At 47.7% G+C, this 43499-nt stretch carries 43 protein-coding genes, 1 tRNA gene and 1 pseudogene; 19 read left to right on the top strand and 26 right to left on the bottom strand.

The features are described 5' to 3' along the window. Together WC259_RS01175 and WC259_RS01180 are read right to left on the bottom strand one after the other, a co-directional pair. Positions 1-836, bottom strand: an 836-nt coding sequence (locus tag WC259_RS01175; protein WP_372642852.1) for an acyl-CoA dehydratase activase, incomplete at its 3' end; no start/stop codon positions are given. Positions 837-861: 25 nt separating this feature from the next. After that, entirely contained in the window at positions 862-2055 is a 1194-nt protein-coding gene (locus tag WC259_RS01180) for a M20 family metallopeptidase (protein WP_011309062.1), read from the bottom strand. 213 nt (positions 2056-2268) lie between these two features. On the opposite strand from WC259_RS01180, the gene uvrA reads away from it, so the two are divergent. From uvrA to WC259_RS01195, 3 genes and pseudogenes are all read left to right on the top strand, one after another. Next, positions 2269-5103, top strand: coding sequence for an excinuclease ABC subunit UvrA (gene uvrA, locus WC259_RS01185; protein ID WP_011309063.1), 2835 nt, complete (start codon positions 2269-2271; stop codon positions 5101-5103). Between the two features lie 73 nt (positions 5104-5176). Beyond that, positions 5177-5728, top strand: a pseudogene (locus tag WC259_RS01190) (HD domain-containing protein). Positions 5729-5836: 108 nt separating this feature from the next. Next, positions 5837-6040: a helix-turn-helix transcriptional regulator gene (locus WC259_RS01195; RefSeq protein WP_011309065.1), complete on the top strand. Its 204-nt coding sequence runs from the start codon at positions 5837-5839 to the stop codon at positions 6038-6040. On the opposite strand, the gene WC259_RS01200 is transcribed toward WC259_RS01195, so the two are convergent. The 5 genes from WC259_RS01200 to ppsA form a co-directional block, all read right to left on the bottom strand. Next, a complete protein-coding gene (locus WC259_RS01200) occupies positions 6037-8616 on the bottom strand; it encodes an AAA family ATPase (protein ID WP_077997994.1) in 2580 nt (859 codons plus the stop codon). The genes WC259_RS01195 and WC259_RS01200 overlap by 4 nt on opposite strands. A 170-nt stretch (positions 8617-8786) precedes the next feature. After that, positions 8787-10349, bottom strand: a complete 1563-nt coding sequence (rpoD, locus tag WC259_RS01205; protein ID WP_011309067.1) for an RNA polymerase sigma factor RpoD — start codon at positions 10347-10349, stop codon at positions 8787-8789. Next, positions 10350-12116, bottom strand: a complete 1767-nt coding sequence (gene dnaG / locus WC259_RS01210; protein ID WP_015407625.1) for a DNA primase — start codon at positions 12114-12116, stop codon at positions 10350-10352. A gap of 1 nt (position 12117) precedes the next feature. Then, positions 12118-13155 carry a deoxyguanosinetriphosphate triphosphohydrolase gene (locus tag WC259_RS01215; RefSeq protein ID WP_012984234.1) on the bottom strand — a complete coding sequence of 346 codons (1038 nt, stop codon included), beginning with the start codon at positions 13153-13155 and terminating at the stop codon, positions 12118-12120. After that, positions 13152-15428, bottom strand: a complete 2277-nt coding sequence (gene ppsA / locus WC259_RS01220) for a phosphoenolpyruvate synthase (RefSeq protein WP_011309070.1) — start codon at positions 15426-15428, stop codon at positions 13152-13154. Before ppsA ends, WC259_RS01215 begins: the two co-directional genes overlap by 4 nt. Positions 15429-15725: 297 nt before the next feature. On the opposite strand from ppsA, the gene WC259_RS01225 reads away from it, so the two are divergent. The 10 genes from WC259_RS01225 to WC259_RS01270 all read left to right on the top strand — a co-directional run bounded on the left by WC259_RS01225 (position 15726) and on the right by WC259_RS01270 (position 23174). Then, positions 15726-16295, top strand: coding sequence for a bifunctional nuclease family protein (locus WC259_RS01225; protein ID WP_011928915.1), 570 nt, complete (start codon positions 15726-15728; stop codon positions 16293-16295). Positions 16296-16370: 75 nt separating this feature from the next. After that, positions 16371-16586: an AtpZ/AtpI family protein gene (locus WC259_RS01230; protein ID WP_015406977.1), complete on the top strand. Its 216-nt coding sequence runs from the start codon at positions 16371-16373 to the stop codon at positions 16584-16586. Between the two features lie 2 nt (positions 16587-16588). Next, entirely contained in the window at positions 16589-17533 is a 945-nt protein-coding gene (locus WC259_RS01235; protein ID WP_011928917.1) for a F0F1 ATP synthase subunit A, read from the top strand. A 40-nt stretch (positions 17534-17573) separates the two neighbouring features. Continuing rightward, positions 17574-17804 (top strand): ATP synthase F0 subunit C, encoded by a 231-nt coding sequence (gene atpE / locus WC259_RS01240; protein ID WP_010936335.1) that lies wholly within the window; start codon positions 17574-17576, stop codon positions 17802-17804. A 24-nt stretch (positions 17805-17828) separates the two neighbouring features. After that, positions 17829-18338, top strand: coding sequence for a F0F1 ATP synthase subunit B (gene atpF / locus WC259_RS01245; RefSeq protein WP_011309074.1), 510 nt, complete (start codon positions 17829-17831; stop codon positions 18336-18338). A gap of 20 nt (positions 18339-18358) precedes the next feature. After that, a complete protein-coding gene (gene atpH / locus WC259_RS01250; RefSeq protein ID WP_011309075.1) occupies positions 18359-18901 on the top strand; it encodes an ATP synthase F1 subunit delta in 543 nt (180 codons plus the stop codon). 22 nt (positions 18902-18923) lie between these two features. Next, on the top strand, positions 18924-20435 hold the full coding sequence (gene atpA, locus WC259_RS01255; protein ID WP_011309076.1) for a F0F1 ATP synthase subunit alpha: 1512 nt from the start codon (positions 18924-18926) through the stop codon (positions 20433-20435). Positions 20436-20459: 24 nt separating this feature from the next. Then, positions 20460-21317 carry an ATP synthase F1 subunit gamma gene (atpG, locus tag WC259_RS01260; RefSeq protein ID WP_078409618.1) on the top strand — a complete coding sequence of 286 codons (858 nt, stop codon included), beginning with the start codon at positions 20460-20462 and terminating at the stop codon, positions 21315-21317. Positions 21318-21332: 15 nt separating this feature from the next. Further along, complete coding sequence (atpD, locus tag WC259_RS01265; RefSeq protein WP_011309078.1) at positions 21333-22727, top strand: F0F1 ATP synthase subunit beta; 1395 nt, start codon at positions 21333-21335, stop codon at positions 22725-22727. Positions 22728-22751: 24 nt separating this feature from the next. Continuing rightward, positions 22752-23174 carry a F0F1 ATP synthase subunit epsilon gene (locus WC259_RS01270; RefSeq protein ID WP_011309079.1) on the top strand — a complete coding sequence of 141 codons (423 nt, stop codon included), beginning with the start codon at positions 22752-22754 and terminating at the stop codon, positions 23172-23174. Positions 23175-23248: 74 nt separating this feature from the next. On the opposite strand, the gene rimM is transcribed toward WC259_RS01270, so the two are convergent. The 3 genes from rimM to rpsP all read right to left on the bottom strand — a co-directional run bounded on the left by rimM (position 23249) and on the right by rpsP (position 24328). Then, complete coding sequence (rimM, locus tag WC259_RS01275) at positions 23249-23749, bottom strand: ribosome maturation factor RimM (protein WP_011309080.1); 501 nt, start codon at positions 23747-23749, stop codon at positions 23249-23251. Between the two features lie 87 nt (positions 23750-23836). Then, positions 23837-24064, bottom strand: coding sequence for a KH domain-containing protein (locus WC259_RS01280; protein ID WP_010936343.1), 228 nt, complete (start codon positions 24062-24064; stop codon positions 23837-23839). 15 nt (positions 24065-24079) lie between these two features. Further along, entirely contained in the window at positions 24080-24328 is a 249-nt protein-coding gene (rpsP, locus tag WC259_RS01285; protein WP_015406978.1) for a 30S ribosomal protein S16, read from the bottom strand. Positions 24329-24472: 144 nt separating this feature from the next. Between rpsP and nfi the strand changes: the two genes are divergently transcribed. The 5 genes from nfi (at position 24473) to WC259_RS01310 (ending at position 29832) form a co-directional block, all read left to right on the top strand. Then, positions 24473-25144, top strand: a complete 672-nt coding sequence (nfi, locus tag WC259_RS01290) for a deoxyribonuclease V (RefSeq protein WP_011309082.1) — start codon at positions 24473-24475, stop codon at positions 25142-25144. Positions 25145-25254: 110 nt separating this feature from the next. Further along, positions 25255-26341 (top strand): peptide chain release factor 2 gene (gene prfB / locus WC259_RS01295; RefSeq protein WP_181213663.1). Its coding sequence is split into 2 segments (ribosomal slippage): positions 25255-25311 and positions 25313-26341, totalling 1086 coding nucleotides; the frame shifts between segments, so codons are not numbered across the junction. Further along, a complete protein-coding gene (locus tag WC259_RS01300; RefSeq protein WP_011309084.1) occupies positions 26341-27567 on the top strand; it encodes a peptidase MA family metallohydrolase in 1227 nt (408 codons plus the stop codon). Before prfB ends, WC259_RS01300 begins: the two co-directional genes overlap by 1 nt. After that, positions 27551-28237: a DNA repair protein RadC gene (gene radC, locus WC259_RS01305; RefSeq protein ID WP_015407628.1), complete on the top strand. Its 687-nt coding sequence runs from the start codon at positions 27551-27553 to the stop codon at positions 28235-28237. Before WC259_RS01300 ends, radC begins: the two co-directional genes overlap by 17 nt. Next, positions 28237-29832, top strand: coding sequence for a peptide ABC transporter substrate-binding protein (locus WC259_RS01310; RefSeq protein WP_012984241.1), 1596 nt, complete (start codon positions 28237-28239; stop codon positions 29830-29832). The genes radC and WC259_RS01310 overlap by 1 nt, the downstream gene beginning before the upstream one ends. A 124-nt stretch (positions 29833-29956) precedes the next feature. Here the strand turns inward: WC259_RS01310 and WC259_RS01315 are convergent. The 5 genes from WC259_RS01315 to lysS all read right to left on the bottom strand — a co-directional run bounded on the left by WC259_RS01315 (position 29957) and on the right by lysS (position 34776). After that, positions 29957-30046 (bottom strand) — tRNA-Ser (locus WC259_RS01315). Positions 30047-30307: 261 nt separating this feature from the next. Further along, positions 30308-30592 carry a hypothetical protein gene (locus tag WC259_RS01320; protein ID WP_011309087.1) on the bottom strand — a complete coding sequence of 95 codons (285 nt, stop codon included), beginning with the start codon at positions 30590-30592 and terminating at the stop codon, positions 30308-30310. Positions 30593-30848: 256 nt separating this feature from the next. After that, positions 30849-31991, bottom strand: a complete 1143-nt coding sequence (locus WC259_RS01325; RefSeq protein ID WP_012984243.1) for an aminotransferase class I/II-fold pyridoxal phosphate-dependent enzyme — start codon at positions 31989-31991, stop codon at positions 30849-30851. A gap of 15 nt (positions 31992-32006) precedes the next feature. Further along, entirely contained in the window at positions 32007-33248 is a 1242-nt protein-coding gene (gene serS, locus WC259_RS01330; RefSeq protein ID WP_011309089.1) for a serine--tRNA ligase, read from the bottom strand. 31 nt (positions 33249-33279) lie between these two features. Continuing rightward, on the bottom strand, positions 33280-34776 hold the full coding sequence (lysS, locus tag WC259_RS01335) for a lysine--tRNA ligase (protein WP_011928925.1): 1497 nt from the start codon (positions 34774-34776) through the stop codon (positions 33280-33282). 229 nt (positions 34777-35005) lie between these two features. On the opposite strand from lysS, the gene WC259_RS01340 reads away from it, so the two are divergent. Further along, positions 35006-35185 (top strand): hypothetical protein, encoded by a 180-nt coding sequence (locus WC259_RS01340; protein ID WP_015406982.1) that lies wholly within the window; start codon positions 35006-35008, stop codon positions 35183-35185. Between the two features lie 13 nt (positions 35186-35198). On the opposite strand, the gene recO is transcribed toward WC259_RS01340, so the two are convergent. The 11 genes from recO to WC259_RS01395 all read right to left on the bottom strand — a co-directional run bounded on the left by recO (position 35199) and on the right by WC259_RS01395 (position 43407). Next, positions 35199-35960, bottom strand: coding sequence for a DNA repair protein RecO (recO, locus tag WC259_RS01345; protein ID WP_015406983.1), 762 nt, complete (start codon positions 35958-35960; stop codon positions 35199-35201). A gap of 98 nt (positions 35961-36058) precedes the next feature. Next, the gene (locus WC259_RS01350; RefSeq protein ID WP_011309094.1) at positions 36059-36781 is read right to left on the bottom strand and encodes a DNA alkylation repair protein; all 723 of its coding nucleotides are present in this window, start codon (positions 36779-36781) and stop codon (positions 36059-36061) included. A gap of 1 nt (position 36782) precedes the next feature. After that, positions 36783-37847 (bottom strand): magnesium/cobalt transporter CorA, encoded by a 1065-nt coding sequence (gene corA / locus WC259_RS01355; protein WP_015406984.1) that lies wholly within the window; start codon positions 37845-37847, stop codon positions 36783-36785. Between the two features lie 38 nt (positions 37848-37885). Continuing rightward, on the bottom strand, positions 37886-38500 hold the full coding sequence (gene recR / locus WC259_RS01360) for a recombination mediator RecR (protein ID WP_011309096.1): 615 nt from the start codon (positions 38498-38500) through the stop codon (positions 37886-37888). A 21-nt stretch (positions 38501-38521) separates the two neighbouring features. Continuing rightward, on the bottom strand, positions 38522-38821 hold the full coding sequence (locus WC259_RS01365; RefSeq protein ID WP_011309097.1) for a YbaB/EbfC family nucleoid-associated protein: 300 nt from the start codon (positions 38819-38821) through the stop codon (positions 38522-38524). 9 nt (positions 38822-38830) lie between these two features. Further along, positions 38831-40543 carry a DNA polymerase III subunit gamma/tau gene (dnaX, locus tag WC259_RS01370; RefSeq protein WP_015406985.1) on the bottom strand — a complete coding sequence of 571 codons (1713 nt, stop codon included), beginning with the start codon at positions 40541-40543 and terminating at the stop codon, positions 38831-38833. A 100-nt stretch (positions 40544-40643) separates the two neighbouring features. Beyond that, positions 40644-40895, bottom strand: coding sequence for a hypothetical protein (locus WC259_RS01375; protein WP_015406986.1), 252 nt, complete (start codon positions 40893-40895; stop codon positions 40644-40646). A 30-nt stretch (positions 40896-40925) separates the two neighbouring features. Next, positions 40926-41348 (bottom strand): hypothetical protein, encoded by a 423-nt coding sequence (locus tag WC259_RS01380; protein ID WP_012984250.1) that lies wholly within the window; start codon positions 41346-41348, stop codon positions 40926-40928. 15 nt (positions 41349-41363) lie between these two features. After that, the gene (locus WC259_RS01385; protein ID WP_015406987.1) at positions 41364-41648 is read right to left on the bottom strand and encodes a hypothetical protein; all 285 of its coding nucleotides are present in this window, start codon (positions 41646-41648) and stop codon (positions 41364-41366) included. Beyond that, positions 41648-42022: a DUF2089 domain-containing protein gene (locus WC259_RS01390; protein WP_011928934.1), complete on the bottom strand. Its 375-nt coding sequence runs from the start codon at positions 42020-42022 to the stop codon at positions 41648-41650. Before WC259_RS01390 ends, WC259_RS01385 begins: the two co-directional genes overlap by 1 nt. A 206-nt stretch (positions 42023-42228) precedes the next feature. Continuing rightward, positions 42229-43407, bottom strand: coding sequence for a tubulin/FtsZ family protein (locus WC259_RS01395; RefSeq protein WP_015406988.1), 1179 nt, complete (start codon positions 43405-43407; stop codon positions 42229-42231). Between the last annotated feature and the right edge of the window lie 92 nt (positions 43408-43499).

The following is a 43499-nucleotide window of genomic DNA, read 5'->3' on the forward strand; positions in this document are numbered from 1 at the left end:
AGAAAAGGGGTATCAAACCCCCGAAAGTTGGTGGGCTTGGCAGTTGTATTTATATTCGTGTCCTGCCGAAGCAGTAAAGCCACACCCCATGCCCCGGTTATTTCCGGCCGGGGAGGGACTATCAGTGAAAAGCCCAGTTCTTCTTCAAAGGCTTTCTTCATGGCAGGGTTTCGGGCAACTCCTCCCTGAAAAACTACCGGCTGGCGGATTTCTTTGTGAAGCCCCAGGTCATTTAAATAATTTCTGGCAAGAGCTTTACATAAACCATAAACAATATCCGGACGGCTACTGCCGGTCTGCTGGAAGTGAATCATATCTGATTCAACAAATACAGTACAGCGGCCTTTCAGTTCAATGGGGTTTTGGCTAAGCTGAGCCAGTTGACCCATTTCCTCCAGTGAGAGATCCAGACGGCGGGACTGGTGTTCCAGAAAACTGCCGGTGCCGGCGGCGCAGATGGTATTCATGGCAAAATCCACTACAAAACCGTTTTCCAACAGTATAAGTTTACTGTCCTGCCCGCCAATTTCTATCACCGTTTTCACTTCTGGTATCAGGTGGGCGGCAGCTTTGGCCTGTGAGCTGATTTCGTTTTTTAGCATATCCGCACCCACTGTTTCGGCTACCAGTTCACGGGCACTGCCTGTCACCGCCACCCCCAGCACCCCAGTGCTTTCCGGTAAACGGGACTGCAATTGCCTTAGTGCCAGTCTAAGGGTATTTAACGGATCTCCGGCGGTAGGCAGATATACCCAGTCTGTCAGTTCAGCAGATGGTGACAGGCATATTACTTTTGTAGATACAGAACCGCTATCAATACCCAGAAAAATGTTCATCTAAATAACCTATGGCCGAAAGGGTTCAAGCAGACGGCCGGGTAGATTTTTGAAACTCTATTTTTACTTTATCCAGATTGGTTGAGTTACTAAATAAATCGGCTGCGGTCATAGCCATAGCCTTGGCGGCATCCAGCGCACCCTTTAGACCGTTCACCGAACAGGCAGCGGATGCAAATTCTTCCGTGTGTCCGGAGACTTCTTTGCGGGTAATGGCATAATATCCGTGCAGGCTTGGCAAAATCTGGCTGACATTGCCCATATCGGTACTGCCAAAATTCATATCCGGGTCTTCAAGCAGAGTTTTCCGACCAAGCAGATCCATGTTTTTTACATATAAATTTGCCAGTGCCAAGTTGTTATTCATGGGTGCATATATGGATTTATCAAAGCGGTACTCCAAACGGGCACCGGTAGCTTGGGCGGCAGACTTGAAGCAGTCCAGTACCCTGTCCATCAGCTCTTTCAGGTAGGGCATAGTTTGAGAACGTATCAGAAAAGTGCCGGCGGAATGTCCGGGTACGATATTGGCAGCTTCACCTCCATCGGTAATAATGCCGTGAATGCGGGCGCTGGGCTCTATATGCTGGCGGAGTGAATTCAGACTGGTATAAGCCAGTACTATGGCATCAAGTGCGTTTATGCCTTTGTCAGGGTGGGCGGCGGCATGAGCCTCTTTACCGAAATACTCCACATTCAGGGTAACACAGGCAAGTGCTTGGGTAGTGGCAATATCTTCATTACCGGGGTGGGCTATGAGAGCCGCGTCCAGTTCTTTAAATACCCCTTTTTCCACCATCTGTATTTTGCCTCCGCTAAGTTCTTCAGCCGGAGTGCCTATCAGACAAACAGTCCCCCCGTAAAGCTTGGCAGCCAGACAGGAGGCTACGGCTGCACCTGCCGCCGAGGTGGCAATAAGGTTATGGCCGCAGGCATGTCCCAGTTGGGGCAGGGCGTCATATTCAGCCAGAAAACCTATAACCGGTGTGCCATGACCAAAAGTGGCTTTAAAGGCAGTATTAAGGCCGCCTATGTTTTTTTCAATGCTGAAATTTTGGCTGGACAGATATTCACAAAGCCATTCTACTGCTTTATGTTCCTGATAGCCCAGCTCCGGGTTGGCATGCAGCTTCAGAGACAGCTCTTCCAAACTGCCTTTTTCAGTGTTAATCATTTTAATGATGGCACTTTTGGTATCGGCAAGATTGTTATCTGACATTGGCCTGATTATATCCCAAACCAGCCCGAAATACCATTTGCTGGCCCACCGGAGAGGATTAAAATGTGTTTTTTAACCGTTTCGGCAAGGATGGATTAGGCTATTTGGAGCTTTAATGGGGGTTTGGTCTTGGCTTGTTTAGCATTATGGTGTAAAATATTAGAACACATGTTTTGATTTGGTTAGCTAATAAATGAACAGGAGACCTTGCCGGTGGCTCAGGAATATATAAAAATTAAAGGTGCCCGCGAACACAACCTCAAAAACATAGATGTCCAAATTCCCCGTGACAAACTGGTGGTTGTGACCGGGCTTTCAGGGTCAGGTAAGAGCTCTTTGGCTTTTGATACCGTTTATGCCGAAGGGCAGCGCCGCTATATGGAGTCTCTTTCCTCTTATGCCCGCCAGTTTCTGGGCAGAATGGAAAAACCGGACGTAGACCATATAGAGGGGCTTTCACCGGCTATCGCCATTGACCAGAAAGGGGTCAGCCACAACCCCCGTTCCACAGTAGGCACAGTGACTGAAATATATGATTACCTGCGTTTGCTGTTTGCCCGTACCGGCCACCCTCATTGCCCGGAGTGCGGCAAGGAGATTTCTGCCCAGAGTGTGGAACAGATAACCGATGCAGTCCAGCTGTTACCTGAGGGTGCCAAGATACTCATTCTGGGACCGCTGGTAAGGGGACGCAAGGGTGAGTATACCCAGATGTTTAAAGACCTCCGCAAATCAGGCTACGCCAGAGTTAGGGTGGACGGGCAGATTAAAGATTTGTCCGAAGATATAGAACTGGATAAAAACAAAAAACATGATATAGAAGCGGTGGTAGACCGTCTGGTGGTTGGTCAGGCGGGCTCACAGGGACGTGTTGCGGATTCGGTTGAAACTGCTCTGAAGCTGGGCGGGGGGCTGGTGGTAATATCGGTGGTGGACGGGCAGGATATGCTTTTTTCCGAAAAATTTTCCTGTGCGGATTGCGGTGTAAGCCTGGGTGAAATAGAACCCCGAACTTTTAGTTTCAATACTCCCCATGGCGCCTGCCAGACGTGTATGGGGCTGGGTGCCAAGATGGAGCTTGACCCTGAGCTGATTATACCGGACAAAAATCTGTCTCTGGCGGACGGGGCTATCAGTCCTTATCAGAACCAGAACTGGTACTTCGGACAGGTGGAAGATTTGGCCCGCAGGGCGGGTTTTTCGCTCAACAAGCCTGTTTCCACTTTTACTCCTGAACAAATGCAGTTATTGCTCTACGGTGAGGGTGGTGATATTCATAAATACCGCAACCGCTACGGGCGTGTAAGGGAATACACCAGTGGTTTTGAAGGGGTTATACCCCGTCTGGACAGACTTTACCGTGATAGTGAGTCTCAGGGAGTACGGGAGAGTATTGAAAAATATATGCTGGCTAGCCCCTGTCAGGCTTGCGGCGGCAAAAGGCTTCGCAAGGAAGCCCTGTCAGTAAAGATAGGCGAACGCAACATTGCCGATGTGGCGGGTATGTCCGTAGATGAACAGTTTAAATGGGCAAATGAACTGGCTGGCAAAAATACCCTGTTTAGCAAACGGGAACAGCTTATAGCCGCCCAGATACTCAAAGAGATACGTTCACGTTTGGGGTTCTTAAATAATGTGGGTCTGGAGTATTTAACTATAGACCGTATTGCCGGAACCTTATCCGGCGGTGAGGCCCAGCGGATACGTTTGGCCTCACAGATTGGCTCCGGCCTGATGGGGGTGCTATACGTTTGTGACGAACCTACCATAGGCTTGCACCCGGCAGATGATACCCGTCTGGTGGAAACCCTGCAGAAACTGCGTGATTTGGGCAATACCATACTGGTAGTGGAGCACGATGAATCTGTGATGAGGGCGGCGGACTATATTATAGATATGGGGCCGGGGGCGGGTGAACACGGCGGGCGGGTAGTGGCTACCGGCAATATCAGCGAAATAATGCAAAACCCGGCTTCACTTACCGGCCAGTATCTATCCGGCGCCAAGGTAATACCTGTGCCCGAAAAACGGCGGGATGGTAACGGGCAGGAACTGCTCATACAGGGTGCCCGCCAGAATAATCTTAAAAATATAGACGTACATATCCCTCTGGGCAAGCTGGTTTGCGTCAGCGGCGTTTCCGGCAGTGGCAAGTCCACTCTGGTTACCGATATTCTTTTCAAACATCTGGCTCAGGTATTTTACGGGGCTAAAGACAGGGCCGGCGGGTCAGATTCTATAACCGGCACGGAGCACATTGACAAGATAATAGAAATAAATCAGTCGCCCATCGGGCGGACACCCCGTTCAAATCCGGCTACCTATACAGGGGCATTTACCAATATACGGGAATTGTTTGCGTCAGTGCCCGAATCCAAGGTAAAGGGTTACGGGCCGGGGCGGTTTTCATTTAACATAAAAGGTGGACGCTGCGAAACCTGTGGCGGAGAGGGTTATATCCAGATAGAAATGCAATTTCTGCCGGATGTGACTGTTCCCTGTGAAGTTTGCCACGGGGCACGTTATAACCGCGAAGTGCTGGAGATAAAATTTAAAGATAAAAACATTGCAGACGTACTGGATATGACAGTGGACAGGGCGCTGGAGTTTTTTGAAAATTTCCCCAAAATCAGCTCCAAACTGCAAACCATGCAGGATGTGGGTTTGGGGTATATCCGCATAGGTCAGCCGGCACCTACATTGTCGGGGGGTGAGGCCCAGCGTATCAAACTGGCAACCGAACTTTCCAAACGGGCTACCGGGCGGACTTTATACATACTGGACGAACCTACTACCGGGCTTTCTTTTGAAGATGTGGCGGCACTTCTGCGGGTGCTTCAGCGGCTGGTAGACAGCGGCAATACTGTGGTAGTTATTGAGCACCAGCTGGATGTCATCAAGAATGCAGACTGGATAATAGACCTAGGGCCGGGTGCAGGCATAAAAGGCGGGCAGATTGTAGCTGAGGGTATACCTGAAGATGTTGCCTTGAATAAAGCCTCCGTGACCGGCAAATACCTGCGGCGGGTTTTACCGAAACTGAAATAGACTTAATCAGTTATCGCCTGTTTGCCAGGCGTTTACTGCAAATTTGCCAAGACTAATCAAAGGGGACAGAAATATGGACAGGCAATTGGCTTTGGCTGAAGTGGAAAAACGGGTAGACAATAAGAATCTGGTCAAACATATGCTGGCTACTGAAGCAGTTATGAAAGGTTTGGCCGGGTATTTTGGTGAGAACCAGGATGAATGGGCTATGGCTGGGCTTATTCATGATATAGATTTGGGTGAAGTAAAAGACGATATGTCACTTCACAGCAAACGGAGTGCCGAAATTGCTGCCAGTTTGGGTGCAGGTAAAGCTGTTTGTCAGGCTATTCTGGTGCATAACTCTGCACATGGTATTATCCCCGATAGCCGTATGGAAAAAGCCTTGTTCTGTGCTGACCCTATTACCGGGCTTATTACCGCCGCTGCTCTGGTCAGGCCGGACAAAAAGCTGGCCTGTGTGGAAGCCAAAAGTGTGGCTAAACGTTTCAAGGAAAAGTCCTTTGCTGCCGGTGCAAACCGTGAGCAGATTGCCAGTTGTTAAAGTTTGGGTCTGGAACTGGATGAGTTCATCCGCCTGTCCCTAAGCGCCATGCAGTCTGTTTCTTCTGATTTAGGGCTGTAACCGCTTTCTAATAATTACGAACCCTTTGCAATTTGCCCTGTTTAGGTAATATAATTCTAACATAGGCGTTTGATAATACTCAGCGGAAAGAGCAAAGGAAAAGACTACATGATACTGCGCACCCGGATTAAGGAACTGCGGGCAAGATATAATCTTACCCAATCTGAGCTGGCCGAAACAGTAGGGGTCAGCCGCCAGACCATGCTTTACCTTGAAAAGGGCAAGTATAATCCCTCGCTTATTCTGGCCCACAAAGTAGCCAAAGCCCTGCATGCAGATATAGAAGACGTATTTATCCTGCGGGACGTTTAGTTTAGGCGGATAGCTGAGCCGGATGGGGTTTTGTCTATCTCAATGCGGGTGGGGAATGAATCTTTCAGGTCATCTATATGGGTTATGACCAGTATCTTGTCAAACTCGTTCTGAATAGAGTTTATGGCCTCTTTCAGGCGCTCAATGCCGGTAGTGTCCTGTGTGCCAAATCCCTCATCAATGATAAGTGTCCGCAAAGGTGCGCCCAGACGGTTTGCCAGCAAGTGTGACAGGGCAATCCTGATCGCAAAATCTATCCTGAAAGCCTCACCGCCGCTAAAGGTTTCATAGTTGCGGGTGCCAAGTTCATCCGAGATATTTATATCCAGAGTTTCGGTTTGGTCTCCCTTTTTGGTGGAACGCTGGGTTTCTATGCTAAGGTGCATGCGGCCGTCAGTCATACGCGACAGCAACAGGTCAGCTCCGTTTTCCAGTTCAGGCAGGGTGTCTTCAATAAGCATAGTCTGGATTCCGTCTTTTTTGCCGAAAGCTCTGACCAGTTTACCGAAATAATTTATTTCTTGAGTGGTCTGGTCTTTCTCTTGTGCTTGCTTTTTCAGCTTTTTCTCCAGCTCATTTATCTGTTCTGCTTTCTGGCTGAGTGAACCCAGTTGTTGCCTCAGGGTATCCTGCCTTTGACTGAGTGACTTATATTCAGTTTCGGCTTCTCCCAGTTCTTTTTCAAGCACCGGTAATTCCGCCAGCTCTTTAAGCAGGGTCTGCTGTTCATTTAGTTTATTATCACGCCGGGCTGTCAGCTCTGCCAGTGCAGAGGATGCCTTTTTTAGACTGTCATTTTCCAGCGGCAGGCGGTTAAGTGCTTCGTCAAGTTTACGTTTCTTTTCTTCAAAAGGGGTCAAATCAGCCAGATTCTGCTGGTTTCGGGTATATTCGGCATTATCAAAATTTAGTCCCTGTATTTCTTTTTCGACTACTGCCAGACTGGCCTGCTCCGCAGCGGCATAGCTCCGTTCGTTCAGTTGTTTCTCAATACCTGCAATCAGGTTTCTGCCTTCCGCCGCCTTTATTTCAGCCTCTTTAGCCTCCGCAATCCCTTTGTCCAGTAGACTTATCTGTCTTTCATACTGTTTGTGGCTATGACTCAGGCGGTTAGTTTCGGTTTCAATGTACTTAAGCAAGGCTTGTATATCTGATTGCATCTGGCTCAGTTTTTCCTGCAGATCTGCTTGCAGGTTTTTTTGGGTATCCTGTTCCGTCTTGTATTTGCCAAACACCAGCTTGAGCTTGTCTTGTCCCAGTTCAGTTTCGCATAGAGGGCAGTTACAGCGGTTTTCACCCGCTTCAGCCAGCAGGTTCAGTTTTTCTTCAAGTGCGTTTACCTCTTTGACGGCAACGGCGTGTTCAGTTTCCAGTCTGGCCAGGCTGCTTTGCAGATTAAGCAGCTTGTTCTGTTGGATTTTCAGTTCCGCCTCTTCAGTTTCCAACCGGGTTTTCAGTTGGTCTGATTGGGTTTTTTCTTTTTCCAGTATCACCAGAGTTTGCGCAGTGTCTTGCCTGAATTTCAGGCGTTCCTGATATTTCCCCAAGGTATTTTTAAGATTGTTTTCTTCTTTGTAAACGGCATCTTCAAGGGGCTTTTTGGTATTTTCCAGTTGCCTTAGTTTAGCCAGTATCCGGTTATGTTTATCATACAGGCTCTGGCAGGCGGAGTATTCCTGAAAACCTTTAAAGATTGCTTCCTTTTGGGCAGAGAGTGTTTCAAAAGTGCTGATACGCTGTTTTATTTCTTGCAGGGTTTGAATCCAGCGGGACTGGTCTTTGGAAATATCCTTCAGGTCGTTATCCAACTGGCGGCAGGCATTTTGTTTGGTGTCAAAGCTATGTTTCTTGTGCCGCATAATTTCCAGCTCGGCAAGCTGAATTTTTAATTTGCCTTCACCTTCGGCCAGGTCTTTACGGGTATGATTTAGGGCTTCTTCCAGTTCCGGTCTGGACTTCAGACTTTCTTTGCCATCTTCAATACTCTGTTCAATCTGCAGGTTTTTGGCTTCTGCTTCACGTACAGCCTGTCTGGCCAAATCTTCCAGCTGGTCATATATTTCTAACCCCAGTATGTTGGCCAGCACTTCTTTACGTTTGCCGGGGGGTTGCTGGGTAAACTGGTTGGCATGTCCCTGCCTCAGAAAGGCGCTGTTTATAAAGGTGTCATAGTCCATATGGAGTATGGAGATTATCTTTTTCTCAGTCTGGGTCAGGGTGTCTCCGGTTATATTCCGGGGTTTTTCATCCTGGAGTGAAAAAAGGCTTAACAGGCTTTGTCCATTTGCCCCTGCCTTTTTGGGGCGTTGGCGCTGGCGGATAACCTGATAAAGTTCACCTGAAATTTCAAAATCAAGGCTGACTTCTGCTTCCTGCTCGTTTAGGGAAATCACATCATCGTCACTCTTAGCCCGGCTTTTTCCCCAGAGCGCCCAGGTAATGGCATCTATCAGGGCGGATTTGCCTGCCCCGTTTTGACCGCAGATACAGGCAGTATGTATCCCGTTAAAAGAAAAAGGCGGTATTTCGCCCCGGTAACACATAAAGTTTTTTATTTTGAGTTTGACAGGAATCATAAAGCTCTCCAGTTTTACTGCCTATATTCTAGCATAAAAACCAAAATTTAAAGCCATTTGTATGACAGAATGGTATTGAAATATTTGCGGCATAGTATTATTGGGCCAATGGATATAAAAAAGCCCCTGTCAGTTGCGACAGGGGCTGGATTAGAATACCGGTCAGGTGGTTATTCCAGATAATCCTTAAGTTTGCGGCTGCGGCTGGGGTGGCGGAGTTTCCGCAGAGCCTTGGCCTCTATCTGGCGGATACGTTCACGGGTTACGTTAAACTCTTTACCCACTTCTTCCAGAGTGCGGCTTCGGCCATCTTCCAGTCCGAAGCGGAGCTGAAGTACCCGGCGTTCACGCGGGGTCAGGCTGCCCAGAACAGTATCTATTTGCTCCTTTAGCAACTGGCGTGAAGCGGCATCCGGCGGTGCCAGTGCGTTCTGGTCTTCAATAAAGTCTCCCAGATGGCTATCTTCTTCTTCGCCGATGGGGGATTCCAGTGAAACCGGCAACTGGGAAACCTTGGCAATTTCACGTACCTTTTCTGGCGGCAGGTCCATCTCAAGGGCTATTTCGTCCGGGGTAGGTTCACGCCCAAGCTTTTGGGACAGCTGGCGGCTTATTGAAAGCAGCTTGTTAATGGTTTCTACCATATGAACAGGTATGCGTATAGTTCTGGCTTGGTCTGCAATAGCCCGGGTAATGGCCTGGCGTATCCACCATGTTGCATAAGTGGAAAACTTGAAACCGCGGTGGAAGTCAAACTTTTCCACTGCACGGATAAGACCGATATTACCTTCCTGTATAAGGTCAAGCAGAGGCATGCCCCTGCCAATGTGTTTCTTGGCCACACTGACCACCAGGCGGAGGTTGGCCTGAATAAGATGGCGTTCAGCCCGTTTAGCGTCTATTTCAAGGTTATCCAGATAATACTTCAGGCTTGCTTCATGCCGTTCCAGATGGTTTATAAAGGTAGTATCGTAAGTGTGGTCTGATATTTCGGGTATAGTCATTTTTTCGGGTATGGCATCCAGCACAACCTTGGGCAGGAGGGAGCTGTTTATAGCCAGATTGATAAAAGACTGTTCTATCTCCGCCATACTCTTGCCGGTATTATCCGAGATATTTTTGGTGAGTTGCTGGTCAATCTCGTGGTCAATAGCTGTCCTTAGTTTGGGGTTGTGGATAATGGTTTTCAAACTGGCGGAAGTATCCATCCCCAATTCCTGTCCCAGTTGGAACAGGACTTCGGTAGCTTGGGCAAGCTCCCTGAGCATGCACAGAAAAGATTCGGCGGCAGACGGGTAACGCCCGCGTTTTTCCAGACACTCCTGGCGGATTTCGCGAATGCGTTTGCCTTCTTCCATTTTCTTGGCCAGAGTTTTTTCATCTTCGGCCGAAAGAAGGGGTACCCGGCCTATTTCATGCAGATACATACGTACCGGATCATCTACTATACCCTGGGTGTCTATCTGTTCAAGGGGTATGTCAAGATCAATATTCAGCGGGCTGATTTCTTCATCGGTATCCGGTATCAGGTCTGCTTCGGCTGCCAGTTCTTCTTCGGTGAGCTCGGCGGGTATGTCTGTATCAGCTATATCCTTGAGGTCAGGCTCTGCCAGTTTGTCGCCTTCAGCTTCGGCATCCTGTTCATCATGGATATTTGCCAGCCCTTGTTCCGCATCCTTGTCGTCATCAATATCGTCAGGGCTAAACTCTTTCTTATCTTTCTCAGCGGGCATTTATTGTCTCCTCTGTTTCTGGTTTCGTCTGTCTTTAAGGCTGAATACACTCCGCAGTTCTTCGTTGACCTTTACACACTGGTCATTCAGCGCCTGGTATTCAGTTGTTTCCGGCTGGTTGATTTCGCTTAAGGCCTGGTTAAGTTTTACCGCCAAGTTCCGGAGGTATCTTTCTCTCAGCCTCAGGCATAGGTCGTAAAACTTATCCTCTATATTATCATTTGCCGGATTTTTATTCATCAAGTTGTCATAATATTCCCGCAGGTTTTCATCAAGGCAAGGCCGCAGGTTGTCCTTTTCAGCGGACTGATTATAAATCGCCAGCAGTTCCCGGTACTGGGGTATCTCAAGATACTCAGGGTGCAGGTTATAGGCGAAACGGGTAACCTCCGCTGATGTGAAAAGCAGGCTTAAGGCATACTCCTCAAGGGCGGGGTTTTTGGGGGCTTGGCCTGATGGGGCTTCTTTTTCCGTAACTTTGGCATTACGGGTTTCATTCTTCAGTTTTTTCAGCCGTTCAAGTATACGGTTCTGGCTGGTGCTTACTATTTCGGCCAATTTGCCAAGATAATGGGACTGGCGTACTCCATCTTCCATTTTAGATATAATGGGTAAAAGGTGGTCAGTCAGTTTAGACTTGCCTGCGGCTGAATTCAGGTCAAGCCCTCTTTGGCTGTGTTCAAATATATAGTCCAGCAGTGGGCGGGCATTATCCAGTATCTCCTGCCAACTCTGGGGTGAATGGCGGATAAGCTCGTCAGGGTCTTTGCCTCCTTCAGGTACTGCTACCCGTATTTCAGACTCCATCTGGTTTTCATAATCTATAGCCCTTAAGGTAGCCTCTTCGCCGGCCGAATCCGAGTCCAGCCCCAATACTAAGTTTTTGGTCTGGCGTTTTATTAAAGCTATTTGGCGTTCGGTGAGGGCAGTTCCCATGCAGGCTACCGTATTGGTAAAACCGCCTTGGTGGGACATGATGGCATCCATATAGCCTTCCACTATGATTGCCCGGTTATTTTCCCGAATGCTGGCTGAAGCCAGATGCAGGCCGTACAGCAGGCTGCTTTTGTCAAAGAGATCTGTCTGGGGGGAATTACGGTATTTGGGCTGGGAGTTATCCATAACCCGTGCCCCGAAACCGGCTATCTGTCCTTTGTAGTTGGCAATGGGGTAAATAATATTATTCCGGAAGCGGTCATGAATCCGTCCCTCATCAGAGCGGACTATTACCCCGGCCTTCAGCAGGTCTTCATCTGAATAGCTGCGTTCCTTCAGGTAGTCATAAAGCCCCTGCCAGTCCGCCAGGGCGTATCCCAGCTGGAAATCTGCCAGGGATTGTTCATTTAGGCCGCGGGAGTTTAGGTAGATACGGGCATTTTCCGCCTGAGGGCTGTTTAAAAGCAGGTTATGGTAATACTGGGCGGCGGACAGATTTATTTCATACAGGCGGTCTCTTTGGTCTTTGATTGCCGGGTTTATCTGGCTGGGCAGGCTTACGCCGGCTTTTTCAGCCAGCAGTTCCAGTGCGGCCTTGAAATCCAGTCCTTCTTTTTTCATTACAAAAGCGAAGATGTCACCGCCGGTATTGCATGCGCCGAAGCAGTGCCAGTTTTGGGCTTCGGGGTAAACGAAAAAAGAGCCGTGTTTTTCGCTGTGAAACGGGCAAATTCCGCGCATAGTGCGGCCGGCTTTGGTCAGTTTAGTATACTGACCTATAAAGCTGACAATATCCAGTTTTTGCTTTATTTCTTCTACTGCGTCATTCATATCAGTCTGCCAGACTAAGTTCTTTGGCCAGTCTCAGGGCAAAAAGGTCGGTCATGCCCGCAATATAATCAGCCACTCTGCGTTCGGGTTTGTCCGACAGGGCTATATATTCCGCTGGCAATAAATCCTGATGGCCTACCAGATATTTGTATAAAAGGCGGACTATTTCCCGCTCGTGCTCAGCCTTGCGGTCTTTGCTTTGGTATACCTGCTCAAAAAGGAAATCCCGGAGGGTATTGCTGGCATCCAGTACCTTGTTACTCATGGTAAGCACCGGTTCTTGACCGGGCAGTAAGCCCGTGCATGACCAAGAGTTTTTAATAATATCACACACCATGGTGTTTATCCGATGGGAGTGGGTATTGCCCAATACCGATACCGCACCTAGCGGCAGGTCATTGGCCTTGATAATACCTGCCCGTACCGAGTCCAGAATGTCATGGTTTATATAGGCAACCGCATCTGCGATACGGCAAATCTGGCCTTCAAAGGTGGCAGCTTTATTATGGGTTTCCCCCAGTATGTTTGAACGTGATTTGGAGTGGTTGAGTATGCCGTCACGTACCTCCCAGCTGAGGTTTAAGCCATGCCCGTTTTTTTCCAGCAGGTCTACCACCCGCAGGCTTTGTTCGTTATGGTGGAAACCCTTGGGGAAAAGTTCGTTTAAAACCTCTTCGCCGGCATGTCCGAAGGGGGTATGCCCAAGATCATGCCCCAGACAAATAGCCTCGGTAAGGTCTTCATTAAGGTTGAGTGCCCGGGCAATAGTCCGGGCTATCTGGGTGACCTCCAGAGTATGGGTAAGGCGGGTCACAAAATGGTCACCCAAAGGGGCAATGAAGACCTGGGTTTTGTGCTTTAAGCGGCGAAAAGCCTTGGAATGTATAATCCGGTCCCGGTCACGCTGAAAACAGGTGCGAACCGGGTCCGGGTCTTCTGGTTTTTGCCTGCCACGAGAAAGGCGGCTTTTAACCGCGTAAGGGGAGAGGGTCTCCTCTCTGGCTTCAATGCGCTCCCTTATGCGAAGCTCGCTAATCATTTAATCTTTAATTTGGCCTCTGCCTTGGCAATAATCTCACGGGTAGTGCCTATCATGTCAGGGCTGACAGAAACCGAGGTTATACCCCAGGAGACCAGCTTTTCAGTCAGTTCGGGGTAAACCGAAGGTGCCTGTCCGCAGATGGATGCGGTAATACCGCGACGGGCGGCGGTGGTAACGGCTTTTTCTAAAGCCACCAGAACCGCCTCATTGCGTTCGTCAAAGGTCTCACGCAGCATTTCGCTGTCACGGTCAACACCGAGTATCAGCTGGGTAAGGTCATTTGAGCCTATAGATATGCCGTCAATACCGGCATCAATAAACTTGTCAATTAGGAAGATATTGGAGGGAACTTCCACCATCATCCAGAGTTTGAAATCCGGGCCGCGTTTCAGGCCTTCATCTTCCAGTATCCGTTTTACTTTTACAAGTTCATCTACCGTTCGTACAAATGGAAGCATAACGTAGACATTCGGATAGTCCTTGCGTACCCGTTTGATGGCTTCAATTTCCATCTTGAATACTTCAATATCTTTAATATAGCGGGAAACACCGCGGTAACCCAGCATAGGGTTTTCTTCTTGGCCTTCGTATTTGTCACCGCCCAACAGGTCACGGTATTCATTGGTTTTGAAATCATTGGTGCGGTAAACCACCGGGCGGGGATAGAAAGCCTTGGCGAAGGAAAGAACTCCTGCGTACACCTGCTGGATATATTCCTCTTGCTGACCCATTTCTATCATATAGCGGGGGTGCTTGCCTATCTGGCTGAATATAAATTCGGCTCTCAGCAAACCCACACCGTCTACATTGCGGGCGGCTACTTTGTCAGCCAGCTCAGGCTGAGCCAAGTTTACATAAACACGGGTCTTGGTGCGGATAGCCTCACGTACAATGGAAGCGATATTGCTGGTTTTTACGTTTCGGGTAACCTTGCCGTTATAAACCTTGCCATGAGTACCGTCAACGGTAATCATCTGGTCGTTTTTAAGTACCTTGGTGGCTTCGCCAGTACCCACTACGCAGGGGATGCCCAGTTCACGGCTGACAATGGCAGCATGGGAAGTGCGTCCGCCGCGGTTGGTTACAATGGCTGCTGCCCGTTTCATAGCCGGCACAAAGTCAGGGGTGGTCATTTCGGCTACCAGAATATCACCCGGAAGTACTAGGTCTATCTCAGAGGGGTCCTGGAGTATTTTGACTCCGCCGGTGGCCAGACCGGGTGAAGCAGCCGCACCCTGCAGCATAATGGGGGCATCAATTTCGGGCTCCAGTTCGCTGGCATCTTTCAGGGCAGTAACCGGGCGGGACTGGACAATATAAATTTCGTTTTCTTCTTTAGCCCACTCAATATCCTGAGGGCCTTTGTAATGGTTTTCAATAAGCATAGCCAGTTTGGCCAGCGTAATAATATCGTCTTCGGTGATTTTCTGCTGTTCTTGCTTGGTGGAGGGGACTGGTTGCCAGTAATTGTTGCCGGATTCGTCTTCGGCACCGGAGGTTGAGTTGCCGTTTTTACGAACAAGCCGCCTTTCCTGATGGCTGATAGTCCGTGAAAGAACTGCAGGGCCTTCTTTATCTAAAATATAAAGGTCCGGTGTGATTTCCCCTGACACCAGACCTTCCCCCAGACCGTATATAGCTTCAATAACTATTTTAGTGGGGTCTGAAGTAATGGGTTCAATAGTGAAGCATACTCCGGAAGCCTGCGACTGTACCATTTTCTGTACCGGTACGGCTATGCCTACCTGCAGATGATCGAAGTTTTGCTGTACCCGGTAGTAAATAGCTCTGGCTTCAAACAAGGAAGCCCAGCATTTCTGAACGGCTACCACAACTTCGTCGCCGCCCTCTATATTAAGGTAAGTGCTTTGCTGTCCGGCAAAAGATGCTTCAGGTAAATCCTCAGCAGTAGCTGATGACCGTACCGCTACCAGACCTTGCCCCATTTTTTTATAGGCGGTTTTAATCTGAGTGGCAAGTCCGGGAGGCATGGGGGTGGAAAGAATCATTTCCTTTACGATATTAGCAACAACAGAGAGTTGTTTGGAATCATTGATATCCAGTGACTCAAGAGCCTTACTGATAGCAGGGTGAAGGTTTGAGCTGTTTATGAAGTCAAAATAGGCATTGGCTGTTACGATATATCCGGGTGGGACGGGGATGCCAGCGTTAGTCATTTCGCCTAAATTAGCGCCTTTACCGCCGACCAGAGGGATATCGTTCTTCGTAACTTCGTTAAACCAGACAATAGCCTCATGACCTTTTTGCATTAGTCGATCTCCTTCATCTATGACGGTTCAGGTAGTTTATGATAGCACACCCAGACATTTAAAATCATTATTCTGGAGCTCTGTATTATTCCACAAACTCCCCCATCTTTGCAAAGTTTTGCTTGAGAAATATTGATATAGGTTAGAGGGATGTAGAGTATTAAGGATTTGGGCTAATATGTCTACAATACTGCCAGAGGTCATAGATTGTTATAGATAGGCACGCAAATTGACACCCCTTTTCTTTGGGGGTAGAATTCATGGTACGCCGTCAGGCAAACTTAGGAGGCAGATAAAATGATAGAAATGACGATAGACAGTATAAGGGTTAGCCTGATGAATTATCAGAGAGTGGTACTGCTTAAGGAAAAAACGGCTGACCGCTATCTGCCTATTTGGATTGGCACAGCCGAGGCTGAGGCTATTGCGGTAAAACTCCAGGGTGTCGCCGTCCCACGTCCCCTTACCCATGACCTGCTGGGTACAGTTATAGATGTACTGGGTGCAAAGGTGCGTTCTATAGTGGTAGATGACCTGAAAAATGACACCTTCTACGCCAAGGTATTACTTGAAGTAGACGGTGAACAAATGGAGATAGATTGCCGCCCTTCAGATGCGCTGGCACTGGCGGTAAGAGTAAATGTACCTATATATGCGGCAGACAGCGTACTGGAAAAAGCCAGTATCATGCTGGACCGTGAACAGGATAAACGGGCTATGGACGAAATGGATTTGCCCGAACCTCCATCCGGCGGCAAAGGTGAAAAAACCCGTAAGGCCAGTGACGAAGAGATTAAGCGTCTATCAGCCTTCCGTGACTTTGTAGATAACCTGGACCTTGAAGATTTTGACAAGCGCAAATCCTGAATAGTATTAGTACAGGGCAGTTTTCTTGACCTAAAGAACTAATTCTGGTATGCTACTTTGCGTTTTGAGGCTGTAATGAACAAATGGGGTACAGGTCTTCAGTATCTTGGTTTGGGCTGGTATATGGCCCTTGTTATATTGCTGGGGACACTGGGTGGCAGATGGCTGGATCAAGCCCTTGGTCTTGAACCCGTGTTCTTGCTGGCCGGTCTTTTAATCGGAGTTTTTCTGGCCTTTTACGGCGTTTATCGGTTGCTGCCGAAGATAACTAACAACGGTAAAGGGAATTAACAGTGCCAAAGAAAAAGATTTTAGGTATGCCCAAACAAGTCTTCTGGCCAGTGATGATAGTTATACTGGCAATTTTAGTTGTCGGGTTTTTATCCGGCCCTATAGGTATCGCCCTCTTTGGTGATCTTGGATTTCCTGACTGGATGAAAATTACTACCCCCAAACCGGAGTTACCTTCCGCCGAACTTTTCAGTATTGGTCCTGTGGCAATCACCAACACTATTCTTACGGCATGGATTACCATTCTGGTATTGGTGGGACTGAGTGTTGCCGCCACCCGCAAGATGAAGCTTATTCCCGGACGTCTTCAGGGTGCGCTGGAAATGGTACTCAGCTGGATTTACAATATGTGTGTAGATGCTGCCGGTGAGAAATTTGGTCGCAAGTTTTTCCCTCTGGTGGCCACTATCTTCCTATTTATTATAGTAAACGCATGGATGAATCTTTTGCCCGGTTACAATACCATATTTATTGAATTGGGCAACGGTCACGAAGCCCATCTTCTTCGCGGCGCCAATACCGATATTAACCTGCCTCTGGCTCTGGCTGCTATCACCTTTTTCATGGTGGAGTATTGGGGCATAAAGACTCTGGGCGGTTTTCACTACCTCAGCAAATTTTTCAACTTCAAACCCCTGATAAACGCTTTCAGGCATAAAGAAGGGGTTATCGGCATATTTAATGGGGTTATTTCCATTTTTGTGGGTTTACTGGAATTCTTTCTGGAGTTTGTCCGTATCATCAGCCTGACCTTCCGTCTCTTTGGCAACATGATAGGCGGCGAAATCCTTATACTTATGATTACGTTCCTTGCGCCTTTTATTATCGGCATACCGTTCTACGGTCTTGAAATGCTGGTAGGTTTTGTACAGGCGCTGGTGTTCTGTAACTTGGCTCTGGTCTTCTCATTGATAGCGGTTACGCCTCATGGGGAAGAAACTCATTAATTTAGTATTACGCAATTAGAACAAGGGAGGAAAAACAATAGTGGAAGCTGATGTAATCAAACTCTTAGCGGCTGGCCTGGCAATGGGTCTGGGTGCAATTGGCCCCGGTATCGGTGTAGGTATTCTGGGTTTTGGTGCTTTGCAGGCTATCGGCCGCAATCCTGAAGCCAAGGGTTCTATCTTCACCAACATGATCCTTTTGGTGGCTTTCGCTGAGTCCATCGCCATCTTTGCGCTGGTTATCTCTATCGTACTTATTTTCGTTGCCTAAGGGGCATAATACAGGAGGAAACCGGTGGAAAAACTGGCAGAACTGGGAATAAATATACCTTCTTTCATAGCCCAGATTGTAAACTTCGGTTTACTCTTAGGTCTGCTGTATCTGTTTGCCTATAAGCCCATTCTGGCCAAACTTGACGAGCGTTCTACCCGTATCAAGGAAAGCATGGAACGGACAGACCAGGTAAAGGAACAGGCTCAAAAAGCGGAAGAAGAGTTTAAAAAGAAGATTGGCGAAGCCAGTCAGCAGGGCCAGCTGGTAATTGAACGGGCTGTAAAGACCGGTGATGAAATTCGCCAGAAGGCCATAGAAGAAGCCAAGGCTGAGGCTGAGGCCATGCTTAGCCGCGCCCGGACTGAAATACGTCAGGAACGTGATGAAGTGGTTGACCAGTTACGCAAGGAATTTGCTGAATTGACCATTTTGGCGGCCGGCAAGGTTATTGACCAATCTCTGGATAAGAAAGCACATCAGGCGCTTATTGACAGTGTGCTTGAAAATAGCACCGACCTGCGGAAGAATTAAAAGAGAGCAACGGAGAAGCAGTGGCCAAAAGAGTTTATGCTATAGCCATGCGCTATGCGCAGGCGTTACACGAACTGGCAAAGGAGCAGAAGTCTCTGGATAAATGGCAGGAGGATTTACAAAATCTTTCTCGCCTTACAGAGGACGCTTCGGTTGATGAGTTTCTCAGCAACCCCAAAATTGTCTCTGCCCGGAAACACGCAGTCCTTGCCAAGCTCAGTGATATAGATCCGCTGATGTTGAACCTGGTGGATATGCTGGTAGCTACCCGCAGGCTAGGTATCATGAGGGCTATCTCAGGTGAGTACAACCGATTGCTGAACGAGGCCAGAGGGGTGGAAGACGCTATCGTAACCACCGCCAAGCCTGCCAGTGAGGCAGATACTGAAATAATCAGGCAACAGTTAAGCAAAATAACTGGTAAAAAGATAAACATATTAACTGCAACAGACCCCGGATTGATAGCTGGTTTGAAAGCCAGAATCGGGGATAAACTGATAGATGGTTCTATCAGCCGGAGGCTGGTTTTACTGCAAAACGAAATCAGTCAGGGACGTATTTGATAACCCTCAGGAGGTGGCGTAATTGAGCGCACGTGGTCAAGATATAGTATCTATCATTAAAGAGCAGATAAAGGAATTCGGTGCTCCGGTCAGCATGACCAGCGTCGGTTCGGTTATCGAAGTAGGCGATGGTATCGCCCGTATTCATGGTCTTTCCAACGCCAAGTACAACGAACTGCTGGAATTCCCCGGCGGGGTTCTGGGCATTGCCCTTAACCTTGAAGAAGACAGCGTGGCTGCGGTTATTCTGGGTGAAGATTCCAATATCAAAGAAGGCGACGAAGTAAAGGCTACCGGCCGGATTTCTGAAATTACGGTTGGTAAAGGAATGATTGGCCGCGTAGTAGACCCCTTAGGCCGCCCTTTGGACGGTAAAGGGCCTATCAAGGCCGAATCAACCCGCCCCCTTGAGCGCATCGCCCCCAACGTGGTTGATCGTAAGTCAGTAAACACCCCGGTTCAGACCGGTATCAAGGCCATTGATGCCATGATACCCATCGGCCGTGGTCAGCGTGAGTTGATTATTGGTGACCGTTCAACCGGTAAAACCGCCATTGCTCTGGATACCATTATTAACCAGAAGGGCGGAGATCTGGTTTGTATTTATGTAGCTATCGGCCAGAAAGCCTCAAAAGTAGCCCGGATTGTGGCTTTACTTGAGCAATACGGCGCTATGGAGCATACTATTGTGGTAGCGGCAAATTCCTCTGATGCGGTAGCTTTGCAGTATCTGGCGCCATATGCCGGCTGTGCTATCGGTGAGGAATTTATGGAACAGGGTAAAGATGCTCTGGTGGTCTACGATGACCTTACCAAGCATGCGTGGGCTTATCGCCAGCTTTCGCTCCTCCTTCGTCGCCCCCCTGGACGTGAAGCTTACCCGGGTGATTTGTTCTACCTGCATAGTCGTTTGCTGGAGAGGGCTGCCCGTCTTAATGATAAGCTTGGCGGCGGTTCACTGACCGCTTTGCCCATTATTGAAACTCAAGCCGGAGACGTTTCGGCTTATGTACCTACTAACGTTATTTCCATTACCGATGGCCAGATCTACCTTGAGCCTGATATGTTTAATGCTGGTATCCGCCCTGCGGTTAACGTGGGTATATCGGTATCCCGCGTAGGTTCAAGTGCCCAGACCAAAGCCATGAAAAAGGTTGCCGGCAAGCTGAAAATGGACATGGGTCAGTATCGTGAACTGGCCGCTTTTGCCCAGTTTGGTACTTCCGAACTGGATAAATCCACTCGGATGCAGCTAGAACGTGGTCAGCGGGTTACTGAAGTTCTCAAACAGGGTCAGTACCAGCCTGTGCCTGCGGCTAAACAAGTCGCCATTTTGTATGCCACTCTTAACGGTTATCTTGATAATATTGAAGTTGGTAAAGTGCGTGATTATGAAAGCGGGCTTTATCGTTTCCTTGAGGCGAATTTTGCTTCGGTGTTGACTGCTATTGCCAAGGAAAATGTTATCTCTGCCGATACCGAGAAAACTCTTAAAACCGCTTTGGATGAGTACAAGAAGGGTTTAGTAGTATAAATTTCGAACCTGGCGGGAAGTTAAATGGCTAATTTAAGAATAATTAAAAGGCGTATCCGCAGTGTCCGTAACATAGCCAAGATTACAAGGGCTATGGAAATGATTGCGGCCTCTAAAATGAAGAAGGCCCAGGAACGCGGTCTGGCTGGTAGGCCTTACAGTGAAAAGATAACCGAAGTTATAGCGGCTTTGGCGGCTTTGCCCCAAAGTGGTGAAATTTTGCATCCGCTACTTGAACGCAGGCCAGTCAAAAAGATAGCCATACTCCACATAACCCCTGACAGGGGTCAGTGTGGCGGTCTGGTTGCCAATATTAACCGCAAGACTGGTACTTTTATCATGGAGCAAAAGGTTCCCGTTTCTGCCGTAGTTGTAGGGCGTAAAGGGGTGGATTTTATCCGCCGTATAAGGCAGCAAATGCGGGCAGAATTTATAAATCTGGGCGATAAACCCGATTATCTGGATACTCTTCCCATTTCCAGAGTTATTATGGATGACTTCATGAGTGGGGAAATTGATCAGGTCTTTATCGCCTATACTCAGTTCGTAAGCACCGCTATACAGAATCCCGTGCTTGAGCAGCTGCTGCCGGTAGTGCCGGTTGAGTTGCCTCCCGGCCAAAATCTGGAATATATTTATGAGCCGGAATCGGCTACTGTTTTGAATTCACTTTTACCCCGTTTTGTTGAGATGAGTGTTTATCATGCCATTCTGGAATCCATTGCTTCAGAGCAATCAGCCCGGATGGTAGCTATGCGAAATGCTACCGATAATGCCAAAGAACTTATCGGCGAACTTACACTGGTCTACAACAAGGCGCGTCAGGAATCTATTACTAATGAGCTTTTGGACATCGTCGGCGGAGCTGCCGCGCTGGCCTAATTCTAGGAGGATATAATGGCAAACGGAAAGGTTATACAGGTAATTGGTTCGGTTGTTGACGTAGAGTTTTCGGCAGATTCCATGCCGGCTCTGTTTAACGCATTGGAAATTCCCCGTGAGAACGGCAAAATGGTGCTGGAAGTGCAATCACACGTTGGTAACAACCGCGTAAAGTGCCTTTCCTTTACTCCTACCGATGGTTTGGAGCGTGGCGCCGAGGTTATAGATACCACAAGGCCGCTTTCAGTTCCGGTAGGCCGGGGTACTTTGGGACGCATCTTTAACGTGTTGGGTGAAGCTCTGGATAACAGGGGTGATGTAAAATCTGAAAAGACTATGCCAATTCACCGCCTGGCTCCCGGTATGGATGAGCTGGAATCTTCCGCTCAGGTACTGGAAACCGGTATCAAGGTAATCGACCTTATCGCCCCCTTTGCCCGTGGCGGCAAGATTGGCGCTTTGGGCGGTGCAGGCGTAGGCAAGACAGTTCTTATTCAGGAACTTATCCGGAATATTGCTACCGAGCATGAAGGGTTTTCTGTTTTTGCCGGTGTAGGTGAACGTTCCCGCGAAGGTAATGACCTCTGGCATGAAATGGAAGATTCCGGCGTGCTTCCCAAGACTACCATGGTATTCGGCCAGATGAATGAGCTTCCCGCTGTTCGTCTGCGCATTGCCCTTACCGGTCTGACCATGGCTGAATATTTCCGTGATGAAGAAAGACAGGACGTGCTCCTGTTTATTGACAATATTTATCGTTACACTCTGGCTGGTATGGAAGTATCCGCCCTTCTGGGGCGCATGCCCTCAGCTGTAGGTTATCAGCCCACCTTGGCCACTGAAATGGGAGCTTTGCAGGAGCGCATTGCTTCCACCAAGCAGGGTTCAATCACTTCATTCCAGGCTGTGTATGTACCGGCTGATGACTATACCGACCCCGGTGTGGTTGCCACCTTTGGTCATCTGGATGCTATGATTGCCCTTGAGCGTTCGCTGGCTGAGCAGGCTCTCTATCCTGCGGTAGACCCGCTGGCCTCCAATTCCCGCATACTTGATCCTCAGGTAGTGGGTGAGGAACATTATAAAGTAGCCCGTGATGTCCAGAAGGTTCTCCAGCGCTACAAGGACTTGCAGGATGTTATTGCGATTTTGGGTATGGAAGAACTTTCAGAAGAAGACAAGCTGACTGTTGCCCGTGCCCGCCGTATTCAGCGTTTCCTGACCCAGCCCATGTTCGTTTCAGAGGTATTTACCGGTCGTCCCGGCCAGTATGTATCTTTGACCGAAACTATTCGCGGGTTCAAAGAAATCCTTGAGGGTAAACATGACAGTTTGCCTGAACAGGCCTTTTATATGGTAGGCACTATTGATGACGCCGTAGCTGAAGCCAAAAAGCTAAGCGCGGTCTAAGTATTATTACTGGCAGGTAAAAAATTGGCTAAATTAAAGCTGGACATAGTAACTGCGGAACGTTCGGTTTTTTCCGAAGAGGTAGATGTGGTGGTTGCCCCCGGTATTGAGGGTGAAATGGCCATACTACCCCATCATGCCCCGCTGATGACAGCTTTGCAGGCGGGGGAACTCAAGGCCAAAATAGGCACAGAGGAATATTCTCTGGTAGTTTCCGGCGGTTTCCTTGAGGTACGTCCTGACAGAGTAGTTGTATTGGCAGATAGTGCCGAAAGGGCTGAGGAGATTGACATTGCCCGGGCTATCGAAGCTAAGAAAAGGGCTGAGGCCAGTATGGCTGACAAATATGTGCCCGGTATGCTGGCTGCCGAAACAGAGGCTTCACTCAGACGGGCGATGGTTCGTCTGAAGGTGGCCGAGAAACGGCGGAAACACCCTCAAGTCTAGTTCATATAACACTCATAAATGATAAAAGCCCCTCTGAACAAGGGGCTTTTTGTTTGGGATGATAAAACTAAAAGCTAATCAAGTAAACCGGGAATGGGGTCAATAATTATTTTACCGGTTTTCAGGTTTATTTCTTTTACTACGTCCTTGATTGCCGGTATCAAGGCTTCTTTAACACCGTAACTGCTTACGTATATATCGTTAGAGGGCATATGCAGTATTTCTTTTATCTGCCCAATCTTAACTCCTGACAGATCCACCACTTCCAGCCCTATCAACTGAAAGTCATAGTAAACGCCCTCAGGCAGTTCCTTCAAAGCGGAGGCAGGTATTTCCACCAGAGCGTCCTTGAGTTCCAGAGCGGTATCAATATCGTCTATTCCGCTCAAATGAACAATAACCTGGGCTTTTTGCCAGTTAGTCTGGCTGATGGTATACAGCTTGCGTCCTACCAGCAGTTCATTCCCGGCATCAAAGCGTTCGGGGAAATCCGTCAGCACCCCAATCTTGAGGCCGCCACTTATTCCCCATACTCCCAGCACTTTACCTATTAAAATATATTCTTCTTGAGTCATTTCCTTCACATATTAATAAGGTCAACCCGAACCGCGGCGCAAGGCCGGGAGGGGTTGACCTTAAATAGGCCTGGTTCTGTTATTTAACTAAAGAATTTCAAGACGGGCGCGTTTGCCGGCCTTGGCAGCCTTGACCCGAATGAGAGTGCGCATTGCCTGAGCAATCCTGCCCTGCTTGCCGATAATCCTGCCCTTATCTACATCGGCTACCTTAAGAGTAAGTTTGATGCCTTCTTCTTCAGGTTCCTCTGTCACTACTACATCATTTGGCTCGTCAGCTAGCGATTTGGCGATGTACTCGACAAGTTCTTTCATGGGATCTCCTTCTGTTTAGTTAGAATTAACGACGCCGGCCTTCTTTAAAAGACGGGCAACCGTATCCGTAGGTTGAGCACCTTTGCCAATCCAGTAGAGGACTTTTTCTGCGTTTATGATTACAGTTTCAGGATTAGTCATGGGGTTGTAGGTGCCGACAAGGTCCGTATAAGTGGCATCACGCGGCGAACGGGCCTCAGTGACGATTATCCGGTAGCAAGGCTTCTTGGGGGCTCCGATACGAGTGAGTCTGATTTTCAACATGATTGTTTACCGCTTACCTTTTTTGCTGGTATTATGACTTATCGTAGCCAAGCTGTCAAATATGCCTTTGGGACTGTCTAACCCCAAGGGGGGATAAATATATACAAATTATCTCTGTAGTTATCTAAAAATATTAGATATAATATGAATGTGAAAATTAAAAAGCTTCATAATTGGGATATGACACCCACCGAGGCAATACTTCTTCAGCGTGAACTTGCCCAAAAAGTGTCTGCTTGCGGCACTCTTTCTAGCATAAGCTTGGTTGCCGGGGCAGATGTCTGGCACAGTCGCACTTCAGGTATGGGCAGGGCGGCAGTAGTGGTGCTGAGCTATCCGGATATGAATCTGGTGGAGGTGAGCCGCTCCGAAGGGGATTGCCATATTCCTTATATACCCGGTTTATTGTCATTCAGAGAAATGCCACTTTTACTTTCCGCTTTTGAGGGTCTGGAAAGCATGCCCGACTTTATTCTTATGGACGGGCAGGGGCTGGCTCATCCCAGACGCCTTGGCATTGCTTCGCATCTGGGGCTTTTTTTAAATAAACCGGTAATCGGTTGCGCCAAGAGCCGTCTGGTCGGCGAGTATGCACCTCTGGCTGATGAGGCTGGAAGTTACTCAGACTTGTATCATAACAGCCAGCTGGTAGGACGGGTGCTGCGTACCCGCAGGGGGGTAAACCCTTTGTTCATATCAGTAGGGCACAAAATTTGCCTTGAAGAAGCTTGCAGCCGGGTTGCAGATTGTTGCCGGGGGTACCGTTTGCCTGAACCCCTCCGCCATGCTCATTTGGCGGCTGCCCAGCTGATTTAAAATATATCCGGTATTATCATATCCGGCTATAAATGGTATTCTATATCATACGGATTTGAGCGTACAGGCTAACCACACCCGTTTTCAAGCGTTATATTAAAAGAGGTATTATGCAAGATATATTGAGTGAACTTAAGGGCCGCATTTTTTCTGACATGGTGCGACTTTGACGTTTCTGCTAAAGAACTGGAAATAACTGAACTTGAAACTGCCTCCAGCAACCCTGATTTTTGGCAAGATCAGCAAAATGCCCAAAAGGCTATGAAAAAACTGGCCGCCAACAAACGTACTTCAGAGCTTTGGCGGGGTTTGGAACGGCGTATAAACGACCTGACTGAACTTGCGGTATTGTCCCGTGAAGACCCGTCGTTGAGTAATGAGATAGAACATGAAATCAGTGGTTTAACTGCTGAGCTGGATAGTCTGGAAGTAGGCTTGGCTTTTTCCGGCCAGTATGACAACCGAAACGCCCTGCTTACGGTGCATGCCGGAGCGGGCGGGGTGGAATCTCAGGATTGGGCAGGTATGCTGCTACGTATGTTTATGCGTTGGGCTGAAAAGAAGGGTTTTGGTATGGAAATACTTGACCAGAGCCTCGGTGAAGAGGCCGGCATAAAGAGCGCCACTTTGCAGATAGAGGGTGAATACGCTTACGGTTTTCTGAAAAGTGAACATGGGGTGCACCGCCTGATAAGGCTTTCTCCCTTTGATGCCGACCATGCCCGCCATACTTCATTTGCGCTGGTAGAGATTATGCCTGAAGCTGAAGACAGTGTAGATATTGATATAAAACCGGAAGATATAAAAATTGATATGTTCCGTTCCAGCGGTCCGGGGGGGCAAAACGTTCAGAAGGTTTCAACGGCAGTACGGGTTACTCACATACCTTCGGGTATTGTGGTTGCCAGCCAGACAGAGCGCAGCCAGCACCAGAATCGTGAAATTGCCATGAGGATACTGGCCTCCAAACTGCTGGCAGTGGAGATTGCCAAACGGGCGGAAGAGCGCGCCAAGCTTAAGGGTGAACGCATTTCTGCCGAATGGGGTAGCCAGATACGCAGTTACGTCCTTCACCCCTACAAAATGGTTAAAGACCACCGCACAGATTATGAAGTGGGTAATGCCGAAGCTGTGCTGGAAGGTGAACTGGACGGCTTTATAAGCGCCTACCTTCGGCAGAATATAGGAAGGGAATAATGAAAAAACAGTTACTGGCACTGGGGCTTATGCTGGGAATACTGCTTGGAGGCTTGGTTCCGTCCACGCTAACTGCCCAAAGTCCCATTACTATAGATAAAAGCAGCGTAAATATTACCTTCCCCAGCAATATTGGATTCAGTCTAACTGCCAGCAGCATCAGCAATATTACCGATATACGGCTGTATTATACCGTTGACCGCAAAACTTTTTCAGAGGTATATAGCGAGTTTGTCTTAAATTTTACCCCTGACACTACCGTAAATGCATCATATTCGTGGGATATGCGCTATACCGGCGGTATGCCGCCGGGTGCCCGTGTTAACTACTGGTACCGGATAACAGATGAAGCTGGAAATATCCTTACCAGCCCCAGCCAGACAGTTGTGTATGAAGATGCCCGTTTTGACTGGCAGAGTATTTCGGAGGGTATGCTGGAGCTGTACTGGTACAATGGGGAACAATCTTTTGCGGATGAACTTATGGAGTCAGCCCAGGCAGCACTTTTGCGTTTGGCGGCAGATACCGGTGCAGAACTGCAGGATAAGGTTACACTGTATATTTACGCAAACTCCGCCGACCTCCAGAGTGCCATGGTATTCCCCTCTGAATGGACCGGCGGCGTGGCCTATCCTGCTTTCAATGTGATTGCTATAGGCATAGCACCATATGATGTTGACTGGGGCAAACGGGCTATCACCCATGAGCTGGCGCATCAGGTAACCAGCCAGATGACTTCTAACCCTTACTGTGATTTGCCTGTATGGCTGAACGAAGGCATTTCTATGTATGCCGAGGGTAATCTGGAAGCAGTATATGTCAATTATCTTGTCTGGGCCATTGGTCAGGATAAACTTATTTCAGTCAAAAGCCTGTGCAGCCCTTTTTCAGCCAATTCAGCAGATGCTTATTTGTCTTATGCCGAAAGTTTTACCCTGGTAAATTATCTCATCACCTATTACGGCCCGGAGAAATTTTCGGCTTTGCTGGAAACCTTTCATCAGAGTGCCGGTTATGACGAAGCTTTGCTGGCTGTTTACGGTTTTGATATACAAGGCTTAAATACCCTGTGGCAGGCCACTTTGAAAAACGGTGCTATCGAAATTCAGCCGCCAAGGTCTATCATTCTGACTCCCGGGCTGGCGGTGCTTCTGACGCTGGTGGCAGGGGGCAGTATTATAACCGCTTTCTGGTTATGGAGTAACAGGGTTGTCTCCCGTACCTAGCATACGTGATTTGCCGCTTGCCGAAAGGCCCAGAGAAAGGCTTCAGAGCTTAGGGGCGGGGGCACTTTCTTCGGTAGAACTTCTGGCGGTTATTTTAGGGCGTGGAGTGGCAGGTGAACCTGTTTTGCAGAGTGCCCAGCGTTTGATTGCGCATTTTGGCGGGCCTTCAGGTATTGCTTGTGCCAGTGTTGAGGAACTTTCAAAATTAAAAGGTATCGGTCTGGCCAAGGCCTGCCAGCTGAAAGCCGCTTTTGAACTAGCCAAGCGGGCAGGCGGGATTAAAGGCGAATACCAGCCCTGTATCAAAACCCCTGAAGATGTGTTTCAGATAATATATCCTCTGGTATGTGACGAAAAAAAAGAATATTTTTTCTGCCTGATGCTGGATGTAAAAAGCCGGCTTATTCGGGTAGGACATATATCCGTAGGCAGTCTGGAAGCAAGTGTGGTGCATCCCCGTGAGGTTTTTAAAGAAGCACTTTCTGCCAGTGCCGCATCTGTAATATTGGCGCACAACCATCCCTCCGGAGATACCGAACCCTCCCATGATGATATCGGGTTATCTGCCCGGCTGAGAGAAGCCGGAGGCATAATGGGGATAGAGGTACTTGACCATATAATTATAGGGGGACAAAGCTTTACCAGTTTAAAAAGACAGGGGCTTTTATAATGATGAAAAAAATACTGCTTATAATCCTTTCGGTCTGTCTCAGTTTCAGTTTGCTTCTAAGCGGCTGTGGCTATGCACCGGAAGATAACACTATGCCCACAGGTAACAACGTCCTTACACTGGTGGGGCAGGAACCATATACCCTTGACCCTGCCAAGGTAAGTGACAGCGGTTCGGTTACCTATATTTATCAGATATTCAGCGGGTTGTTGAAAATGGGTGATGATCTTACTCCTGTTGCGGATATTGCACAGAATTGGGAAGTAAGCCCTGACGGGCTTACCTATACATTTTATTTAAAACCAAATGTGAAATTTCATAACGGCCGTGTCTTGACTGCTGCAGATTTTAAATACTCTTGGGAGAGGGCAGCCAGCCCGGCCACTGCCTCTAATACGGTGCTGACCTTTCTTGGGGATATTCAGGGCGTAACCGAAATGGTGCAGGGACAGGCAAACTCCATTTCGGGTGTGACCGTGGTAGATGACCTGACTTTAAAAGTAAAACTGGTATCCCCCTGCAGTTTTTTCCTCTCAAAAATTTCATATGTAACTGCTTTCGTGGTGGACAAGGATAATGTATCCCAAGGTAGTGACTGGTGGAAAAAACCGGTAGGTACCGGTCCGTTTATGCTCCCGGAACTTACCCAGGGGAATTATATTATGCTAAACAGCAACCCTGACTATTATGATACCCCGGCCAAGATTTCCAGTGTTATTTTCCGTCTCCAGTCCGGCCAACCCATGGATTTATATGAAGTGGGCGGGATAGATGTGGCAGGTGTAAGTGCTGATTATCTGGCCAAAGCCACTGACCCTGACGGGGTTTTTTCAGCTGATTTGCAGGTAGTGCCTCAACTTAGTTTTTACTATTTTGCCTATGTTACCAGTAAAGCCCCCTTTGACGACCCCAAGATTCGTCAGGCTTTCAGCATGGCGGTAGACAAAGCCCGTATTATAGAGCTAAGCTACAAGGGAAGTGTCAGCGTGGCTGAAGGCATTTTGCCGCCGGGTATGCCCGGTTACAATCCTGACCTGTCTGGGCTTGAGTATAATCCGGAACGTGCCCGTGAACTTATTGCGGAGTCTTCCTATGGTAGTGTGGAAAATCTGCCCACTATTACCCTGACAGCCTCAGGCTGGGGAGGGTTGCTTCCGGTGGAACTGGAAGCGGTGATTGACCAGTGGAGGCAAAATCTGGGGGTAGAAGTGGTGGTACGCCAGATTGATATGGAACGTTTCCTTTATGACCTTCAGACTGAAAAAGACAACCTCTACTATTCCGGCTGGGTGGCAGATTACCCCCACCCGCAGGATTTTCTGTCAGTGCTTTTTGAGACCACTTCATCTTACAACAGCGGAGATTACTCTAACCCTGAGGTAGACGCACTGCTTGTGCAGGCGGCTGCCACTCTGGATACGGAAGAAAGTATGCAGCTTTATGCTCAGGCAGAACAAATACTGATAAATGATGCTGCTTGCCTGAGCTTTTGGTTTGGCAAGAACTACGTGTTAGTCAAACCCTATGTAAAGGGCTACAAGCTGAATGCAATGGGTATCCCCATACTTACGGAAGTTACCCTTGAAGCTCACTAAAGTAGTCTGAAAAGCGGTCTGAAGGGGCGTAAGCCCATTCGGCTGTTTGGGTGCGGGTGTGCTTAAATAAAAAACCCTGATTCGGGAGGTAAAAATCCCGGTCAGGGTTTACTTTTGGAATAAATGGCGGAGGGGGTGGGATTCGAACCCACGGTTCCCTTTCAGGAACAACGGTTTTCAAGACCGTCACCATAGACCGCTCGGACACCCCTCCATGACCTTAAAAAGAAGCTAAAATGAGTGTTTTAGGCTGACTTAACGAGTTAACATAACTGTGATTTGCTAACCATTTGCTAACGGAATTTTTTAAAAGGGCATTTGTTAAATTTCTGCTAACCACGCTGCTAACCATTTTGTTTATCATTTGAACAAGTTGCGGGCATATTATACCTGCTGGCAAATCCTGCGTCAAAGCTGAGTGCTTAAACCTGTCTAAATGGATACCAGTTTTGACGAACTGGATAAATATTGTCTTTTACCTGGTATTTAAAAGATGGGTAGTTTTCCGGGTATTTCGTTCAATATCTATAAAACACTGTAAAAGCTCTGCGGTAGCATAAATGAGAATACCCTGTAATAACGAAGCCAGAATACCCAACATACCGGCGAAAACTGAAAAAGCCGTTGCGCTATCAATATGGATGAGACCGTCGCCTGCCATGATAGTGGTTGAAGCAATAATGCCTGCCAAAGTGATGAGTATAGCCAGTATTTTTATAACTTTTATTACCAATTGGAGTGCCGGGTATCTGCTTTTCACGTTTCGGGTTTTACCTTTCAAATTTGAGGTTTGTTTTACCGCGTTTTTATACCTGCGGTGCGGGCAGGCAGGCAAGCCTGAATCGGGTCTGGTTTAATGTTTCTTTGACTGGTGAGTTTTATGAACGGAAACTTTTTGGAAACCGTTTATTTGGGTTGTAGCTACTTTTCTGAATTTGTATCCGCATCTATCGCACTTGAAGGATTGCCCCAAAAGCCAGTCCATTATTCTTGGCTGGGTATGAAAATTATGGCAATCACATTTCGGGCAGACCTTTTGAACGGGCAGGGTATGCTGTTATAAAGTTTTCAAATATCTCTAGTACTTCAGGGAAATTTGCCCGTCCGAATCCAATGCGGAAGTGATTTTGGCCGTAATTGTAAACCTCTGACGGCAAAATCATGATGCCTGTTTTTTCTAAAACCTGCTGGCAAAAGTCCATGCAGGGGGTGATTTTATTCAGGCGGGGAAAGCAGACAGAACCGGCTTTGGGCTTTACCCAGCTGAAATCCTGCTTGTGTCTGCCCATAAAACCTTCAAGAAGTTTCAGATTTTGATTTAGTCTTCCCAGCTGGGCAGATACGATGGTATCTTTATTGCGCAGGGCGATTATAGACAATATTTCAGCTGTGGCACTGCCGCAGATGGTAGTATAGTCTTTGAAACCGGCCATTTTTGATAACATGTCTTTATCCCGGCAGGCAAGCCATCCGCTTCGCAGTCCCGGCAGACCGAATGATTTGGAAAGACCGCCCAGACTTACAGACATGCCAGATTTGTCACAGGCGGCCGGGAGGCGGTTTTGAGGTGAGTACTCCAGCAAGCGGTACATTTCGTCTGAAAAGTGCCATAAATTATGTTGGCATATTATTTCTGTTATTAGGGCGTAATCTCTGGTGTCAGGCATTGCCCCGGTGGGGTTATGGGGGAAATTGGTTATTATCAGGCGGGTGTTGGGGCGGATATTTCGGCTAAGGAACTCGGGGTTAAACCGCCAGCCGTTTTCCTCTTCAGGTTTCCAGTAACTGACTTCACAGCCAAGGCTTTCTGCCAGCTGGTATAGTGACTGGTAACCGGGAAAGGTGCAGATAACATGGTCACCCTTTTCCAACAGGCAGTTCAAAGCTATAAATATGCCTTCTTCGGGCACGGTAGTCAGGATATCAGACGGGGTAATGTGTTCGTACAGTTTGGCTATTTCTTTTCTGAGCAGGGGGTAACCGTCTGAATAGGTATATCCCAGCTTCAGGTTTTGCCAGAGACTGCGGCACTCAGCGTCTGCCAATGACAGCAGGTCTTCAAGTCCCAGAGATTCGCAGTCAGAGCTTGACATAAGATATCTGGCTGAAAACTCATGCTTAGCAAAGTAACGTTCCAGTTCAAAGGGTTTTATATCCAATACAAAGGCCCTTTCCTAGCGGATAACGTCCACTCCCATAAACGGGCGGAGTACTTCAGGAATTACAATGCTTCCGTCCGGTTGCTGATAGTTTTCTATAACCGATATCATCACTCTGGGCAGGGCCAGACCTGATCCGTTCAGGGTGTGGACGAATTCGGGTTTGGCTTCGGAGGTGCGGCGGAAGCGGACATTAGCCCGCCTGCCCTGAAAGTCTGTGCAGTTGGAACAGGATGAAACCTCCAGCCATTCGTCAACTCCGGGTGAATACATTTCAATATCATAAGACTTGGCTGAACCGAAGCTTATATCAGCGGTGACCAGCTGTTTAAGGCGGTAGGGTATTTTGAGGGCGTCTGCTATTTCTTCCGCATCTGCCACCATCTTTTCCAGTTCGGCAAAAGAATCTTCCGGTTTGCAGTATTTATAGAGTTCAACCTTGTCAAACTGATGCAGCCGCTTAATGCCGCGTACATCCTTGCCGGCGGACATTTTCTCACGGCGGAAACAGGCGGTGTAGGCTACATAATGAATGGGCAACTGCTCTGCGGAGAGTATTTCATCACGGTGCAGATTGGTTAAGGGGGCTTCAGCGGTAGGCACCCACCAGTAGTCTTCCTCTGCGTCATGATAGAGATTGTCAGCAAATTTGGGCAGGTTGCCCGAAGCTACCAGACACTCTCTTTTTATCATATAGGGGGGGTAGATCTCGGTATAATCGTGTTTTCGGGTATGCAGGTCTAACATAAAGGCAATAAGGGCTCTTTGAAGGCGGGCACCCGCGCCTTTCAAGATATAGAAACGTGAACCCGAAAGTTTGATACCCCGGTCAAAGTCTATAATATCCAGGGCTTCACCCAGTTCCCAATGAGGTTTGGGAGTGAAACTGAAATTGCGTTTTTCTCCCCTGTAATAAAGGACTACATTTTCGCTTTCATCTTTACCAACAGGCACAGACGGGTCAGGAATATTGGGTACTCTGAGCAATCGGTCAGTCAGCTTTTCATCTACCTGTGAAAGTTCGGACTCAAGTGTACTTATCTGCCCGCGTAAAACCCGCCCCTCTTCAATGGCGGTCTCATCCCTCTGTTTGGCCATTATTTTGCGTTTGGCACGAAGGTTATCCAATTCCTGAGTGAGGTTACGGCGGCTGTTATCCAGTTCCAGTATTTCATCAATGGGGGCATCGGTATTCCGGTCTGCCACTGCCTTGCGTACCAGTTCAGGATTTTCTCTTATAAATTTCAAATCAAGCATGAAAGTTCTCCTTCTGCCAGAGTAATCTAAATTATTCCTGTGTTTTAGTGTCTTCCCGGTCCTTCAGGGCAGGAAATAGAATAACCTCGCGGATAGAGTCATGGTTGGTAAAGAGCATCACCAGACGGTCAATACCCACACCCAGACCGCCGGTGGGCGGCATACCGTATGCCAGAGCGGCCAAAAAGTCTTCATCCACGCTTTCAGATTCGTCCGTGCGTAGCTGACTGCGTTTTTCAAGCTGTTCTTTAAAACGTGCCCTTTGCTCTACCGGGTCATTCAGTTCGGAAAAAGCGTTGGCTATTTCCATATTTGCGCAGATGGCCTCAAACCGCTCTGTCAGGCGGGGGTCTTCTGGTTTCTGTTTGGCAAGGGGAGACATGGCCACAGGGTGGTCAGTAAGGAAAGTGGGTTGAACAAGGTGGGGTTCTACAAATTCACCTACCAGCTCATCTACCAGTTTCCCCCAGTCTTTGGCGGGGTCTACTTTGAGTTTGCGGCGGGTCATTTCTGCTGCCAGTGTTTCTTTGGTGGGGAAATCAAAAAAGTCTATGCCGGCATATTGTTTTACAGCATCACGCATGGTCAGGCGGGGCCACGGGGGAGTAAAGTCCAGGGTAATATCTCCAAACGGCAGGGTGTATCCACCGCTAATCTCTTTGACCACGCTTGAAACCATTTCCTCAAGAAAATCCATAACGTCTTTATAGTTAGCGTAAGCCTGGTAGCTTTCCATCATGGTAAATTCGGGGTTATGCCTGGTGGAGATGCCTTCGTTACGGAAAATACGCCCAATTTCATACACCCTGTCAAAACCGCCCACTATCAGCCTTTTCAGGTGCAGTTCCAGAGCTATTCGCATATAAAAATCACAGTTCAAAGCCTGATGATGGGTAATAAACGGGCGGGCGAGTGCCCCGCCTGCTTCAGGCTGAAGAACAGGTGTTTCTACTTCCAGAAACCCTTTAGCATTCATAAAGGCACGTATAACACTGATAACCCGGCTGCGGGTCAGGAAGGTCTGGCGGGCATCTGCGTTGGAAATCAGGTCAAGGTAACGCTGGCGGTAGCGTTTCTCCACATCCTGCAGGCCGTGCCATTTCTCAGGCAGAGGCAGGAGTGATTTTGAAAGCATACTTACTTTGGTAGCAGCCAGACTGGGCTCACCAGTGCGGGTACGCATCAGGCTACCCTCTACCCCGATAAAATCACCCAAATCCAAGTCTTTAAGCAGTTCTATACTGGCTTCGTCAAGGTCATTCTGACGGAAAAAAATCTGCATTTTACCACTGCCGTCACGTATATCCATAAAGGAAATCTTGCCCATATCACGGCGGGTCATTATCCGTCCGGCAAGCTTAAGGACTTCCTTCAGATGATTTTCCTGTGTTTCAATCTCAACCAGCAAAGCAACTGCCTGTGCGCTGGTATGGCTGGGATGAAAAGTGGACGGATAAGGGTTGATACCCCGGCTCTTTATCCGTTCAAGTTTTTCCATCTTTTGAGCGTTTAAATATTCTTCCGGCATAGACTACTCTCTTGTATCTGGGATTTTCAAAGCTATTATATGCTATCACTGCGGCTAAGGCAAAGATAGACCCTCTGGTTTGATTGGTGAGTTAAAACTGCTTAAGGTATAAAAGAGGCAGGCAGTATACATGTAGACCGGATAATATTTGAAATGTGATATAAAAGTGCTATAATTGCTGACGTTCTGAAAAAATGTCACAAATAATACAAAATAGATAGAAAAACGTATGGATGTATCAGAGTCTATCATCCCTATTATCGTAGGTATAGTGCAGGCGGTTTTAATTGTTGTATTGATAGCTTTGGGTATATATAGTTTGAGAAATAATAAATCCGGAAAACAGTTTGAAGCAAAAGATATTCAAGCTGGTGAATCACGCGAAGAAAAGTTTATTAGCCGGGATTAGTTATCTTTTATTTTCATAAATCAGCCAAGCGGAGGCTATCCAGCCAGAAAAGGGCTTTGGGCTCTTTTTCCAACACAAAGCGGATATTGGCACGTATTGCTAGCTCCAGTTCCGACAATATCTCCCGGTTAATCTTCAGGCGGCAGATACTGGAGAAGCTGTTTTCCTGTATATAACGCAATACTTTCACCGTATTTACCGAAACAGGCATACCGATTTGGGTGTTTCGGCAGTTCGGGCAAATTACCCCGCCGCTTTCCGGGCTGTAGTAATTTATGGTCGCCTGCAGTTTTTTATGGCAATTGGCACATTCGCGGAGTTCCGGTTTGTAGCCACTACTTGCCAGAAGGTTTATTTCAAAATATTTTAAACACAATTCAGGCTGAGAGCCATTATCCAGTTCCTCCAGAGTGGAGAGCAAGAGCTGAAACATGGCAGGGTTGGCAGCTTCCTCCGGCGAGAAATGGTAAGCCAGCTCACAGGCATAAAAAGCCATGGCGGATAGTTGAAGGCTGTTGCGGATATTAAGAAAACTCTGGATAGTCTGGCTGCCGGTTATCGTATCTATAGCTTTGCCTCTGGCAAGCGATACCTCTGAGTAGCATAAAAGCTCCAGATGGCCTGAAAGTTTGCTCTTGGTCTTTCTGACGCTCTTGGCAAAGCCCTGTATCAACCCCAGATCCGGAGTAAGCAAGCTTAAAATACGGTCAGCTTCACCGCATTTTGTTTTACGGACTATTATGGCTTTGGTCTTAAAGTCATGGGGTTTGGTCATTTAAATCTGTCTTTTCGGTTTTTCTAAAGGTATTGGGATAAACTCTAGGCTTTCACTGAATGATATTATATGTTTGAGCAGAAAAGGTAAAGCCACATTCAGGCATCAGTCGGTTTTTTCCTGCTGCCGGACAAACGTTCTTGAATCTGGGGGCTTTTCAATTCACGCAAGGCATCAGTGGCTATAAATCTGGCACTTCTGGTGTTTTGGGCAAGTATTTCCTCTCCCAGAGTTATGGCCGCTTTATTCAGGCTGAGATTGCGTTTTCCTATCTGGCGGAGTGCCCAGTTAACAGATTTTTTTACATAATTGCGCTCGTCAGATGCTTCTGCCAGCAGGCGGGGGAAGAACAAGACAAATTTTTCGTCCGGGGCTTTTTTGTCATGAACTGCCAGAGCTGTCAGTAAAACAAAGCCAGCCCGTTTTACATATTCTTCTTCACGGTAGGTCCATTTCAAAGCCTGTTCGTAGGCAAAAGGGGTTTTGTACCAGAGATTGTTGCAACATAGGTCGCAGATATCCCACGAATCTATATCTTTTACCCAAGTTTCCATTTCCTGCGGGCTTACCTTCCGGCTTTCAGCAACCAAGCTGGCCATTATCCGGGCTTCGTGTATGCCTGAATCCCAGAGTAACATGGCAAGCGGGTGGTTATGTCCGGCCTGCACGATAAGGCGGCGGATATCCTTTCCACTAACCCCCAGAGTATTGGCACTGGATATGCCGAAGCGGCTCATTCCGGCCGCATTATCTGCATTTGCCAGAGCTTTCAGCTGGGTTATCAGTTCGGTATATTCCTCTTGAATTTCTATATTTGCCAATTTAAAGCCATTTCTTTCTCTTAAAAAAAGATAACAGCAGCAAAACTATGGCCAGCATGAAAATGAGTATGCCGGGATATCCCCAGCTGAGACGGAGTTCCGGAATATCAAAATTCATGCCGTATATGCCTACAATGAAGGTCAGGGGGATAAAGATAGAGGCGAAAATGGTTAAAACCTTCATGACTTCATTCATGCGGTTGGAAAGGCTGGAGAGATAAATATCTATCATGTTGGAAAGCATATCCCGATAGGTTTCACCGGTATCTATCAGCTGGATAAGGTGGTCATAAATATCCCGGAAATATACATGGCTGTTTTTATCTATCAGAGGGTTTTCTGTGCGTTCGATGGATGCAATGGTCTCTCTGACCGGCCAGATAGATTTGCGGATAAAGAGCATTTCCTTTTTTGTACCTGAAATCTGTTTGAGGGTTTGGGAAGACGGGGTGGACAAAAGCTGTTCTTCTATTTCGTCCAGATAGTCTCCGAATTCCTCCAGCAAGCTGAAATATCCGTCTACTACCATGTCCAGTATGGAGTAGAGCAGATAGTCAGATCCAAGTTTGCGAAGCCGCCCGTTGTCAGATTTCAAACGCTCCTGAATGGGGTTTAAAATATCACTCTGATGTTCCTGAAAACTAATCAGATAGTTATTACCCAGCACCAGGCTGATGTGCTCGGAACGGGTTTTTTTAAGTTCGGAGTCCCAGTATAAGGCTTTGATAACGGCAAAGAAGTAATTGCCGTAGTCTTCCAGTTTGGGGCGTTGTTCGGTATTGACTACATCTTCAATGGTAAGGGGGTGGAGGCTAAAGCATTTGCCCAGTTCCTCCACCATGGCGGTATCCTGAAGCCCGTTTACCTTTATCCAGACTATGCCTTTGGACTGTTTAATCTGAGTAATACAATCAGCCAGATTTCTTACGGGCAGAGGTTGATATGAATCCGGAGTGTAGGAGTGCAGGCTGAGGCTAGCCTTTTCTGTTTTCCCTTCGCCTATAAATACTACCGAACCGGGCAGCATGCCCGCTTTCTGGGAATACTTTTTAGATTGTCTGGTCATAGCCTTCCTCCTTTGGTGATTCAATCAGGAAAGGCAAACTAAAAGTTCTGGCGTCCCTCCATGGCTCGGCTTAAAGTTACATCGTCAGCATATTCCAGTTCTGTCCCGAAGGGTAAGCCCCGTGCCAGTCTGGTCACTTTTATACCCAGTGGGGTTATCAGCCGCGAAAGGTACATGGCGGTGGCTTCACCTTCGGTAGTGGGATTGGTAGCCAGAATAATCTCTTCTACCTGACCATTATCCAGCCGAACCATAAGCTCGTTTATACGTATGTTCTGGGAGGTTATCCCTTCGGTGGGGGAAATAGCTCCATGCAGTACATGGTAGTATCCGCGGTAGACACCTACATGTTCAAGAGCCAGAATATCCTGAGGCTGTTCAACCACGCAAATCTTATTTGTTTCGCGTTTGGTATTCTGGCAAATGGGGCAAAGCTCACTATCAGCCACGTTACAGCAAATGCGGCACTGGCTTATCTGGTTTTTTATATTGCGGATAGTGTCTGAGAGGGAAATAACCTGATCTTCAGGTGCCCGCATAAGGTAAAATGCCAGACGCTGGGCGCTTTTCGGGCCTATACCCGGCAGTTTGCCCAGTGAATCTATCAGCTTGTTTACCACACCGGCCGTAGACGGTAAAGAAGTGTCCTTCAAAAAAATCTCCTGCCGAACTTTTTACATAAGACCCGGAATTTTGACATCTCCTATAAGTCCCTGCATCTGCTTGGAGCCTTCTTTTTTGGTCTCTTCGTAAGCATCATTGAAAGCTTTGGTAAGGGCATTTTCCAGATCCTTGGGTTTGGCCGGATTGATAATTTCAGATGAAATACTGAGGGACAGCACTTTTTGCTGGCCGTTCATCTTTATCTTGATAGCACCCTTGGCGCTTTCAGTCTCCACCACTATTTTTGCCAGTTCCTTCTGAGCTTTATCCAGCTTAGACTTAAGCTCCATGGCTTGCTTAATCATGTTCATGTTCACGTTTTACTTTTCCTCCACTGATATAATCTGGGCGCCCAGTTTCTGAGCTTGTTTTACCAAATGGTTGGTTTCGGCTTCAGATATGCATACCAGGGTGCATGTCTTGCCTACAAAATTTGAAATAAGTTCTGCAGTCACCTTACGGTTTTCCAGTTCTTCAATCTTGTCCTTGTGGTACTTGTATTTAAAGGACAGGGTGACTATATTTTTATCCATAGAAACCGGGCGGACACCGGCACTGCGGAGTATGGCCACTGCCGCTGACCGTTTTAGATTGTCCGGTGCCTGATCCAGTATGCTTTTCCAGCTGACTTTAAGCTGTTCTATTATATCCCCAGCTCCAATAAGCACTTTTTCTTCCTCTTTGGGCGGGGCAGGGGCGGTGTATTTGGGTTTTTCCTCAATCGGAATAGCCGCTCTGGTAAGTTTGGGTGCAGATTCCTTAGTGTGAGGCTTGGGAGTAGCTGCGGTTTCTGCAGATGTATTCGGTTTAGTTAAGGGTTCCGTTTTGGGTTCTTTGGTGGGTATATTATTAGATGCTGCTGTCTTGGGTGCTTCTAACGGAGCAGGTTTATCAGCTTTAACAGCCGGTATTTCGTCTTTGGGTTTATTTGGAAGCGGTACGGTATTTTCATCCAGAGAAGCGTCTATCAGTGCCAGCTCAAAGCTCAGGCTGGAAGCCGTATCAGATGAAAAATCCAGCTGGCTGAAGGCCTTTATAGCTTTGGTAATATTCTCCAGATTGGTTATACCGGAGACTTTTTGCAGGGCTTTTTTCTCATCAGCGGTCAGTTCCAGACTGCTTTCCGCTCCGCTGTTTACCAGCATAATCTGGCGGAGGTAATCCAGCAGTTCACGGCGGAACTGTTTTAAATCAAGCCCGTCTGCCAATACAGCGTTAAGGGTTTTAAGCCCGTTTTTAATGTCTTTTTTAAGTATATTTTCTGCCAGAGCTTTTATGCGTTCATCTCCGCTGATACCCAGAGCCGCCTGTACCTGGGACAGGCTTATTTCTGCTCCGTAAGTGGTGGCTATCTGCTGGAGCAGGTTTTCACCGTCACGGAAACTGCCTCCAGCCGAACGGGCTATCAGTTTCAAGGCCTCCGGCTCAACATTTATACCCTCTGCCAGGCTTATCTTGCCCAGCTTGCGGGTCATATCCACCAGAGATACCCGGTGGAAATCAAACCGCTGGCAGCGGGACATGATGGTGGGCAAAACCTTGTGGATTTCAGTAGTGGCAAGTATAAATATAACCCTTGGCGGTGGTTCTTCAAGCGTTTTCAGGAGTGCGTTTGAGGCACTGTTGGAAAGCATATGGACTTCATCTATGATATAAACTTTGTAATTTGCCAGTGACGGGGAATACTGAACCTTTTCTTTTAGTTCGCGGATATCGTCTACTCCGGTATTGGAGGCGGCGTCTATTTCTATTATATCCATGGAACTGCCCTCGGTTATGGAAAGGCACATGGGGCAGGTATTGCAGGGTTCACCCTTGCCCTGATTGGTGGTGCAGTTTACTGCCTTGGCTAAAATACGTCCGGTACTGGTCTTGCCTGTACCTCTGGGGCCGCAAAAAAGGTACGCCTGAGCAATACGCCCGCTTGAAAGGGCGTTTTTCAGAGTGTGGGCAACGTGTTCCTGGCCGACAAGGTCAGCCAGAGTTTGGGGACGCCATTTGCGGTAAAATACCTGACAGGTCATATCTGCCATATTATACCCTAAAAATGTTATTCTCCAAAGCAATTTCGGGCAGATATTTAGCTAGGGGTTATTAAAAACCCCTGCCAGTTTATCCGTCAGGGGTTGATACTTATAAAAGGGTTTGAGTTTTAACAGTCTTATTTCTATAAACAGGCGATCTGTCTTCGGTATCAGGAATGGGTTGGGTAGTAATATGGTCGATAATGCGGTTGCCGGTATTTACCATGTATTCACCCAGCCGCAGCATTAAGGGGCGTCTGGGGCTCGCAGGGCGGGCAGGGTGCAGACGGCGGTAATCTTCTGCCTGCACCCTGTACTCTTTATTCAATTCGCAGTTGTATAAGTAATATATTTCAAACATTATTTATGCGTGTATCAGTATTAGTCAGGTTTATTCGGTAAAGACCTTTACCTTGCTCCCTTCGCTGTCCACGTCCACCTCCATCTCTGTCATGGCCTCAATAAGGGGTTCTATGTCTTCTTCGCGAAGGTTCTTAAAGTCAAAATTGACCCCTTTTCCCTTTAGGTTGTGGTCTATTTCATTGGTGGCATCTGCCGGCAGTATGGAAGCCAGCTTGATTCCGGCTCTCAGTAAAGCCATAGGAACACGCACATTGACCTTGGCGTTTTTGTCTTCATCCGTGCCGTTTATTATCACTCTCAGGTACTTGGGGGAACCCTTGGGAGTGGCGGTGGCAGTTGAGCCGGGTTTTTCGCCTTCATTACCCAAAGCTCCCAGTAGTTTATTGGCTTCATCTACCGTTATTTTGCCTTCAGAAAGCATTTGCAGTATTTTTTTGGTGTTTTCAGACATTTTAAGTATTCCTCTTTAGATAAATTGTATTTTTATATGAGTATTTTTATCCTGGATATCTGCATTTATCCCCCTCAGGGCACACCATACCCGGTAAAAATAAGGGCCGATAAGTAACAGGAAACGGCCTCTGCCGCTTGCCCATGTCAGCAAAATGCCCAGTAACATGAACGGTGCAAGTACAATCATAAGTGCCAGTACAATGGGATAGACCAGGAATAACGGCAATATAAGCGGGAAACTTCTGCCATGCTTGCCGAATGGTATTCCCACCCAAAGCAACATCGGTGGCCAGTACATTATCTTTGCAACCTCCTTAGAGCTTCTTCAACCGAGATTCCACCTTTTTCCAGCTCTGTCAGTACATTATCATCTTCATTGGTCTTGGGTGGTGCGGGGAAGTTTTCAATAAAGTTGAAATTTGCACCTATCCGCTGGAGGCGGTTTTTTACGGTAGGGTAACTGATGCCGAAAAACTTCTCCATATCTTTTATAGAGCCGTGGCATTTTACAAATGCCATTACAAATACCTGGTCTTCAGCGGGGAGTCTGGCCAGATTAGGCAAATCAAAGCTGCCCTCAATGGCAATGCCTGAAGATACCAGTTTGACCCGCTCAACAGTCACAGGTGCTCCTTGAGTGAGCTTGGTCAGTTCCTGCCAGTCTTTAACCATATTAAGTACCTCCGGGTAGTTATTTAATTTATGCCAGTATTATATGTCAGAAAATTAAGAAAGTCAATATGTATATTAATAAAATTAATAAAACAGGCGATAAATATTGATAGTGTTTATTTGGCTGTAAGGAGAGTAGTGCCCAGACAATAAAAAACCGGCCTCAGAATTTCCGAAGCCGGTTAAATGCAGTGGTGTTTTAGAGGCTATTCAAGCAGGGAAGGAATATCTCTGCTGAGTTCATCAATATCACGCCGCCTGTCCGCCAGGTCGGACTGACGCTGTTTGATAATAGGCATCATGCTGGTGGAACGGTTATAGTAGTAGCGTACCCGTTCCAGATCAGACAGCTCGGAGAAGATAACGGTTACGGTCATGGTATCTTTTTCACGGGGATAGTCACCGTTGCGGATAATGGCATTAGGGGCCATCTCTCGCAGCCAGTCGCCCTGTTCCTTTATGATATCCATGTTTATTTCTTTGGCAGGGGCGGAAATCAGGAAAAGCGCCCGGCCGGCATCACGAGGGTCAATTTTCAAGGAAAGCTCGCTTACAGCTTCATCCATAGCCCGAATACCCTTGTAGTTGGAAACGCTCTTCATGCGGAAATGGTCAGTCTTGTCAAAAGGCAGGGTCAAAGTGCGAACACGTGACTTGCCGTGACCGATAACTGTCCAGCCCGAAATGGTCTGGATGATATCACCGGCGTCCATAGTCTTGGCACCGATGTATTTAGCATTTTTTTCTTCACCGGCACACAGCAAATCCCAGAAGGGTTCAACTATGAGTGAGTTTATCTTGGAAAGGTTGTAGCGGAGTGAAAAGTCCTTGCGGACATAACGCTGATTTTCTACCAATATAACCGCATCTGCTACCGAGCTGATGGATTTCAGGCAGACGGCGGTATTGTATACAGTGCGTTCTTCAGTTTTTTCCTCGTGTTCAAAAGGCATGGCTATCAGGGCATAAACCGGTTTGTCCATATAGCGCTCTTTGATATGCTGGGCAATAATGGAAACAGCACCCGAACCGGTACCGCCGGCGGCACCGGCAATAACCAGAAAACCGTCTGCATCATAAAAACGCTTGGTGGTGCGCAGGGCATCTATTACCTTATCGGCATCTGCTCTGGCTATTTCAGCACCCAGCTCGTTTATTTTACCTACTCCGTGCCCGCCGGTTTTACGCCCGCCGATAAGTATGCGGTGCTGGTGGTCAGGCTTGATGGTAACCAGACCGGAAAGGTCAGCCTGGTCTGTGTTTACGGCAAAGACTCCCGGGCAGATACTTACGTTTCGTTGGGAGCGTGCTCTTTTATCCATACGGGCAAACTCATCCGCTATGCGGCTGCCGCATTGCCCAAGGCCTATTACAATTAATTTCATTTTGTCCTCCGTTAATCGGGCTAAATTCTAAACTATTAGCTTTAGCATGTCAACAACTTACGTTTAGCTATTCTCAAGTTATTAGTTTTATT

It is taken from the genome of Dehalococcoides sp., assembly GCF_041654235.1.
GTDB lineage: Bacteria > Chloroflexota > Dehalococcoidia > Dehalococcoidales > Dehalococcoidaceae > Dehalococcoides > Dehalococcoides mccartyi_B.

Excerpts from the sequence above, each read along its gene's own strand:
- WC259_RS01390 (WP_011928934.1), bottom strand. The coding sequence starts at position 42,022 with ATGGTTAAAGACTGGCAGGAACTGACCAAGCTCACTCAAGGAGCACCT.
- WC259_RS01215 (WP_012984234.1), bottom strand. The coding sequence starts at position 13,155 with ATGATTAGCGAGCTTCGCATAAGGGAGCGCATTGAAGCCAGAGAGGAG.
- lysS (WP_011928925.1), bottom strand. The coding sequence starts at position 34,776 with ATGCCGGAAGAATATTTAAACGCTCAAAAGATGGAAAAACTTGAACGG.
- nfi (WP_011309082.1), top strand. The coding sequence starts at position 24,473 with ATGAATGTGAAAATTAAAAAGCTTCATAATTGGGATATGACACCCACC.
- WC259_RS01375 (WP_015406986.1), bottom strand. The coding sequence starts at position 40,895 with ATGTTTGAAATATATTACTTATACAACTGCGAATTGAATAAAGAGTAC.
- WC259_RS01300 (WP_011309084.1), top strand. The coding sequence starts at position 26,341 with ATGAAAAAACAGTTACTGGCACTGGGGCTTATGCTGGGAATACTGCTT.
- WC259_RS01395 (WP_015406988.1), bottom strand. The coding sequence starts at position 43,407 with ATGAAATTAATTGTAATAGGCCTTGGGCAATGCGGCAGCCGCATAGCG.
- dnaX (WP_015406985.1), bottom strand. The coding sequence starts at position 40,543 with ATGGCAGATATGACCTGTCAGGTATTTTACCGCAAATGGCGTCCCCAA.
- atpD (WP_011309078.1), top strand. The coding sequence starts at position 21,333 with ATGGCAAACGGAAAGGTTATACAGGTAATTGGTTCGGTTGTTGACGTA.
- ppsA (WP_011309070.1), bottom strand. The coding sequence starts at position 15,428 with ATGCAAAAAGGTCATGAGGCTATTGTCTGGTTTAACGAAGTTACGAAG.
- WC259_RS01380 (WP_012984250.1), bottom strand. The coding sequence starts at position 41,348 with ATGTCTGAAAACACCAAAAAAATACTGCAAATGCTTTCTGAAGGCAAA.
- WC259_RS01310 (WP_012984241.1), top strand. The coding sequence starts at position 28,237 with ATGATGAAAAAAATACTGCTTATAATCCTTTCGGTCTGTCTCAGTTTC.
- serS (WP_011309089.1), bottom strand. The coding sequence starts at position 33,248 with ATGCTTGATTTGAAATTTATAAGAGAAAATCCTGAACTGGTACGCAAG.
- WC259_RS01180 (WP_011309062.1), bottom strand. The coding sequence starts at position 2,055 with ATGTCAGATAACAATCTTGCCGATACCAAAAGTGCCATCATTAAAATG.
- WC259_RS01225 (WP_011928915.1), top strand. The coding sequence starts at position 15,726 with ATGATAGAAATGACGATAGACAGTATAAGGGTTAGCCTGATGAATTAT.
- corA (WP_015406984.1), bottom strand. The coding sequence starts at position 37,847 with ATGACCAGACAATCTAAAAAGTATTCCCAGAAAGCGGGCATGCTGCCC.
- WC259_RS01195 (WP_011309065.1), top strand. The coding sequence starts at position 5,837 with ATGATACTGCGCACCCGGATTAAGGAACTGCGGGCAAGATATAATCTT.
- rpsP (WP_015406978.1), bottom strand. The coding sequence starts at position 24,328 with ATGTTGAAAATCAGACTCACTCGTATCGGAGCCCCCAAGAAGCCTTGC.
- WC259_RS01340 (WP_015406982.1), top strand. The coding sequence starts at position 35,006 with ATGGATGTATCAGAGTCTATCATCCCTATTATCGTAGGTATAGTGCAG.
- WC259_RS01280 (WP_010936343.1), bottom strand. The coding sequence starts at position 24,064 with ATGAAAGAACTTGTCGAGTACATCGCCAAATCGCTAGCTGACGAGCCA.
- recO (WP_015406983.1), bottom strand. The coding sequence starts at position 35,960 with ATGACCAAACCCCATGACTTTAAGACCAAAGCCATAATAGTCCGTAAA.
- WC259_RS01385 (WP_015406987.1), bottom strand. The coding sequence starts at position 41,648 with ATGTACTGGCCACCGATGTTGCTTTGGGTGGGAATACCATTCGGCAAG.
- rpoD (WP_011309067.1), bottom strand. The coding sequence starts at position 10,349 with ATGCCCGCTGAGAAAGATAAGAAAGAGTTTAGCCCTGACGATATTGAT.
- WC259_RS01200 (WP_077997994.1), bottom strand. The coding sequence starts at position 8,616 with ATGATTCCTGTCAAACTCAAAATAAAAAACTTTATGTGTTACCGGGGC.
- WC259_RS01230 (WP_015406977.1), top strand. The coding sequence starts at position 16,371 with ATGAACAAATGGGGTACAGGTCTTCAGTATCTTGGTTTGGGCTGGTAT.
- WC259_RS01365 (WP_011309097.1), bottom strand. The coding sequence starts at position 38,821 with ATGAACATGATTAAGCAAGCCATGGAGCTTAAGTCTAAGCTGGATAAA.
- rimM (WP_011309080.1), bottom strand. The coding sequence starts at position 23,749 with ATGACTCAAGAAGAATATATTTTAATAGGTAAAGTGCTGGGAGTATGG.
- dnaG (WP_015407625.1), bottom strand. The coding sequence starts at position 12,116 with ATGAATGACGCAGTAGAAGAAATAAAGCAAAAACTGGATATTGTCAGC.
- atpG (WP_078409618.1), top strand. The coding sequence starts at position 20,460 with ATGGCTAATTTAAGAATAATTAAAAGGCGTATCCGCAGTGTCCGTAAC.